Raw genomic sequence first — 55217 nt, 5'->3', positions numbered from 1 at the left:
CGCCGCACTGCACCATCGCGCCCTCTTCACTGCTGTACGCTACGTGCGAGCGTCTAGCCTCAAGCCTCTTCTCGCGGGAGCACTCGCATGACCAGCAAAACTTCGTATCTGATCGGACTGATCGGCTCGGGCATCGCCGGATCGCTGACGCCCGCCATGCACGAGCAGGAAGGCCGCGTGCTCGGGCTGAACTACGTGTATCGGCGCATCGACCTGCAGGCGCTGAAGCTCGAGCCGTCCGCGCTTCCCGACTTGTTGATCGCCGCCGAGCGCATGGGCTACGACGGCCTGAACATCACGTATCCGTGCAAGCAAAGCGTGATCCCATTGCTCGACGAGCTCGACCCCGACGCCCGCGCGCTCGGCGCGGTGAATACCGTCGTGCTGAAGGACGGCAAGCGTATCGGCTATAACACGGACTGGTCGGGCTTCGCGCGCGCGTTCCAGCGCGGCCTGCCGGATGCGCCGCTCGGCCGCGTCGTGCAACTGGGTGCGGGCGGCGCGGGCGCGGCGGTCGCGCATGCGGCGCTCGTCATGGGGGCGAACGCGCTCACGCTGTTCGATTCGGACGAGGCGCGCGCATCGTCGCTCGCGGCGGAACTGGCGGCGCGCTTTCCGGATCGCGAAGTGACGAGCGGCGGCGACCTGCGCGAGACCTTGCGCCCGGCCAACGGCCTGATTCACGCGACGCCGACCGGCATGGCAAAGCTGCCCGGCATGCCGCTGCCGGCGGAGTATCTGCACAAGGACTTGTGGGTGGCGGAGATCGTCTACTTTCCGCTCGAGACCGAGTTGCTCAAGACGGCGAAGGCGCTCGGTTGCCGCACGGTGAGCGGCGGCGGCATGGCGGTGTGTCAGGCGGTGGATGCGCTGCGCATCTTCACGGGACGCGAGCCGGACGCCGAGCGCATGTTCGCCCATTTCCAGACCTTGCTGCCCGCTGACGCCAGTTAAGCGCGGCATCGAAAACAAAGCGGCGGCCTCGCAAGAGAGCCGCCGTTTGTCTTTAGCCTTCGCGCCGCATGTAGCACAGCACCGCTTCGATAATCATCTCGCGATGCCGCGCCCGCGAGCGCGGCCCGGACGGATCGCGCCCGAATGCGGCGCTCCACGTATGGCGGTTCGCCACGCGATGAAAGCAGAACGAGCTGATCATCAGATGCAGGTCGAGCGGCTCGACATCGTCGCGAAAACGCCCTGCCGCGACGCCTCGCGCGATGAGGTCTTCGAGCGTTTTGACGACCGTGGCGTTGCGCGATTTGAAGGTCTTCGACTGTTCGACGTACTTCGCACCGTGCACGTTCTCGATCGTCACGAGACGCACGAAATCGCGATGTTTGTCATGGTAGTCGAACGTGAAACCGATAAGCTCGCGCAGCGCCCCTTCGGGGTCCATCTCCGCGAGTTCCAGTTCCTGTTCCAGCGCGCGGATATCGCCGTAGACCTGTTCCAGCACCGCCTCGTACAGCCCTTCCTTGCTGCCGAAGTAGTAGTACAGCATGCGCTTGGTGGTGTTGGTGCGCTCCGCGATGGCATCGACGCGCGCGCCCGTGAGGCCCATCGCCGAGAATTCCTGCGTGGCGATGTCGAGAATATTGCGCTTGGTCTCCTCTGGATCGTACTTGCGTCGCCCCTCCGATCCGGCCGGCGCGGACGCAGCACTGGCGGCCTTGCTCACGTCCGTGGCGGCCTTGCTTGCTTTTTTCATGTTTGCGTCTGAGAACGGCATTGGGAAACGATTCTAGCATGGGGGTCATAGCGTTCTTCGCCAAGGAAAGCCCTTCTTTTCAGGGCTTCATCTATACTTTTCCGATGCCCGATTCCCTCATTCGATTTCACTCATTCCGCATGCCGCGCCCCGCAGTGTTCGCCGCATGCTTCGCCCTCTTTTGCACGCTCTGCGCGAACGCGTCGGCGCAAACGCAGCTTCCGCCAAGCCATCCATCGAGGCCGCAACTGCTCGCGGCCGAAGGCGTGATGACGAGCGCGAACATCGCGCGCGGCGCGGCCGATATCTGCCACATCGATGCCGCCAAGGTCGCGCGCTTCAAGGACGCTGCGCGCGCCAACTTCGTGGACGCGCCCGACTTCGAGGCCGAATGGACGCTCGGTTATCGGCAGGCGCAAGCCACCGTGGACCGCTTCGACAAGCTGAAGACGAGCAATCCCGCCGAGTACAAGAAGGAAATCGACGAGGCGTGTCCCGCGCTCAACCGCGGTATCGACGAAGTCACGCAGCCGCAATAGCGGCAAGCGAACGCGTGCGCTTTGAACTTCGGGTCATCGACGGTCCTCGCCCTTCTGATCCGCGCATATCGACCACGAGCCTGCCGCGGAAATTCGGGGGCGGATGCTAAACTCGACGCGCTCCCCCGGCGCTCGCTCCATTGCGGGCACATTCGCTGCGGCGCTTGGCGCATTCGAAGAAGCGCCACGCGTTGCGGGGCACGCTTCTATCGCTCATCAGGAGGCACGACTCTCATGGCTGATTTCCGCATCTGGTCCGACGAATTTCCACCGAACGGCTTCATGACCCGCGCGCAGGAACTCGACATGCAGGCGTTCGGCACGTCGGGCGAGAACATCTCTCCCGCGCTCCAGTGGGAAGACCCGCCCGCCGACACCAAAAGCTTCGCGCTCACCGTCTACGACCCGGACGCGCCCACGGGCAGCGGCTTCTGGCACTGGGTCGTGGTCAATATTCCGGCCGATGCGCGCTCGCTGCCGCGCAATGCCGGCAAGGCGGACGGCAGTCTGCTTCCGGCGGGCGCGCTGCAACTGCGCAACGACTACGGCACGGTTGGCTTCGGCGGGGCCGCGCCGCCGCGCGGTGACAAGCCGCATCGCTATATCTTCCGCATTCACGCGCTGCAGGCGGAAAAGCTGCCGCTCGACCTCAACGCGACCAACGCCGTCGCGCGCTTCATGACGCACCTGAACGAAATCGATTCGGCGACCTACACGGGTCTCTACGAACTCAAGTAACGCGTGAACCATGCAGGCCGGGCCGCATGAGCGATCACGCGGCCCGACGCCACAAGCGATTTGAAAACGGCGCGACGTACAATGCGCCGCCTTGCCACTCAAGATCCGTCGATGGATTCCGATCAAGGCCTGCCCCTTCCCCAACGCTATTGGGCGATTGTCGTCGTCGCGCTCGGCATCACGCTCGCGGTGCTCGACGGCGCCATCGCCAACGTCGCGCTGCCGACCATCGCGCGCAATCTGTCCGCGACGCCGGCCTCGTCCATCTGGGTCGTCAACGCGTATCAGCTCGCGGTCACCATCTCGCTGTTGCCGCTCGCCTCGCTCGGCGACCGGATCGGCTACCGGCGCGTCTATCTCGGCGGCCTCGCGCTGTTCACGCTCTCGTCGCTCGGCTGCGCGCTTTCCGGATCGCTCGTCGCGCTCACCCTCGCGCGCGTCGTTCAGGGCTTCGGTGCGGCCGGGATCATGAGCGTGAACACGGCCATCGTGCGCATCATCTATCCGCAGAAGCAACTGGGGCGCGGCGTCAGCATCAACGCCACGGTGGTCGCGATCTCGTCGGTGATCGGTCCGACCGTCGCCTCGGGCGTGCTGTCGGTCGCGTCGTGGCCGTGGCTCTTCGCGATCAACGTGCCGATCGGCCTCGCCGCGCTCGCCATCGGCATGAAGGCGTTGCCGCGCACGCCGGGGCACCGGCAGCCGTACGATTACGTGAGCGCCGTGCTCAACGCGCTGTTCTTCGGCATCGCGATCGTCGCGGTCGATGGACTCGGGCACGGCGAGCATCGCCCGTACGTGATCGCAGAATTCATCGCGACCGGCGTGATCGGCACGATCTTCGTGCGGCGGCAACTGAACCAGAGCGCGCCGCTTCTGCCGGTCGATTTGCTGCGCATTCCGGTGTTCGCGCTGTCGATCGGCACGTCGGTGTGTTCGTTCTGCGCGCAGATGCTCGCGTTCGTCTCGCTGCCGTTTCTGCTGCAGGACAGCTTCGGCATGAGTCAGGTCCAGACCGGCTTTCTGATGACGCCGTGGCCGTTGGTGATCGTCTTCGTCGCGCCGCTCGCGGGCGTGCTCTCGGACCGCTATCCCGCGGGATTGCTCGGCGGCATCGGGCTGGCGGTGCTGACCGTGGGACTCGTTCTGCTCGCGACCGTCGGCAGGCATCCGGGGGCCTTCGACATCAGCTGGCGCATGGCGATCTGCGGGCTCGGCTTCGGCCTCTTTCAGTCGCCGAACAATCGCCAGATGCTGTCGTCGGCGCCGCGTCATCGCAGCGGCGGCGCGAGCGGCATGCTCGGCACCGCGCGGTTGACCGGCCAGACGCTGGGCGCGGCGCTCGTCGCGCTGATTTTTGGTCTGGAGCCGCATCGCGGGCCGTTGATCGCGCTCGGGGTCGCGGCAGTGTTTTCGGCGGCGGCGGCCGTTGTCAGCATGTTGCGGCTTGCCGGGAAGCACGGTGTCGAAGCGGCGTGAAGCGCGCCGCCCTGATCTTTGACTGAAGCGCCATCGCGAGTGATTGATCGCTCGCCGTGGCAGAGGCATTTGCGGCGGCGGCTGTCGTCTGCATGCTGCGGCTTGTCAGCAAGCACAGCGTCGAAGCGGCGTGACGCGCCGCGCTCGTCTTTGACTAAGACCGCATCGTAGTCCGTTGATCGCGCTCGGCGTCGCGGCGGCGTTTTCGGCGGCGGCGGCCGTCGTCAGTGTGCTGGTGCTTGCCAGCAAGCACAGCATCGAAGCGCGGTGACGCGCGCCGCGCATGTCTCTGACCGAAGCCGCATCGCGGTCCGTTGCTCGCGCTCGGCGTGGCGGCGTTTTTGGCGGCGGCGGCTGTTGTCAGCATGCTGCGGCTTGCAGGCAAACACGGCGTCGACGCGGCGTTAAGGGCACCGCGTTTGTCTTTAACTGAAGCGCTTCGCGGGTCGCTAATCGCTCGGCGTAGCGGCGGCATTCGCGGCGGCGGCGGCCGTCGTCTGCATGCTGCGTCTTGCCAGCAAGCACGGCGTCGAAGCGAGGTGACGCGCGCCGTGCATGTCTCTGACTGAAGCCGCATCGCGGGCAGCTGTTCGCGCTCGGCGTGGCGGCGATGTTTTCGGCGGCGCCGTTGTTAGCATGTCGCGTCTTGCCAGCAAGCATAGCGTCGAAGCGGCGTGAGCCGCGCCGCGCTCGTCCTTGACTGAAGCCCGCATCGCGGGCCGCTGATTGCGCTCGGCGCGGCAGCGGCATTCTCGGCGGCAGCACGGCCGTCGTCACCATCTGCCTCTCGCCAGCAACCACAGCATCGAAGCGGCGTAACGCGCATTTCGGCCGCGATTCGCCTGCCGCCTGATCGCGCCGGCATCTGCATCCATCCCATGCCATAAGGCGATTATTTGGGCACAACCCTTGCTCCCCTTTCGGAGTGTGAATCCGCGCGTGAATCTGCCGCGCGACCATCCGAAACGAGCAATGACAGGAGTGTTCATGGCGATTTCCCTCAACGGCTACAAGGTAGCGATCCTCGCCGTCGACGGCTTCGAGCAGGCCGAACTCGTCGATCCGCAGCGCGCGCTGAAGGAAGCCGGCGCGCAGGTCGACGTCATCTCGCAGAAGCCCGGCGAGATCCAGGGTTTCAAGCACGTCGACAAGGGCGACACCGTGAAGGTGGATCGCACGCTCGACGAAGCGACCGCCGCAGACTACGACGCCGTCGTGTTGCCGGGCGGCGTCGTGAATGGCGACGCCATCCGCCTCGACGCAAAAGCGCAAGCCTTCGTCAAGGAAGCCGATCAGGCGAAGAAGCCGATTGCCGTCATCTGCCACGGCGGCTGGCTGCCGATCTCGGCGGGCATCGTCGCGGGCCGCACGATGACGAGCTGGCCGAGCCTTCAGGACGACGTGCGCAACGCAGGCGGCACGTGGGTCGATCAGGAAGTGCAGATCGACGGCAATCTGATCACGAGCCGCAAGCCCGACGACCTGCCTGCCTTCAATCAGGCGCTAATCGAGGCGCTCAGCAAAGCGCGCGCTGCCTGAATGCGCCGGCTCGACCCACGAACCGGAGCCACGCCGATGCCACGCGCCGCCCATCTCACCGCCCGCTTTATCGCCCTTCTCTTCGCGGCCTGCGCGACCATCGCCCAGGCGCAGACCGAAGACGCCGCGAGCGCGAGCGCGCCCGCGAACGCGCCGCCATCGCAGAAGCTCTCGGCGACCGACCAGCAGTTCATCCAGGACGCCGGCACCGCGGGCGCGACCGAGATCGCGGCGAGCAAGCTGGCGCTCACGCGTTCGGGCGACAAGGACGTAAAGGAGTTCGCACAGCGAATGATCGCGGATCACGCCAAGCTCGCGCGCAACCTCGATGTCATCGCGAAGCGCCACGGCATCACGTCGCCGCCGAGCGCGGATTCGTCCGTCACCGGCAGTCTGCAGAATCTCAAGGGGGCCGACTTCGACAAGGCCTATATTGAGAAAGTCGCGCTCGCCGCGCATCAGAAGGCGGTCGAGCTGTTCGCGAAGGAGAGCGAAAAAGGCAACGATGCCGCGTTGAAGGCGGCGGCGGCGAAGGCGCTGCCGATCCTCCGTCATCACTACGCGATGGCCCAGCAATTAGCCAAGGCGAAGGCGTCATGAGCGCCGGGCACCTTCTCGACCGCGCGGACGCCCCATGCGTTCGCGCGTCCGCCGGCCCTCGTCCGGCTTATGAGGACTCGACCATGCACATCACGTTTTCCGACGATCCCCCGGTCTACAACGGCGACGATCTCGCCATCCACTTCACCGCGCTCGTCGATGGCGAAGCGGTCGTCTGCTCGATCAGCGCCGAGGCGCTCGAAGACCATTTCGGCGCGAAGTCGCCGCGCGAGGAAGACCTGCTGCCCGCGTTCGAAAGCGGCGCGGCGCGCATTCGCGCGGTGTGCGCCGAAGCGCTCGACGACAACGGCGGCCAGTCGGTCGTGCTGCGCAGCGGACTCTTTCGCGTGGCCGGCATGGAGCCGGAATGATGCCGCGCGCGTCTCACTGAACGGCTTCGCGCAGCGCGAGCCGCATTCGACCAACCGATACTAAAAGGAGGAAACATGTCCCTGATCATCGCGGGCCGGTTCCAGACTTTTCCTGCCGCCGAAACGGCTGCCCAGCGGCTCTTCGCAAACGGCTTCGTGGAAGAGGACGTCACGCTGTTCTTCGTGAATCCGAGCGGGCAGCACGCGCGCTTTCCGATCGGCGGCGACGTTCATACCGACAAGGGCGCGGGCGCCGCGCCCAAAGGCGCCGGCAAGGGCGTGACCATCGGCGCGGTGATCGGCGCGGTCATCGGCGCGGCGATCTTCGCAGTGTTCAAGGCGCCGCTGATCGTGTCGGTCGTGGCTGCCGGCGTCGGCGCCTATATCGGCTCGCTCGCGGGCGCGATGTCGCACACGAAGAAGAAGCCGGGCGCGCCCGCGCAGCCCGAGGAAGAACCCACGCGTCACTCCGGCGTGCTGGTGGCCGTGCACGTGTCGCCCGAGACGTATGACCGCGCGGCGAACATTCTGCGCGAAGCGGGCGGGCTCGATATCGAACGCGCGTCGGGCCGCTGGAAGGAAGGCCGCTGGAGCGACTTCGATCCGCTCAAGCCGCCGCAACCGGTTTGATCGTTACCGTCCGAAGATCACACGCACAAAAGCCAAAGCGCCCGGTTCTCGCCGGGCGCTTCTTCGTACTATTTGGTTCTACGCAGCAATTAAACCCACAGCCGCTCGGTTGGCGTCTGCTCCACACGCGCGCGCGCCCGGCAATCCGCGGGGCGCGGGTGCCCTCGCGTCGAGCCGTGCGGGGACGGCTCGCATAGCTGCGAATAAGCCGCGCGCATCGCCGCGGCTGCCGCAGAATCAGCGGACCGGTCGATCGCTTCTGCACGGACGTGCAGCGCAATCGCCGACGCGACGATCGCAACGAATACGAAAAGCTCGCGATTCGCGAGCACGCGGGACCCTTTCATCGTTTCTCCTGTTGCCTTGTCGCTGCGCATCTACGTGGGACGCGTCGTGATATTTGCGGCAGAGGCCGAGCAATGCGTGTGCCTCGCGTTTGTTCCCGTCCGGGCACGCGACATGCAATAGCTATCCGGCAAGCGCGCGCCTCGGCACCGAGGCTGCGTAGAACGCAACTTCGTCACTAAAAGGAGGTGTATATGAGCACGAACGTCGTATCGGTACTGAATGACCTCATCGAGACGTCGAAGGACGGCGAAAAGGGGTTCCTGAAGGCCGCTGAAGACACGCGTGACCCGAGCCTCAAGCTGTTGTTCCAGAACCGCGCGGAAGCCTGCGCGCAAGGCGCCATCGAACTGCAAGGTCTCGTGCAGCGTCTGGGCGGCAAGCCCGAAACGGGCGGATCGATCTCCGGCGCGCTGCATCGCGGCTGGGTGGATGTGAAGTCGGCCGTGACGACCCAGAGCGATCACGCCGTTCTAGCCGAATGCGAGCGGGGTGAAGACGCCGCGAAGAAGAACTACCGCCAGGCGCTCGACAAGGACCTGCCGGCCGATATCCGCGCCGTGGTCGAACGACAGTATCAGGGCGTCGTCGAGAACCACGACCGCATCCGCGATCTGCGCGATCAGTACGCAGCCGCGAAGTCCTAAGCACGAACCGCTGTCATGGACCATCGCCGCTTTCATGTGGCGATGAGAAAGCAAAACGGCCACTCGCGTGGCCGTTTTGTCGAGCGCGCGCCGCAGGCTTAGTGCGGCTGGCCCTTGTCGTTCGTGCCGAGCGACGAAGCGGCAGCGGCCGCCGACGCGCCCTTCAGCTTGTGGCTCTTGTTCTGCTGGTGCAGATACGTGCCCTTCTTCTTCGCATGCGCGCCGGAAGCTGCGTCCGTCGTCGCGGCGCTGTCCGATGCCTGCGCGAACGCCGTCGTCGTGAATGCGAGCGCCAGCGCGCCGATCAATGCCATCTTTTTCGTCTTCATCAAGAGCTCCTTTTGCCGGGGCCTTCCAGCGCCGCAGTACGGCGCTTCTTGCCGCCTCTAGTGACGCCTGAACGGGCCGTCTGTTTTTAGGGTGTCAACGATGCTGCGAGGTGATGCATCTTCTGCTTCGAGCCGCGAGCGGTATGACCGCCTGATGCGCGAACCCGCGCCCGGAGCCCGATGTGCAGCCTGCTTCGGCCACATAACGGACCCCTGCGCGGGTTCGTTTGCTCGCGCCCTGACCCGCCGAGGCAGGCCGGGCATACGAACTATGCCATCACTTTCGTGTTAGTCGGCAGCAATTTTAAGATGGTTCTTCACGGATGCAACACCCGAGACTTCCTTGACAACCTGCTCGGCATTCGTCTTGTCCTCTGCCGACGGCACGGTGCCAGTCAGCGAAACGACGCCGCCGCGCGTCTTCACGTGGATGTGCGTGGACTTCACGTTCTTCGCGCTGAGCAGTTCGGCCTTGACCTTGGTCGTGACCGCGCCGTCATCCACCTTCTTGCCGACCTGATCCATTTTCTGGCCGACGGACGATTCCGAGCCCGAGGAGGACGACGTCGAGTTGGTCTGGGCGCCTGCGTTGAGCGCGAACACGACGCACGCGATACCGCCGGCTGCTTTGAGGAATTGAGTCGTCTTCATAGTATTACTCCTTGTTTTCAGTTCTGGTCTTGCGCCCCGGTCTTACCCGCTCTGTCGCGGGACATGGATGGAGCGCCCCGTTTGTGCTGCTGGTCTGGTGCGTGTTGCATGCTGCGTCATCTCGGCCGGCGTCGCCGCGCCGACCGCAAAGGTCTGATGCAACTCGCGTGCCGGGTCGTAGCGAAACGGGTCTTCGTTCGGGGGCGCACAAGCCGGGAACGCTGCCGTCTGCGGGCCGGCAACGGTTCACATGCCTTCGCTCGCTATGCCGCCGACGCCGCGCAAAACCCCGCGCGCCAAGCCTCGACCGGCGCGGTGCTTTTGTCTGAGCCCGTGTAAAAAGTGCGTGAAAGTGGCCTTCCGCACGCATCAATGCGACGCTCGCCTGGAGAAAAAACTCAAGCTGAGCATGGCTTTAGCAATCGATGGCATAGGTGTTGCTCTAGGTGGTCGGCACACACATCGACCCCGTCAAGAACATCGAGGATTAGCAAGCAATGCCGCCTTCACTCGAACTCCGCACCAAGCAAAGCCTTGCGCTCACCCCGCGCCTTCAGCAGTCCGTACGCCTGCTGCAGCTTTCGTCGCTCGAATTTCAGCAAGAGCTGCGTAATGCGCTGGATACCAACCCCTTCCTCGAATACGACGAGTCGCAAACCGAGGACAACGCTCTCGGCGCGGATAACGGCAACTCGATGAGCGACACCGCGCTCTCGCCCGCCGCCGACAGCCCCGCCGAGGCGCCGCTCGCCTCGGAAAGCAGCATGGACGGCGATTCGGGCGCGGACAGCGGTTCGCGCGACGACGCCATCAGCGAATTCTCGTCCGACCCGTTCGGACGCAACGCATCGCGCAACAACGGCGATGGCGAAGGCTCCGATCCGGCCGACTGGGTCCGCATCGAACCGTCGCTGCACGAAACGCTGCACGACGCGCTGCGTCTTTATCAGCTCAACGAACGCGATCGCGCAGTGGCGCAGCTCATCATCGAGGCGCTCGACGACGACGGCTATCTGCGTCAGGAATTGAGCGAACTGGCCGATGTCGTCGACATCGAGCCCGCGATCAACGAGGACGAACTCAATATCGCGCTCAAACTCGTGCAGTCGCTCGACAAGCCGGGCGTCGGCGCGCGCAACCTGTCCGAATGCCTGACGCTGCAACTCGACGCGATGCCCGAAGACACGCCGGGCCGCGATGTGGCGCGCGAAATCGTCGCGCATCATCTGGAGCGGCTCGCGCGCCGCGAGCAGGCCGAGTTGCAGAAGAAGATCGGCTGCAGCGCCGAGGAACTGCGCATCGCGTGCGCGCTCGTGCGCCGTCTCGACCCGAAACCGGGCGAGAACTACGGCCAGAGCGAAGACAATTACGTGGTGCCGGACGTGATCGTGCGCCAGGTCAAGAAACAATGGGTCGTCACGATCAACCCGGCGGTGCTGCCGCGCGCGCGCATCCACCGCATGTACGCGGAACTCTTCGCGCAGTCGGCGGGCGCGAGCCGTTCGCCGCTCGCGCAGCAGTTGCAGGAAGCGCGCTGGCTGATCCGCAACGCGCAGCAGCGCTTCACGACGATTCAGCGCGTGGCCGAATGCATCGTCTCGCATCAGAAGGCGTTCTTCGACTACGGCGAGATTGCGCTGAAGCCGCTCGTCCTGCGCGATGTCGCCGATGAGCTCGGCCTGCACGAATCGACCATCTCGCGCGCGACGGGCAACAAGTACATGTCGACGCCGCGCGGCATCTTCGAGTTCAAGCACTTCTTCCCGCGCGAACTCAGCACGGAAAGCGGCGGCACGTGCTCGGCCGCTGCGGTGCGCGCGCTACTGAAGGAAATGATCGCGAAGGAAAACACGCGCGATCCGCTCTCGGATGTGAGTCTCGCGAAGATGCTCGCCGATCAGGGCGTGATTGTCGCACGCCGGACGGTCGCGAAGTATCGGCATCTGATGAAGGTGCCGCCTGCGGAACTTCGCAGGCAGGCTTGAGGCGGAACGCCACAAGCAGTTTCCGCGCTCCCTGCACTCAGCGAAGACCCGGTCAAGCGAATCGCAGAGCAGCACAGCAGGAAGCGCCATGTCGGGCCGCCCACACCGGGCGGCCTTTTTTTCGTCAGCGCCAGCCGGACTCGCGATGCGTGCGCTTGCGCGCCGCCGTCGCGGAAAGCTCGGCGCCCAGCAGAAAGACCGCCGCCGAGTAGTAGAGCCACAAGAGGATGACGGCGAGCGATCCCGCCGCGCCGAACATGTTCGCCGTCCCCGCGTGTTGCACGTAGAGCGCGAAGAGCCGCTTGCCGCCTTCGAACAGAAGCGCGGCGGCGGCCGCGCCGAGGGCGGCGTCGCGCCAGCGCATGCGCGTCGTCGGCAGAAACTTGAGCAGAACGGAGAACGCGAGCATCAGCATCGCCAGCGAAATGGCGTGGCGCGTGAGGCTCGATAGCACGACGAACGGATTGCCGTCGCCGAGCGCCCAATGGCCGAGCACTTCGACGGCCGCATCGAGCAGCAGCAGCGCGACGACGAGCAGCCCCGCGCCGACCACGAGCGCGAACGACATCAGCCGCACGCGCAACAGGCCGACGATGCTCTCGCGCGTGCTGACGAGAGGCGTCGGCCAGATCACGTTCAACGCGCTGTGCAGCGACGAGAACGTGGCCGACGCGCCGATCAGCACGCCCGCAACGGACAGCACGGCCGTGCTGCGCGCCATGTCCGCGTGCCACGCATTGGCGACGATGGCCTCCAGCGTATGCGCGGCGTCCGCGCCGACGATGCCGCTGATTTCATCGAACAGACGCCCTTGCACGGCGTCCGCGCCGAAGAAGATGCTCGCCACCGCGATCACGATGACGAGCGTCGGCGCGAGCGAGAACGCGGCGAAGAACGAGATGGCCGCCGAGAACATCAGGCAGTGGTCCTGTATCCACTGCGTGACGGGATCGGCGACCCACGAAAGCCAGCCGAAGCGCGTGGTGCGGCCTTCGGCGAGCGGAGTCATCGGCTTGGAAACGTCGCGGTTCATCGGCAAGGGCGGCGCGGGCGTGCGCTTTCGTGGTTCGACCGCCGATGTTAGCGTTCCCGGGCGACGCGCGTAAAAAAGGCGCGCACGGAATGATCCGCGCGCGCCCCACTTTTGCGGCTGGCCGGCCCGAACCGTCAGACGTCTTCCTCGTCCGCGTCCGGATCGACGGCTTCGTCGTCGGCCAGATCGCTGATCTCGGTTTCATCCTCGACGCCGTCGGGCAGGATGTCCGCGTTCGCGAAGAGATTGTTGTCGCCGTCGGCGGATGCGTCTTCGCCGGTGCCGGAGCGGTCGCTGTCGCTGTCGAGCTGGGCATCCGACAGGCCGAGGGCGTGGGCGTCGAGTTCGTCTTCGATATCGCCCGGACGACGCATTTCGCCCTGCACGTCAGAGCCGGAGTCCGAAGAATCGCTCGGGCCGAGCGCGCCCGTGCCGTGCCCCTTGCCCCATTCCGTGCCGCCCTCTTCCGGCGGATTCAGTGTGCTTCCAGTCATCATCGATCTCCTTCGAGTGTGTCGCAGAGGAGATCGCAAGGAGCGTTCCGCGTTTGGCGTCGCTCAAGTGAAAAGCCCCGCGCTTCTTTCGAGGCGCGGGGCTTCGTGGTAAAGCGGCGGCCGAACGATCAGGCCCGCGCCGCCCGCTTCGCCTCGGATGCGCCCTGCTTCACCGTCTTGACCGTCTTCGCCGTGACGGACGTCGCCGTCGCGACGCTGCGCAGATCCGACAGGAAGGAATCGCGCCAGACGGAAAGGTTGTTCTTGCGCAAAGGCGCCATCATGTCGGCGTGGCGCGCCTGACGTTCCGCAAGCGGCATCGAGAGCGCGCGCTCCAGCGCTTCGGACATCTGCGAGAGATCGAACGGATTGACGACGAGCGCGCCCGGCAGTTGATCCGCCGCGCCCGCGAACTGCGAGAGCACCAGCGCGCCCGGATCTTCCGGGTCCTGCGATGCGACGTACTCCTTCGCGACCAGATTCATGCCGTCGCGCAACGGCGTCACGTAGCCGACCTGAGACAGCCGGAACAGCGCCATCAGCAGATTGCGTTCGTATTTGCGATTGAGATACTGAATCGGCGTCCAGTCGAGCTGCGCGAAGCGCCCGTTGATGCGCCCCGCCTCGCCTTCCAGATTCTGGCGGATGCGTTGATACGTTTGCACGTCGGCGCGAGTCGGCGGCGCGATCTGCACGAGCGACACGCGGCCATGCCAGCCGGGCGCGTTCAGGAGAAGCCGCTCGAATGCCTGAAAACGCTCGACGAGACCCTTCGAATAATCCAGCCGGTCCACGCTCATGATCAGCTTGCGGCCGCGCATGGAGTCGCGCAGGCTCTTGACCTGCTTGCGCGTGGAGTATTGCTCGGCGGCTTTCGCGATCGCGTCGGGATAGATGCCGATCGGATACGCGCCCACTTTCAGCATGCGCCCGAACGCCTGCAACATGCCGTCGTCGCTGAAATGGCCGCGGCCGCTGCGCTCGATGTAATCGATGAACGACTGCTTGTCGCTCTCCGTCTGAAAGCCGACGACGTCGAACTGGCATAGCGCCGTCATCAGTTCCTCGTGCGGCGGCACCGTGCGCATGACTTCGGGCACGGGAAACGGAATGTGCAGGAAGAAGCCGATGGGATTCGTCACGCCGATCTTGCGCAACTCCTGCGCGAACGGCAACAGATGATAGTCGTGGACCCAGATGATGTCGTCCGGCTGCAGCAGCGTCTTCAGCTTCGCGGCGAGCGTCGCGTTCACGCGCATGTAGCCCGCGTACTCCTCGCGGTCGAAGCGCGAGAGATCGTTGCGATAGTGGAAGGTCGGCCAGAGCGTCGCATTGGAGAAGCCGCGGTAGTACTGGTCGTAGTCGCGCCGCGTGAGCCCGACGGTGGCATAGGTCACATTGCCGTTCTTCTCGACAACGGGCGCAGCCGCTTCGCCGACGATCTCGCCGCTCCAGCCGAACCACACGCCGCCCGTCTCCTTGAGCGCGTCCAGCACGCCGATCGCGAGCCCGCCCGCGCTGGGCTTGCCTTCCTGGACCGGCGCGACGCGATTCGATACCACGATCAATCTGCTCATTACGGCGTCACTCCATCAGTTATCGTTGCTGCTCAATTGGCGACGGGAAACATGCAAGTCCTATGCCTTTTTGCTCCGCTATCGAGTGGGAAATTCGTATCCAGATGTTACTGGCGAACGAAAACACGCGGCGAAGGGCTGCCGCGTAGAACTTTATGCTTGTGATGGTTGGCCCGAGCGGAGGACGCTCACGCGTCCTGCTCGGAGCCGAGGTCGCGCTGATAGTCGATGCCTTCGGAACGCACGCCGCCCTGGTTGTGTTCGCCATCCGGCGGAACGCCAGGCGCAGGGCGGTTCTGGCCCGCCGGGTCATGGTGCGCGGGCGGCGTGACCGACGCGGGCGCGGCGCCGTTTTTCGCGGCTTCGGCGCGCGCTTCGCGTTTGGACGAATGACGCGCGGAGCGTCGCAGTGCGGGATGCCTCATTGATGCCTCCAGAAAGAAGGCCGTCGCGAATGGACCTCGGCGGCGTCGGACCGATGCGCTGCCGGGGCGTACCGGCGGCGCGGTTTGAGTAAGAATGACCGACAACCTTTCATGCCGCCGGTCATTCGTACTTCGTCTGTTGTAATCCCTACGTGCGGGATGGAAGATTGTTCAAGGTTTGCACGACTTCGGTGAATCGGCGAATCGAGGTTCAGCCGAAATGCGGCGTTTCGTTCGGCCCGGGCGGCGGATCGCCGATCGGCTGCGTCGGCGGCTCAGGCGGGTCGCGCGTCGGGTCCGGATTGGTGTCGGGCGGAATCGGCGTCGGCGGCGGCTGATCGGGCGGCGTCACCGGCGGGTCCGGCGGCTGCGGCGTCTGCGCGCTGAACGGCACGCGGTCGGAGGCGAAATCGGACATTGCGGGCTCCTTGCGGTCTTGTGATCGTGGTTGCATCCTCGTCCGGAGGTTGGCTGCGGCCCCTTCGTACGCGGACGTCGCATGGATCGGCAGCAAGGGTTATGCCCCTGATTTCACCTCGGCCGACGCGTCCATTCATGTCATTATCGTTGCTGAAAGCGCGCCTGCCAACAAAAACGCCCGCGCTTTTTGCAAGCAACGGGCGTGGTTTTGATGTGAAGATAGCCGACGTTCAGCGATTTTCGCTTTCCGATTCGCTCACGTCTCCGCCTTCGCCGACGGCCGCCTTGTTCGCATCTTCACCGTACTCCACGAGCCGGTTGTAGAGCGTTTTCAGGCTGATGCCGAGGATTTCCGCTGCCCGCGTCTTCACGCCGCCGCATTGTTCGAGCGTCGCGAGAATGAGCTGGCGGTCGGCCTGCGCGAGCGACGTCCCGAACGGAATCGTCACCGCCGTGCCCGACGAAGGCCGCGACAGCGAGATTTGCAGCGGGACGGTCGCGGTGCTGTCCGAATCGGACCCGGACATGATGTACGCGCGCTGCACGTAGTTCTTGAGTTCGCGCACGTTGCCCGGCCAGTTGTACGACGCGAGCATCTCGCGCACCGCTGGCGGGAAATCCTTCTTCGTGTTGTAGCGGGCGTTCAGTTCGTCGAGGAACGCCTGACCGAGCAGTTCCACGTCCTTGCCGCGTTCGCGCAGCGGCGGCAGGTTGATCGGGAACACGTTGAGCCGGTGATACAGGTCGAGCCGCAGCTTGCCTTCGAGCACGGCCTGCTCCGGGTCGCGGTTCGTCGCGGCGATCAGGCGCACGTCCGTCTCGATTTCCTTCGTCGTGCCGACGCGCATGAACATGCCCGTCTCCAGCACGCGAAGCAGCTTCACCTGCAATTCGATCGGCATTTCGGTGATTTCGTCGAGGAACAGCGTGCCGCCGTTCGCGCGTTCGAAATAACCCTTGTGCTGGCGATCCGCGCCCGTGAACGACCCGCGTTCGTGGCCGAACATTTCGGACTCGATCAGGTTCGGCGAGATCGCACCGCAGTTCACCGCGATGAACGAATGCTTGCGCCGCAAGCTGAGCTCGTGCAGCGTCTGCGCGGCGACTTCCTTGCCCGTGCCCGATTCGCCGATCAGCAGAACCGAAGCCGCCGTCGGCGCGACGCGGCCGATCTGGTCGTAGACCGTCTGCATGGCGGGCGAATTGCCGAGCATGAGCCCGAAACGGCCCATGCGGCGCAACTCGCCGCGCAGCGTGCCGATTTCCGCCTTCAAGTCGCCGGCGCGCGGCAGGCGCGACAAAATTGCCTTCACGCGCTGCATGTTGATGGGCTTGACGAGGTAATCGGCGGCGCCCATTTTGAGCGCGCTGACGGCCGATTCCACCGTCGCATGCCCGGTGATGACGATGAATTCCACGCCGGAGCGCGGATCGAGATCTTCGAACAGGTCGACGCCCGTTCCGTCGGGCAGTTTCAGATCGGTGAAAACGACGTCCGGCGTCTGCCGCACGAGCTGAATGCGCGCTTCGCGCAGATCGCTGGCGGTGGCCGTGGTCAGTCCGTCTTCGCCGATGATCGCGGCTAGCGCCTCGCGGGTACTGGGATCGTCATCGACAATCAATACGTGTGGCATTGCGTCTCGAATTCTTCCAAAGCGTTTCAGGGTCACACGCCGCGCGGCGGCGTGGTCTTCTCCGGGCGACTGGGGCCGTCCGGGCCGGTGCGTCTAGCGGGTCGGGTGCCCGTGGGGCAAAAACCCGACCGCGAAGCGCAGAAAACAAATTAATTTCCGAAAGTTCCGCACGCTTGGGTCTCTGAGCCGTAAGTTTTTCCAATTCGCGACTTATGGCAGAGGTTCAATGATTATAAGGGTTTATCAAGATAAAAACGCACGCCACGAGGGCGTGCGTTTTATTGCGTGAAGATCGCGAAGGGCTCGGCGCAATCGGCCGATGCGCCCGAGCGCGCAGTGTCGACGCGAATTGAGCGATCAGCTTCTCGGGAAATGCCAGGCGTCGGGCGTCCCGCCGACGACGTACTTTCCGCCGCGCGAGCGTCCTCCTTGCCAGCGGTTCTTGCCGCTTACGGCACGCCGCCCGTTCGCGTCCTGCGACTGCACCCATTTCCAGGCGAGCACGCTGCCGACCGCGAAAAGCGCGCCGAACACTCCAATCGATGACCGTGCCATTGTTGTTCTCTCCCGTGTCGTGAATTCGATGCCGCGCCGTTAGCGCGAAATGATTGCGGCGAGCAGGAATCCCGCAGCAGCCGCCATGCCGAGCGATTGCCACGGATTCTCGCGCACGTACCGCTCGGTGCATTCGATGCTCGCGCGGTAACGGCTCTGCGCGTTCGCCTGCGCGTCTTCGAGCGCGGCGCGGGCCGTGTCCGCGTGATCGCGCAGACGCGAGCGCAGCGCCTCGACGCCCTCGCCCGGCAGCGCCGACGACAGCCGCAACAACTCTTCCGAGTCGTTCAGCAGCACCTTGATGTCTTCGATGATCTTCTGCTTGCCCAACGCAAGCTGGACAGTCGTGTGACTCATGAATCAGTCCTCGCCAAGTGGGTCTTCCGCACGATTGCGGACCTCAATAAAGCTACAGCGGCCAGGCGACTACTGCGCCTTCGGCACCGTCACGGCCAGCGGCCGATGCGCGCCGCTCGCCGCCATGCGCGCGCGCAGCCGCCGGATGACGCCGCTCGCCGTCAGCGCGCCGCCTGCCACGCCGAACACGAGGCTCGTCACGTTGGCGGCGCGAGCCAGCGCGGGCGTGCCGGCCGCGTAGCCGAGCACCGCGCACATCAGCGCCGTCACCAGCGCGACGGCCGCCCAGTGATAGATGTCGATCGGTTCGCCCGCCGCGAGTTCCTGCCGATCGCCCGATGCCCGCGCACCCCCGCCGCGAGCCGGCCGCGCTTGCGCCGCCTGTTCGCGGCGCTCGTCGGCGGCAACATCGAAATCGAAAATGTCTTCCATGATGTGCTCGACCTCTCCCGTTGCCCGTTTCTTCAGCTTCCCGTCTCGGGCATTCGAATAAGGATGATTACGACGAAGCAGCTTCCGTGCCATTCACGCGAAGGGCGGCGCGCGCGTGGGCGTCTGCGCAAAAGTCGAAATAGAGGCGCGTCTGTCGGGTAACTCTTACGCCGTGGACTTGTAAATTCGCGGCGCGCACGGAGAACCTTTCCGGATCACTCGCGCTTCGCAAAACGCATTCAGACAAATTGCCATCCGACTGACGGCACGCATTGCCGCAATATCGTCGCGAATGGTTAAATAGCGTTTATGAGATAGAGTCGCAGCGGCGAATCATTGGCTTGCGCCGCGACTCCGGACTGACGCTTTCGAGGGAAACCGGCTCATCGCCATCGAGCGCACGACAGCGCAGCGCGTCAGCATCACCGCGCCGCTGCCGACGCTCGACGCCACGGACCCGCCCGGCCGTGCCGGACATTCAGCCGAATCGAGCGACCGCGCGTGCCCACCGGGCGGCGCGTCAGCCGTCGGCGCCGCGCGCCGCCCGCCCATCACATTCGCAGAACTCAGGAACTATCAGGACCTATGGCGTCAACCGATCTTGACCCGCCGCTTGTCGCAGGCGAAACACCGGCGCAGAAAAAGCGCTCTGCGGGGGACGTGCCGGGTTTGAAGTCTTACGGACTACTGTACGGCTCGTCGCCCGTCATGCTGGAGCTGTATGCGCAGATCGAGCGCGTCGCCGCCACCGACGCGACCGCGCTCATCATCGGCGAGTCGGGCACCGGCAAGGAGCTCGTCGCGCGGACGATTCACGACCACAGCGCGCGCAAGGACGCGCCGTTCATCGCCGTCAACTGCGGCGCGATTCCGGACAACCTGATCGAAGCCGAACTCTTCGGCCACGAGAAAGGCAGTTTCACGGGCGCGGTGCAGGGCCGCATCGGCTATTTCGAGCATGCGAACGGCGGCACGCTGTTTCTCGACGAAGTGACGGAAATGTCCCCGGTGCGTCAGGTGAAGCTGCTGCGCGCGCTGGAAACCGGCACCTTCTTTCGCGTGGGCGGCAATGATCTGATCAGTTCGGACGTGCGCGTGATCGCCGCGACGAACCGCGATCCCGTCGCCGCGGTCAAGGAAAACGGGCTGCGCGAAGACCTGATGTACCGTCTCGCCGTGTTCCCGCTGCGCGCGCCGCCCCTGCGCGAGCGCGACGCCGACCGCGAACTGCTCGCCCAGCATTTCCTGTCCGAAATGAACGCGCAGGAAGGCACGAACAAGGTTTTCAGTAAGCGCGCGCTCGACGTGCTGCGCACCTATTCGTGGCCCGGCAACGTGCGCGAGTTGAAGAACACGGTCTATCGCGCGTTCATTCTCGCGGAGAAGACGGTCGAAATCGCGCATCCGCACCTGGCGTCGCGGGTGAAGAAGCCCGTCACGCAAGGCGACGCGATGAACGTCTGGGTCGGCACGCCGCTCGCCGACGCGCAGAAGCAGATCATCCTCGGCACGCTCAAGCATTGCGGCGGCGACAAGCGGCGCGCGGCCAAGGCGCTCGGCGTCAGTTTGAAAACGCTGTACAACCGCCTCGGCGCCTACGAAAACGAAGACACCGACGCGAGCGACACCCCTTCCACCAGCGAAAGCTGATCCTCGTCTTACCGCCGCAGGAGGCCGTCGCAGCCTCTTGCGGCGTTCTTCTCGCGCGGCCCGCGTTACGGATTCCGCAACGCGTTCGCGCCGCTTGCAATTTCTTGCAATTTTCCCGGAGCGGTAATTAGAGGCATGCTTCAAAATGCGCGAAGCCCGCGACAGGACTCGGACTGAGTGACTGCTCGAAGGAACGTCGGCTGCGGCCTCCCGGAAGGCCGCAGCGAGAAAAAACGGCAGACGAAGGAAAAGCAATATGCAGATTGGTGTCCCCCGGCGCGGCAAGCGCGCCGCCGCGCTCGCCGCGATCACGAGCGGCGTCATTGCGTGCCTGACTCTCAGCGGATGCAATTCCCTCTATAGCGAAGGCGCGACAGCGGGCGCGGGTATCGCGGGCGCGGCCGTGGCGGCCAAGGTGACGGACAACGCGGCCGTGGCGACCGGCATCGGCTTAGGCGCGGTGGCAGCGGCGCGGGCGGGCGTGCAGTACACGCAGCGCATCGTGCATACGGATACGCAGGACAAGATCGCGGCTGTTGCCGGCCCGCTCGCGGTGGGCGCCGTGGCCCCGTGGGTCGTGACGCATTCGATCCCGCTCGAAGACGACGAAAAAGGCCGCGTGACGGTCAGCCGTACGATCAGCAGCGGCGCGCTCGACTGCAAGGAAATCGTGTTCTCCGTCGATCGCGACGCCACCAAGGACCGCCCCGCCGACAGCGCGTTCTACGTCGCGTCCGTCTGCCGTGACGGAGCCAAGTGGAAATGGGCGTCGGCAGAACCCGCCACGCCGCGCTGGGGCTCGCTGCAATGACGGTGCGGCTCGCAGTTCATCCCGCGCTGCGCTTTTCGCTTGCCGTGGCGGTCGCCGCCGCGTGCGTGACGATGAGCGGATGCGCGTCCATCGGCGCGGCCACGGGCGCGGTTGCAGGCATCGCGACCGGCGCCGTGACGACGAATCCGGCGATCGGCATCGGCGTCGGCATCGCGGTGCAGGCCGCCACCGACGAAGCCGTGAAGCGCGTGTCGAAGTCGCTGCATACGGATCAGCAAGTGGCCATCGCGGCTGCGGCGGGCGTGTCGGCCGTCGGCGAAACGCGCCCGTGGAAGGTCAAGCACACGCTGCCGATCGAAAACGGCCACGGCGATGTGCGCGTGCTGCGCGAGTTCGACAACGCGCTCGCAAGCTGCAAGGAGTTCGCGTTCTCCGTCGCGGACGGCGACGATGCGAACGCGCACGCCGAATGGTTCGTCGCGAGCGCGTGCAAGCAGACCGAAGGCTGGAAGTGGGCGTCGGCGGAGCCGGCGGTCGAGCGTTGGGGCAATCTGCAGTAGGCGTAATCAGACGCGGCGCACGCAAAAAAGCGCGGTTTCCGTTTCCGGGAACCGCGCTTTTGTTTTGAGCCGAGCAAGCGCGTTCAGGCTTCGACCTCCTCCCGACTCGCCCCTCGCCGTGGATGACGACGATGCGAACGCGCACGCTACAAAAAAAGCGCGGTTTTCGTCTCCGAAAACCGCGCTTTCATTCGGGCTACCAACCGCGCAATCAGGCTTCGACATCCTCCAGACTCAGCATTTCCGTCTGGTCGTTATACGAAAAGATCTCGCCGTAACGTCCCCAGTCGATGACCGCATCCAGCGTCTCCTGCGCAGCTTTATCGGAGAGGAAGTCTTCGAGTTCCTGCTCGAAGCGCACGCGCGGCGCGCGATGCCCCGGCCGCTCGTTGAGCACCTTCTTGATTCGCGCGGCGAGCGGCACATGCCGCAGCAAATGCTCGGCGAACATCATCTTGCGTTCCTGCGTGCCGAATTCCGCAAACACGCGGGCCTGCGGCGTCAGGTAGATATCGCCTTCGCGCACGTCCGCGAAACCGAGATGTTGCAGCACTTCGGCAATCGGAAAGAGGTCGTCCACTTCCAGATGCAGCGTCCGCGCGATTTCCGGCATGTCGGCGCGGCCGTGGTACGGCTCGGCGGCAAGGGTTTCGATAAGACCCGCCATCAGGTTCGTCGACACGGACGGCAGCCAGCTTCCGAGCTCCAGCCCCTTCTTCTTCGCGTCGTCGAGCTGGCGCGCGGTCATCTTCGCGTAGATGTCGTCCACCAGCCGCCGGAACGCCGGGTCCAGCCGGTTGCGCGGATGCTTGAACGGCACCTTGATCTCGGCCATCACGCGGCCGGGATTCGACGACAGCACGAGAATGCGGTCGCACATGAACACCGCTTCTTCGATGTTGTGCGTGACGATCAGCACGGACTTGATCGGCAGACGCCCCTGCGTCCACAGGTCGAGCAAGTCGGTGCGCAGGTTTTCGGCGGTCAGCACGTCGAGCGCGGAGAACGGCTCGTCCATCAGGAGCAGCGTCGGATCGACGACGAGCGCCCGCGCAAAGCCCACGCGCTGCCGCATGCCGCCCGACAGTTCGCGCGGATAGGCGTTTTCGAAGCCGTCGAGACCGATCAGGTCGATAGCGGCGAGCGCCCGCTCGCGGCGCTCCCGCGCGCCCACGCCCTGCGCTTCGAGACCGGCCTCCACGTTTTGCAGCACGGTCAGCCACGGAAAGAGCGCGAAAGTCTGGAACACCATCGCGACGCCCTTCGCCGGGCCGCGCAACGGCTCGTTCAGATAGGTCACTTCGCCGTCGGTCGGCTCGATCAGTCCGGCGATGATGCGCAGAAGCGTCGACTTGCCCGAGCCCGAGCGCCCGAGCAGACCGACGATCTCGCCTTCGCGCAGCGAAAGGTTCGCGTCGTCGAGCACCAGCAGTTCGCCCTGCGTCTTGTTGAAGCCGCGGCTCACGTTCTGCACGCGCAGAATCTCCGGGCCGAGGCGCGGCGGCTTTTGCGACGCCGCCTGCGCGCCAGCGGGCGTGCCGGGAGTGCGCACCGCCGCCTGCGGGGCGGGCGTTTGAGTATTTTTAAGGTTCTGCATCGGAACTCGTCCTCAATCCAGTCGAAGCCGCGCTTCGGCGTAGGCGTACAGCGGGCGCCACAACAGGCGGTTGAACAGCGTCACGAAGAGCGACATCACCGCGATGCCGAGAATGATCTTCGGGTAGTCGCCATCGGCCGTGTTCTGCGCGATATAGGCGCCCAGTCCGTGCGCGACGACGCTGGTCTTGCCCCACGACACCGCCTCCGCGACGATGCTCGCGTTCCACGCGCCGCCCGAAGCGGTGATCGCGCCGGTGACGTAGTACGGGAAAATGCCCGGCAGCATGGCCTTCTTCCACCACTGCCAGCCGCGAATCTGGAAGTTCGTCGCGGCTTCGCGATAATCGTTCGGATAGGCCGACGCGCCCGCGATCACGTTGAAAAGGATATACCACTGCGTCCCGAGCACGATGAGCGGTGACAGCCAGATGTCCGGGTTCAGATGCCAGCGCACGATCACGACGACGAACACCGGAAACAGCAGATTCGCCGGAAACGCCGCGAGGAACTGCGCGAGCGGCTGGAATTTCTCGGCGAGCGCCGGGCGCAGGCCGATGAGCACGCCGATCGGCACCCAGATCACCGACGCAATCGCAATCAGCACCACCACGCGCAGCAGCGTGATGAAGCCGAGCACGAACACATTCCCGACTTCGCCCCAGGTGACGCCCGTCGCGACGAACGACACCACCTTCCAGACCACGTACGCGGTAATCACGAGCACCGCCGCGCCCCACGCGATATCGCCGGCGCGCGTGGAGGACACCGGCGCGCGCAGCGGCAGCTTCACGCCTTGCAGCGACGGCAGTTTGATCGGCACGCGCGCGGCTTTGGCGAGAATCCATCCGGCGGGCACGAGCAGGCGGTGAATCAGGCGCGTGCGGCGAATCAGGTCGAGCAGCCACGACTCCGGCGCGTTGCCCGAACTCGTGTTCTCCATGCGGAACTTGTCCGCCCACGCGACGAGCGGGCGGAACATCAACTGGTCGTAGGCGAGAATCACGACGGTCATCGCGAGAATTACCCAGCCGATCGCGCCGAGGTTGCGCTCGCCGATGGCCGCCGCGAGATACGCGCCGATGCCCGGCAGCACGATGCTGCGATTGCCGACCGTGATCGCCTCCGACGCCACGACGAAGAACCAGCCGCCCGACATCGACATCATCATGTTCCAGATGAGGCCGGGCATCGAGAACGGCACTTCGAGCTTCCAGAAGCGCTGCCAGTTGGTCAGGTGAAAGCCGCGCGAGACTTCGTCCAGGTCGCGCGGCACCGTGCGCAGCGACTGGTAGAAGCTGAAGGTCATGTTCCACGCCTGGCTCGTGAAGATCGCGAAGATGGCCGCGCACTCCGCGCCGATCACGCGCCCCGGAAAAAGCGCGAGAAAGAACGTGACGGTAAAAGAGATGTAGCCGAGCACCGGCACCGACTGGAGGATGTCGAGAATCGGCACCAGCACGAGCGACGCGCGCCGGCTCTTCGCGGCGAGCGTGCCGTAGGCGAGCGTGAAGACGAGCGACGCGACCATCGCGGCCAGCATGCGCAAGGTCGTGCGCAATGCGTATTCGGGGAGATTCGCGGGGTCGAGCGAGATCGCCTGCGTCTGCAGGGTCGAGATGGGCGCGAGCGTCTCGTGAAAGCCGACAGCGGCGAGCGCGATGATGCAGATGATCATCGGGAACGCCACGAAGTCCCAGCGGTTGGGCAGGAGCCGCCAGGCGGACGCGTTCGCCGTGCGATTCAGATTGAAACCAAATTCCATTCAAGGCCCTCCCCGTAAGGCTGTGTTACGACCGCGCCACGCGCGGATGATGCTCGAGACGGCCAATGCCGTCGCCCGGGCGAGCCCCCTCACTCCAGCTGCCGCGACGGCGCGCGATGGCGCACGACGCGTTCAACCGGTTCAACGCGTCCGGCCGCCCGGCGGACGACACGCGCTCGCGCTGAACCGAGCGACACTACACCACTCACGATGACAGGCACAACCTTCGCGCCGAACTTTGGCTCGCGGCGCGCGGCTTGTGTTGCTCATCGGCACGGCCGCGCCGAACTGAAGGCCCGGCGCAGACCGGCGCGCGCACCGTTTCGTCCTTGCAGCGCGCTTTCGGTTCGCCATCGCGTGAATGCACGCACGAATGCACGCACGAATGACGCACAAGCGGGCCGCCGCGGCAAGCGAAGTCGCGTGGTTGCGAAGCGATGTGTTGGGCGAACGCCGTTCGCAGCAATAAGGCGCTTGATAGACGACGAAAAACATCGTCCAATCTGGGCTTATCACAAACAATAAATGAGCGCCGATGCAATGCGAGACGCCAAGACCGAGTCGGAGGGCCGTCCGACGGACGCGAGACGCCATTCTGGCCGCACGCCCAAAGCTCGCGTGCATGCAGGCAAAGCCGCTGCCGCGCCTGACAGACGCAATGAACGCGCCCGGGCAAGCCGGCTGACCGCCCGCCTCAGGGCGGCGATTATCGCGTTTTTGGCCCGTGACGGCGAGTCCCCGCGCGAATCGGCCACGCCCGGCGCCCCGCTTTTCGCGAACGCGCCCGGGGCACGCGCCGAACACCCGATGGCCGCGGCGTGACGCCGCGCCACGGGCCCGACCGATGAACAAGCTCCTCCTGCACCGTGCCATCGCGACGCTTTGCCTCGCGTTGCTCGCGCTCGGGTGCTGGGCCGCCGCAGGCCTGCTGTCGGACCGGATGGTACAGCAGGAGATGACCGCGACCGTGCGCACCGAACGGCAGATGGCGGGTTCCATCGTCGACAACATGGCGCAAATCATCGCGAGCGACCTCGCCATGTCCCGCGCCATTCCCGCGACGCTCGCGCAGATGGACGTCACGCAGCGCGCGCTGTCGGAGTCGCGGCGCTACGCATCGAGCGTGCAGGCGACGGAAAGCGTGCGGCGCCAGCAGTGGATGGCCCGGCCCGGACTGGAGAAAGTGAACCGCTTCCTGCACGACGCGCAGGGCTTCTCCGGACTCGACTCCCTGTGGCTCGTGAACGAACAGGGCTACTGCATTGCGTCGAGCAACGCGGGCGAAGAAGACAGCTTCATCGGCTACGACATGAGCGCCCGCGCCTATGTCGTGCGGGCGTTGCTCGGCGGTTTCGTCGAAATGTACGGCGTCGGCCGGCTGTCGGGCGAACCGGGCATCTTCATCGCGGCGCCCGTGTACGAGGACGGGCTTCTGGTCGGCGCGGTGATCGCGAAGGTGAGCATCGACCGGTTGCGGCACTGGGTCTCGCGCCCCGGCACCTTCGTCACCGACGAAAACGGCGTCGTGGTGATGGCGCACGACGGCCGGCTCGAATATCGGGCGATGCCGGATGCGGCCATCGCACGCATGACCGCCCGCGAGCGCCTCGAACATTATCGGCGCGACGCGTTCGCGCCGCTGCGCATCGACAACGTCGGCGAGCGCATGCGGCAGTCGGCGCCCTGGCTCGCGCCCGCGCTCGCGAAGGGCTTCTTCGCCGTCAACGGCGATACCGTGCCCTCGCTCTACGACGAGCGCACCGGCCTCAATTCGGGCTTGTCCGCGCATATCGTCCACCCGCTCACGAGCTGGACCGAGATCACGCGCAACCATACTCGCGACCGCCTGCTCGTGTTCCTCACGATGCTCGGCGTCGTCACGCTCGCCGTGGTCATCGCCACGTCGTATTCCCGCGAGCGCAGGCTGCATCGCGCAACGCGTGATCTCGCGGAGCAGTTGCAATCGGCCAATACGCTCTTGTCGGCCGAAGCGCGCCACGATGCGCTCACGGGCGCCCTGTCGCGCCGCTATTTCCTCGACACGCTGCGGCAAGAGGTGGAACTGGCGCGCTCGACCGGCACGCCGCTGTCGGTCGCCATCGCCGATCTCGATCATTTCAAGCAGATCAACGACCGCTATGGGCACGCCTCGGGCGACCGCGCGCTCGAGCATTTCGCGGAAGTCTGCCGCGAGCAGCTTCGTCCGAGCGACGCAATCGGGCGGCTCGGCGGCGAGGAATTCGGCATTCTGCTGCCGCAGACTTCGCTCGCCGATGCGCAAGCCGTGCTCGAACGGCTGCGCAAGCGCTTTCATCACGAGCACTGCGCGCATCTGCCGGACGATGCGGTGCTCTCGGTCAGCATCGGCATCACCGAACAGGCGAACGACGACGCGCTCGAATGGATGCTCTCGCGCGCCGATCTCGCGCTCTACGAGGCCAAGTCGCGCGGGCGCGACCGCAGCGAAGTGCGCCCCGCCGACCCGCCGCCCACGCGCCACACCGAAGACTCGCTCGCCGGCAAATAGCGCCGCCGGCATGTCCCTCGTCGCCACGCGGACATGTCCGCGCAGGTATCATCCGTCCTTGGGGTTTCGACTGCGTGGCTGTTATCGGGAGGATTGCATGAAGGGAAATCTGGTCATCGTGTGCCGCGATCAGGACGCTGAAACGTTCGACCAATTGCTCGCGGAGTACGGGTCGTTCCAGACGCGGCTGTCGTCCACCGCGTGGTATCTGAAGATCGACCTCGCGCCGGAAGTGATTCAGGAGGAGATCCTGTCGCGCCTCGGCAAGTACACGACGCACTACATCTTCGAGGCGTCCACCGTGACCTACAACACGGTGGATAGCGAGGCGGCCTCGGCACTCCAGACGCTGTTCGACTGAGCCTCGCGGAAGCACGCGCGCGTCGTCAGAACGCGCGCTCCTCGTGCGGCGCTCCGGCGCGGCGCGGCGGGACCGTTCGGGCGGCGGGATCGAACGGAAAGGTCATCGCGACCTGCAAGCCGCCATCGACTTGATTGCCGATCTCGCACTCGCCGCCCGCGCGCCGCGCGAGCCGCTCCACGATGGCGAGTCCGAGGCCGCTATGCCCGCTGCCGCCGCGCGCCGGATCGAGCCGCACGAACGGGCGGCTCGCCTTGATGAGATCGTCGGGCGCAATGCCCTTGCCGTGGTCCGACACGGACAGCACCCAGCCTTTGGCCTCGCGCCGCGTCTCGATGACGATGGGCGGCGCGCCATACGCATGTGCGTTGTCCAGCAGGTTCGAGAGCAGGCGGTCGAGCGTCGCGGCCGGCAACACGAAGCCCGGCCCCGCTTCGAGCTTCAGACGCACGGTATCCGCGCCCGGCGCGACCGCGCGATACGCCCGCGCGACGCGCTCGCACTGCTCATCCACCGCGACCGGCTCGCTGCCGTCCGGGCGGTCGTGCGCGAAGACCAGAAACTGATCGACGATATGCGCCATGGAATCGACGTCGCGCACCACGCCGTCGCGCGTTTTTTCGTCGTCCATCATTTCGGCGCGCAGGCGCAGGCGCGCAAGCGGCGTCTTCAGATCATGCGCGACGCCCGCCAGCATCACGGCGCGGTCGCTCTCGCTTTGCGACACTTCGCGCACCATCTGATTGAAGCCGTGCGTGAGCTGGCGCAGCTCGCGCGGGCCGCGCTCCGGCACCGGCGGCGTGGGCTGCCCGCGACCGAAGCGCGCGACCGCCTGCGCGAGCGAGCGCAACGGCGACTGCAACTGCCACGCGGCGAAGAGCGCGGCCAGCACGGCCGTCGAAAAGATGATGGCAAGCCACACGAGCATGCGATCGCGCGAGCGCGGCGGGCGCAGCGGCTGCACCGGCACGACGATCCAGCCCGCGTCCTTCGCGCCGTGAACCCAGACGCTCGGCGGCGCGCCGGGCGGGCCGGGGCGCACGTCGGTGCCGTCGGGCAAGCGGTCTTTCATGTCCTCGATGAAACGCGAGAGCGGACGCGGAAGCTCGTCGCCGCTCGCGGGCTGCGGCGCATCCGCGGCCTGCAGCGGCACGATGCGCACGCGCGAGGGCAACGGCTGCTCCGGATTGTTGGCGATGTGCTGCCGCACCGCTTCGACGAGGAACGCCGCTTCTTCGACCGCGTAGCGCGTTTGCGAGTAGTCCCGCTCGACGCGGATGACGGCGAACCACGCGAGATGCGAAAGCACCAGCACGCCGATGACCAGAACGACCAGCCGGCCGAACAAAGAATCAATGGGCCGGCGCATTTTGCTCGCCGTCGGGCACGAACACGTAGCCGCGTCCTCGCACCGTCTGAATGAAGCGCGGCGCGGAAGGATCGCTTTCCAGAATGCGCCTCAGGCGCCACACCTGCACGTCGATGCCGCGGTCGGTGCCGTCGTATTCCGGGCCGTGCAGCAGTTCGAGCAGGCGCTCGCGCGTGAGCGTGCGCATCGGGTGATTCACGAAAATCTTGAGGAGCGCGAATTCGCTGCCGGACAAGGTGATCGGCTTTTCGTCGTGTTGCAGCGTGCGCGACTGGAAGTCCAGCCGGAAGCGGCCGAACGAATACGGCTCGCGCTGCTCGGGCGCGGCGGACGGAATGGTGCGGCGTCGGCGCAACACGGCCTGCACGCGCGCGAGCAGCTCGCGCGGGTTGAACGGCTTGCCGAGGTAATCGTCCGCGCCGAGTTCGAGACCGACGATGCGGTCCACGTCGTCCGCGCGAGCGGTCAGCATGATGACGGGAATGTCGTCGCCCGATGCGCGGAGCTTGCGCAGCGCCGTCAGACCGTCGACGCCCGGCATCATCAGATCGAGAACGATCAGATCGGGGCGCTCGCGCTCGATACGGCGTTCGAGCGAACCGGCGTCGTGCAGCACCGATACCTCGATGCCCTGCCGGACCAGATAATCGCGCAGGAGGTCGCGCAGTTCGGCGTCGTCGTCGACGACTAAAATTTGTGTAGTCATGAGAGGGAGTTTAGCGCGGGAGTCCCGGCCGGTCGGCGGTCTGTCGCGCCGCAAAGGGTTACGGGGTGTTACCGCGAAAGCAGCGCGTAAACCAGCGTAATACGAAACGCCGCCTTGGTAACACGCGCGCCGGCACGAGCCACTACGCTGTGTTTCACCGACCAAGCGCGGTCTCAACGAAATCCGCGCATTCGGCTCCGACATCAATCAGGGAGTCTCACGATGAGCAAGCAATATCGCATTCTCGCCGCCGCTGCCACCGCACTCGCGCTGACCTTCGGCGCGGCCCACGCCGCCACCAACGACGCGCCGAACGCGCCGCCGCCCGGCGCTCCGGGCATGATGGGCGGGCCCGGCATGATGGGCGGTCCTGGCGGTCATCACATGGAAATGCGCATGCAGAAGCAGCTCGACCAGTTGCACGGCCAGCTGAAGCTGAATGCGGATCAGGAGAAGCTGTGGCAGACGGCCATCGACACGATGAAGCAGAACCACAAGGCCATGCGGGAGAGCCATCGCCAGATGCACGAGCAGTTCCAGTCGATGCAGAACCAGCCGATTCTGGACCTGAACGCGATGCACGCCGCGCATCAGAAGCTCGAGCAGCAGCAAATGCAGTTGCACGAGCAGACGGCGACCGCCTGGCTCAATTTCTATAACGCGCTGAACGACCAGCAAAAGACGACCGTGAGCACGGCGCTCAAGCAGCACTTCGCCCGCATGCATGAGCATCAGCAGAAGATGCACGAACGCTGGGGCAAGCATCGCGGCGGGCCGGACGCCGCTCAGGCCGCGCCGGGCGCGCCGGGCGCCTCGGCGACTGCGAAGCCCTAAGCGGTTCTTGCAGGCGCAAAAAAACCGCGGGCGCGAGCCCGCGGTTTCTCACATCAATGGCCGATCAAGCCAGATCGAACAGCAGCACTTCCGCCCGCTCGCCGCCGTCGATGGTCACCTTGGCGATATCCTCGATCTTCGCGGCATCGCCCGCGCCGAGCGCCTCGCCGTTCACCGACACCTTGCCGCGCGCCACATGCACATAGACGCGGCGGCCCGCCGGCACGTCGAACTCGGCGCGCTCGGCGCCATCGAACAGGCCCGCGAAAATTCGCGCGTCGGCGCCCATCTTCACCGAGCCGTCCGTGCCTTCGGGCGAAGCGATCACGCGCAGGCGGCCGCGCTTTTCGTCATCGGCGAAACGCTTTTCCTCGTAGCCCGGCGCGCCGCCCGGCGCATCCGGAATGATCCAGATTTGCAGGAAGTGCGCCGTTTCGGTCGGCGAGCCGTTGAACTCGCTGTGCCGCACGCCGGTTCCGGCGCTCATGCGCTGCACGTCGCCGGGGCGGATGGTCGATCCGTTGCCCATGCTGTCGCGATGCGCGAGCGCGCCTTCCAGCACGTAGCTCACGATCTCCATGTCGCGATGACCGTGCGTGCCGAAGCCCTGTCCGCCCGCGACGCGGTCTTCGTTGATCACGCGCAGCGCGCCGAAGTGAACGTGCTCCGGATCGTGGTAGTCGGCGAACGAGAAGCTGTGATACGAGTCCAGCCAGCCGTGGTTGGCGTGACCGCGTTCGTTGCTGCGGCGAATCTCGAACATGTTGTGCTCCCGGTGTAGACGTTGAACTGCGATGGAGACAATGTAAGGGCGGCCGCCTGCCGGAACAACGAGCGCAACGGCACTACACCGTCCCGCCGATGGAGGTAATCGGACTTGTCCGGCTATCGCCGCGCACACGCCGGGTTCGGGTAAAATACCGCGCTTTTCGGGCGGCGGCGGTGTGCAGCGCCTTCGGAAACACGGACATTCGGGGCATTCGCGGCATCCACGACATTCGCGGCATTCGCGGCGTTCGCGTTTTGGGCGTGCTCGCCAATTTTGGCCACCTAGAATACGGACCGCCGGCGGACCGCCAGCGCGCGAGCCACGAGCGGCGCCGGAAAGAAACGAGACCATCCGCGTCGGAGCTTCATCGAGGTCACGCTCACGAGCCGCGCGTAGGCAGCCGAATTCGGCAGCGAATGGCGGCGGCGAAATCGCGGCGGCGAGCCGCTTCGTGCGCGCGTGGAATGGCGCACCTTATCAAGGAATCACCATGTTGCAAGGCTACGGTCCGCTGATCCTCGCGGGCACCTGGCAGACCGTCAAGCTCGCGGTGCTGTCGCTGGCGTTCGCCTTCGTGATCGGCCTCATCGGCGCGGCGGCGAAGCTCTCCAAGAGCCGTATCGCGTCGGGCATCGGCACCGTCTATACGACGCTGATTCGCGGCGTACCCGATCTCGTGCTGATGCTGCTGCTCTTCTACAGCATCCAGATCTGGCTGAACTTGCTGACCGACCACCTCGGCTGGGATCAGATCGATATCGATCCGTTCCTCGCGGGCATTCTCGTGCTCGGCTTCATCTACGGCGCGTACTTCACGGAAACGTTCCGCGGCGCGTTCCTTTCGGTGCCGCGCGGCCAGCTCGAAGCGGGCGCGGCCTACGGCATGACGCCGTGGCAGACCTTCTCGCGCATCATGTTTCCTCAGATGATGCGCTTTGCGCTGCCCGGCATCGGCAACAACTGGCAGGTGATGGTGAAGGCGACCGCGCTGGTGTCGATCATCGGCCTCGCGGACGTCGTGAAGGCCGCGCAGGACGCCGGCAAAGGCACGCAGCGGTTCTTCTTCTTCACGCTGCTCGCGGGCGTCGTCTATCTCGCCATCACCACGATCTCGAACTTCGTGTTGATCTGGCTGGAGCGGCGCTACTCCATCGGCGTGCGCAAGGCGGACCTGTAACCAGCGGCATTCGGACATCCAGCCTTATTCCAGTATCAGAGAGCGGCGGACTTCATGATCGAAATCATCCAGGAATTCTGGAAGAACTACCTTTTCACCGACGGCTACCGCATTACCGGTCTCGCCATCACGATGTGGCTGCTCGTGGTGTCCATCGGACTCGGGTTCTGCCTCTCCGTGCCGCTCGCCGTGGCGCGGGTGTCGAAGAACAAGCTGCTCTCGCGCAGCGTCTGGCTGTACACCTACGTGTTTCGCGGCACGCCGCTCTATGTGCAACTGCTGCTCTGCTATACGGGCCTCTACAGCCTGCAGGTCGTGCGCGATCACATGCTGCTTTCCCAGTTCTTCCGCAGCGGCATGAACTGCACGTTGCTCGCGTTCACGCTGAACACCTGCGCCTACACGACGGAAATCTTCGCCGGCGCGATCAAGGCGACGCCCTATGGCGAGATCGAAGCGGCGCGCGCGTACGGCATGTCGAGCTTCACGCTGTATCGCCGCGTGATTCTGCCGTCGGCGCTGCGCCGCGCGCTGCCTTACTACAGCAACGAAGTCATTCTTATGCTGCACGCGACGACCGTCGCGTTCACGGCGACCGTGCCGGACATCCTGAAGATCGCGCGCGACGTGAACTCCGCGACGTATCAGTCGTTCGAGGCGTTCGGCATCGCCGCCCTGCTCTATCTCGTCATTTCGTTCGCGCTCGTGTGGCTGTTCCGCCGCGCCGAACATCGCTGGCTCGCGTACCTGCGGCCGCAAGGCAAATAAGTCAGGCAATCGGCCTACAGGACCGCACATGAATTCCCAGAAGCACAAGCTTTTCGTCGACGACATTCACAAGCAGTACGGCAGCAACGAAGTCCTGAAAGGCGTCTCGCTGAAGGCGAACGCCGGCGACGTGATCAGCATCATCGGGTCGTCGGGATCCGGCAAGAGCACGATGCTGCGCTGTATCAACTTCCTCGAGCAGCCGAATCGCGGGCGCATCTTCGTCGACGGCGCCGAAGTGCGCACGATGTTGGACAAGACCGGCGCGTTGAAGGTCGCGGACGCGAAGCAACTGCGGCAGGTCCGCTCGAAGCTCTCGATGGTCTTCCAGCACTTCAACCTCTGGTCGCACATGAACGTGCTCGAGAACGTGACCGAAGCGCCCGTGAACGTGCTCGGCCTGCCGAAGAAGGAAGCCGAGGATCGCGCCCGCACGTATCTGGAGAAGGTCGGGCTCGCGCCGCGACTGGAGAAGCAGTATCCGTCGCACTTGTCGGGCGGTCAGCAGCAGCGCGTGGCGATTGCCCGCGCGCTCGCCATGCATCCGGATGTGATGCTCTTCGACGAACCCACGTCCGCGCTCGACCCGGAACTGGTCGGCGAAGTGCTGAAGGTGATGCAGACGCTCGCCGAGGAAGGCCGCACGATGATCGTCGTCACGCACGAAATGGCGTTCGCGCGCAATGTGTCGAACCATGTCGTGTTCCTGCATCAGGGGCGCATCGAAGAAGAAGGTCGCCCGAACGAGGTATTCGCTCAACCGAAGAGCGAGCGGCTCAGGCAGTTTCTCTCGGGTAGTCTCAAGTAGCTGCCGCACACTTCTCTAGAAAAAGCGCCCCCGAGGCGCTTTTTTTTCGCCCCCGAGCCCCGCCCGACGGCCCTTCCAGCCCGTTTCCGCCACCTAGCGCCGACACGTCCGCGCGTCAATAGGCGTGAAACCTGACCCCGAAACTTTCCCGAGCGCAGAGCCTTGCTGCATAAGGCTCTGCGGGCCGTTTCCCATGCTTTGGGTCGCGTCCACGCCACAATGGCTTTGCGTTTTTGACACACCGCATCGGCGAGCGTCAAATTCCTTTGGCGAGTGTGACGTAATTTGTTAAATTGGTAACTAAAGTACCAAAACGAAGTGCACAAAAAGTAGTTTTACTTCAAAACAAAGTGAGGAAACGCCAGTCGACGGACCGGCGTCAGATTCGCGCACGACGCGCGAGTCATCACGAGCACTGTCGTTACGCGTGTGTCGTTCCTCGAAAAACAATTTCCGGTTGGATGCGCCCGCATCGAACCGCACACGGCAGCACTTGGTTCTATTTCTTGACAGGGTTGGAGGAGATGATGAAGAAAGCTTTGCTCGCGGCAGCAGCACTGCTGACGTTCAGCGCGGTGGCTCAGGCTCAAAGCAGCGTGACGCTGTATGGCCGCCTGGATGCCGGCCTGGAGTACATGAACGGCGTGCCGACCGGCGTCGGCGCCAACGGCGCGGCCACCGGCTCGTCGCACCGCTTCCGTGCGGAAAGCGGCGACTGGGGCACGAGCCTCTGGGGCATGAAGGGCGTCGAAGACCTGGGCGGCGGCTATCGCGCCGTGTTCCAGTTGGAAGGCAGCTTCAACACCATGACGGGTCAAGGCCCGGGCGGCGGCGGCCTCTTCAATCGTTGGGCGACGGTCGGTATCGCGAACAACAACTTCGGTACGCTGCTGTTGGGCCGCGAACTCTTCATCGCTAACGGCGTGTGGGACTTCGATCCGTTCGGTCAGTCGAACTGGTCGTCGGCTTCGCTGGTGCGTGGCCGCAACTGGCCGCAATCGAGCAACAACATTTCGTACCAGTCGCCGAAGTTCGCGGGCTTCGACTTCTACGGCCAGTACGCACTGTCGAACGCGACGAACTGGAACGGCAACGGCACGACGCCGCAAGGCCGCGAAGGTGGCGCGTACATCACGTACACCACGCCGCTCTTCCAGATTCGCGGCATGTACGACGAAATCCGCAACCCGGCCAACGGTACGCTCGGCGGCGCCTACAACGCGCTCAACGGCGGCACGAACAACGGCAACGGCGTCTACGCGTACTCGCGCGAGTACACGGCGATGTTCAACCTGTTCCTCGGCCAGTTCAAGGTTCAGGGCGCTTACCAGGCGATCCGCTCGTCCGGCATGGTGGGCCAGTTGCCCGGCCAGCCGACCACGCTCGACCACGAATGGGGCGGCGTGACGTGGCAAGCAACGCCGGCGGCGGCGCTGATCGGCGCGGTCTACCACGTGAACGGCAACAACGGCGCGGGTAACGCGACCATCTACACGGTCGGCGGCTCGTACAACCTGTCGAAGCGCACCCTGTTCGACCTGCAGGTCGCGACGGTGCAGAACAGCAAGAGCGCCAACTACGGCCTGAACGCCAACAACTTCGGCACGGCTGCCGCGACGGACAACCCGTTCGCCGGCCACAGCCAGACGGGCGTCTATGCCGGCATTCAGCACTCGTTCTAAGCGAGTCTGAACCGAGAATAGTTCTATAAGGTTTTCACGCTGCTGCGAGAGGCGCGTATCGGTGCGGTGCCCGAAAGGGTGTCGCACCGTTTTTTATTGGCGGCTCGACTGACGCATGCGTGCGGCGGCTTGTTGCCGCGTTTGTCAAATTGAATCAAAAGTACAAAGCCGACCCTCCGAAAATGTAGTTCTCCTTCAAAATTCCGACGGCAGTTGGTTCACTTTTGACAGGAGTCGGAGGAGATGATGAAGAAGGCTTTGCTTGCAGCGGCGGCGCTGCTGACGTTCGGCGCGGCGGCGCATGCCCAAAGCAGCGTGACGCTGTATGGCCGCCTGGACGCGGGACTCGAATACATGAACGGCGTGCCGACCGGGGCGGCGAAGAACGTCACGGCAAGCCGCATTCGTGCCGAAAGCGGCGACTGGGGCACGAGCCTTTGGGGCTTGAAGGGCGCCGAAGATCTGGGCGGCGGCAATCGCGCCGTGTTTCAGTTGGAAGGCAGTTTCAACACCATGACGGGTCAGGGCCCGGGCGGCGGCGGCCTCTTCAATCGCTGGGCGACGGTCGGTATCGCCAACAACAGCTTCGGCACCGTGCTGCTCGGCCGCGAACTGTTCGTGTCCAACGGCGTGTGGGACTTCGATCCGTTCGGCCAGTCGAACTGGTCGTCGGCTTCGCTGGTGCGTGGCCGCAACTGGCCGCAATCGAGCAACAACATCTCCTACCAGTCGCCGAAGTTCGCAGGCTTCGACTTCTACGGTCAATACGCGCTCTCGAACGCGACCAACTGGAACGGCAACGGCACGACGCCGCAAGGCCGTGAAGCGGGCGCGTACGTCACGTACACGTCGCCGTATCTGCAGGTGCGCGGCATGTACGACGAGATCCGCAATCCCGCCAACGGTCAGCTCGGCGGCAGCTATGGCGCGACTCAGGGCGTCTACGCCTACTCGCGCGAGTACTCCGCCATGGCCAACGTGTTCCTCGGCCAGTTCAAGGTTCAGGCGGGTTATCAGGCGATTCGTTCTTCGGGCATGACCGGCCAGTTGCCGGGCGAGCCGACCACGCTCGACCACGAATGGGGCGGCGTGACGTGGCAGGCGTCGCCGGCCGCGGCGCTGACCGCCGCCGTCTATCACGTGAACGGCAACAACGGCGCAGGCAACGCGACGATGTACACCGTCGGCGGTTCGTACAACCTGTCGAAGCGCACGTTGTTCGACCTGCAAGTCGCCACCGTTCAGAACAGCAAGACGGCGAACTACGGCCTGAACGCGAACAGCTTCGGCACCGCTGCGTCGACGGACAATCCGTTCCCCGGCCGCAGCCAGACGGGCGTGTACGCTGGCATTCAGCACTCGTTCTAAGCAGCGCGTTTGATTCAACAAGTACCATAGAAAAAGGGCCGCCGATTCACATCGGCGGCCCTTTTCGTTCGGACTGCTCAGGCGTTATTCCTTCGCCATGCCCGAAGCACCGTGACTCAGCCAGTCGAGCACGGCGGCGGCTTCGTCGTCGCTGGACTCGCGCGCGTGCGCGACCGTCTCGCTGATCTTCGCGCCCGGCTGCGGCGCCGCGCGGCGAATGGCCACGCCGACCGCGAGGATATCGATGATCACGAGATGCAGAATGCGCGAGATCATCGACAACTGCGACTCGCGAATCTCGATGTGATCCGTCTCCAGCGCCACCGTCGCGCGCTTGGCGAGCGGCGTGTTGCTCGACGTGATCGCGATGACCGTCGCGCCCTGCTGCATCGCCACTTCCAGCACGCGCAGCAGTTCCGGCGCGCGCCCGGACTTCGACACGGCCACGATCACATCGCCCTTGCCGAGCAGCGCCGCCGAGGCCGCCTGCATATACAGATCGCCGTAGGCAATCGTCGGGATGCCGAAGCGGAAGAACTTGTAATGCGCGTCCTGCGCGACGATGTTCGAATTCCCGAGGCCATAGAACTCGATGCGCCGCGCGCCGTTCAGAATGTCGATCGCGCGCTCGACGTTCTCGAAGTTCAGATGCTCGCGCAGCTGAAGGATGGCGGACACGGTGTTGTCCAGCACCTTCGCGCCGAAGTCGGTGGCCGTATCGCCGAGATGCACCTGACTGTGGCTCACCGGAATCGTGCCCGTGAGTCCCGTCGCGAGCTTCAGCTTGAAGTCGGAGAGGCCCTGACAGCCGAGCGAGCGGCAAAAGCGGATCACCGTCGGCTGGCTCACGTCCGCCTTGCGCGCAATGTCGATGATCGGATCGTTGATGATCGAGCGCGGGTGATTCAGCGCGAGATCGGCCACGCGCCGTTCGGCGGGCGTGAGCGCGTCGCGCATCTGGCGAATGCGTTCGAACACCGCCGACGATCCGCTGTTCGCGCGATTCGACAACTGCTCGGCAAGAATCGCGGAGACGCCGAGAAACGCGGGATATTCCGCGGTGATCACGTAAGTCGGAATGCCGGACAAATACTGCTGGAAGCGCCCTTTCGACTCGAATCGCTCGCGAAACGGCGACTTGTGGAACAGATCGCCCAGCTTCAGCACGATGCCGCCGCCGATATAAATGCCGCCCAGCGCGCCGAGCGTCACCGCGATGTTGCCCGCGAACGTGCCGAGGATCGCGCAGAAACAGTTCACCGTTTCGAGCGCGAGCGCCTCGCCCTGATGCGCGCGCGTGGTGACGTCGGCGGCGGTGAAGGTGTCTGCAACCGCCACGTTGTCGCGCTCCGCGAACGCGCGGTAGATCAGCTCCAGCCCCTGCCCCGCGCACACGCGCTCGAACGACACGTGCGGGTACTTGCGGCGCGCATAACGCGTGACGAGGTCTTCGCTCTCATCGAACGGCGAGAAGGTCGCGTGGCCGCCTTCGCTACCGAGCGCGATCCAGCGATCGTCCGCGGGGATCAGACCCGACACGCCCAGACCCGTGCCCGGACCCAGCAAGCCGATCACGCTGTTCTGCCGGCGCGCGCCGCCGCCCACCTGCACGCGCTGCGCATCGGTGAGACCGGGCAGCGCCATCGCGAGCGCGGTGAAGTCGTTGACGACGAGCAGCGTGTCGAAGCCGAGCGCGCGGCGCGTCGCTTCGATCGAAAAGCTCCAGTCGTGGTTCGTCATTTTCACGTGATCGCCGTCCACCGGATTGGCGATCGCGATCGCCGCGTGATTCACGCGGCCGACTTTCGTGTCCTTCAGATACTGCTGCATGACTTCGGCGATGCCCGGGTAATCGGCGCCCGGATACACGCGAATCTGCCCGATCTCGCCGGGCGCCGTCTCCAGCGCGAAGCGCGCGTTGGTGCCGCCGATGTCGGCGAGCAGCCTCGGTCCGTCGGCGTGGCTCGGCGCCGGCGCGGCCTTATGCACACCAGTAGACATCGAGCTTCACTCCTTCATCGTTGGCCAGGGTCGAGATGGCATTCTTTTGGCGCGCGGCGAGCGCCGCGTTCAGCACGTCCAGTTTCTTCTGGCCGGAGATGAAGAGAAAAAGCTGCTTCACCTGCTTGAGAGCGGACATCGACAGGCTCACTCGCGCGTGCGGCGCGCTGCCCGGATGCACGGCGACGAAGCGGTCCTGCGTGGAAATGGCGAAGTCCCATTCGGGCGCGTCCGCGAAGATGGACGCCGTGTGGCCGTCCTCGCCCATGCCGAGCACGGCGACATCCGGCAGACGGCGGCGCGCGTCGGCGTTGAGCGCGGCGACGTGCGCGTCGAGCGTGGCGGACGTATCGACGAGCGGCAGGAAGTAGGCGGCCGCGCCCGCGTCTTGCAGAAGCGTCTCGCGCACGAGGCGCGCGTTGCTCGCGGAATCGGTTTCAGGCACCCAGCGGTCGTCGACGAGCGTCACGTCGATATGCGCCCACGCGAGCGGCTCGCGCGAGAGCGTCTGCAAGAACGGACGCGGGCTCGTGCCGCCGGACACGGCGAGCGTGGCATGAGCGGACTGTCCTGATGCGGCTGCGCTGGCATCGGCCGATGCGGCGCCTCTGGCCGCGAGCGACGCGGCAAGCGCGTCGCTGACGGCCTTCGCCAGCGCGTCCGAGTGGGCGCGCGGGTCGTCGAAAGTGCGAAGCTCGATCACTGCTCCTCCATCCTGCTTGTCTTGGTTTATCGACCCGCCTTATGCCGCGAAGCCGCGAGCGGCCCGCGAAGCGGTCTTGTGTGCTGGCGCGCGCGGCGTCTCTCTGAATGGAGCCGTCAGCGCGACGCCCTCAATTCTCTTCTTCCAGCCAGCACGTGCCATGCTGCGCGAGCATTGCGCTCGACGCCGCCGGCCCCCACGTGCCCGCCGCGTACGGCTTGGGCTTGTTCGTCGACGCCGCCCACGCGTTGAGGATCGGCTCGACCCAGCGCCACGCGGCTTCCTGCTCGTCGCGACGCACGAAGAGCGCGAGCCGCCCGTGGATCACGTCCAGCAACAGCCGCTGGTACGCCTCCATCTGCCCTTCCTTGAAGAACTGGTCGAACGCGAGGTCCAGATGGACGCTTGCGAGATTCATGCCCTCGCCCGGCTGCTTGGCGAGGCAGTAGAGGCGAATGGTCTCGTTCGGCTGCAGGCGGATCACGAGCCGGTTCGCGCCCGCGCGCAACGCATTCGCGCCGAGCGCCGAATGCGGCACGGGCCGGAAATTCACGACGATCTCCGCGACGCGGTCCGCGAGCCGCTTGCCGGTGCGCAGGAAGAACGGCACGCCGGCCCAGCGCCAGTTTTCGATCTCGACTTTCAGCGCGACGAAGGTTTCCGTGTTGCTGTCGGGGCGCACGCCGGCTTCCGTCGCGTAGGCCGGCACCGATGCGCCGCGAATCACGCCCGCGTGATACTGCCCGCGCACGGCGACGCGGCTGATGTCGCGCTCGTCGATCGGCTTCAGCGCGCGCAGCACGCGCAGCTTCTCGTCGCGCACGGAGTCGGAATCCATCGAATGCGGCGGCTCCATCGTCACGATGGAAAGCAGTTGCAGCAAATGGTTCTGCACCATGTCGCGCAACGCGCCGGTGTTGTCGTAGAAGTCGCCGCGCGCTTCCACGCCGAGTTCTTCCGCAATGGTGATCTGGATGCTCTCGACCCACTCGCGCCGCCACAGCGGCTCGAAGAGCGCATTGCCGAAGCGCAGCGCGAGAAGGTTCTGCACCGGCTCCTTGCCGAGGTAATGGTCGATCCGGTAGATCTGCTCTTCCTGAAAGATCTCGCCGACCGCGTCGTTGATGGCGTTGGACGACTTCAGGTCATAGCCGAGCGGCTTTTCCAGCACGATGCGCGCGTTCTGGTTGAGGCCGACTTCCGACAGCGCGCGGCAGATGGGCACGAAGAGCGACGGCCCGGTCGCGAGATAAAACACGCGCGTGCCGTCGTATTTGGCGAGCGCGTCGCGCAGCACCACGAAGTCTTCCGCGCGGCCCAGGTCGAGCTGCACGTATTCGATGCGCTCCAGAAAGCTGCGCCACGCGGTCTCGTCCAGAGCCTTCTTCGACACATGAGGCTTCACGTGTTCCTCGACCCACGCGAGGTATTCGCCGGGAGCCTGCGCGCCGCGCGCCACGGCGACGATCTTGCCCGACGCGGCCAGCATGCCCGCCCGGTGCGCTTCGAACAGCGCCGGAAGAATCTTGCGCATGGACAAGTCGCCGGTCCCGCCGAAGAGCACGAAGATGAAGTTCGAGTCGCTTTGCATGGGTTTTGAGGCCGCCTGTGAAGTCGGTGGGACGTCGAACGAAAGGGTACCGTAGTTCGACAAAATTTTTTTTGACACTGAATTGTAGTTTAACTACAATCCAAATCAAGAGGAAATGTCACCCGGGAAAAAAATGGCTTGTCAATCAGAAGCTGAGTGTTTTCCCTAAGGCGACCGCGTACTCATGTTAGCGAAGACCGGAAATCGCTGCTTCCATGCACCGGCTGCGTCTCACACGTGTACCGCCTCGCGCCTGCGCCCTCTCGTCCGCTTGCAATGCGGCTCGTGTGCGCGGGTAAAAATCAAAAGCAATCACTAGCATGGGCCGGCACAGGCATGACGCCATCGGCTCACAGAGGAGACAGTCGTTGCGATTTGACCTACTCATCTCTTGAGAGCCGTGCGGCCGACTAATCGGTACCGGACTGCCGGCTTCGCACGCGCGCATGCATCGCCCGCGTGGCGCGCTTTTCCGCCGACACCCCGACACCCGAGCCCCGGCCACCCAAGCATTGCCGTTGTGTAACCACCGTTTTTTCAACGCTTCCTGGCGACATCAGGGGCCACTCGTTACTTGTTCAGGTGCTGGAGGAGATAAACAATGAAAGTCCGTAAGCTCATGGGCGCGCTGTGCGCCGCAGGTCTTCTGTGCGGCGCGACGGCGTCGGCGGTGCAGGCTGCCGAGGCTGTTTCCGTGCTGCACTGGTGGACCTCGGGCGGCGAATCGAAAGCGGTCGGCGTGCTCAAGGACGACATGACCAAGCAGGGCTATCAGTGGAAGGACTTCGCGGTCGCGGGCGGCGCAGGCGCTGCGGCAATGACCGCGCTGAAGACCCAGGTGATCTCGGGCAACGCGCCGTCGGCGGCTCAGATCAAGGGTCCGCTGATCCAGGAATGGTCGGAGCAAGGCGTGCTGGTGCCGATCGACTCCGTCGCCGGCGACTGGAAGAAGAACCTGCCGCCGGAAATCGACAAGATCATCCACGCTGACGGCCACTACGTCGCCGCGCCGTTCTCGGTGCATCGCGTGAACTGGCTGTACATCAACAAGGCCGCGCTCGACAAGGCAGGCGGCAAGGTGCCGACGACCTGGGCCGAGTTCTTCCAGGTGGCCGACAAGATGAAGGCCGCGGGCATCATGCCGATCGCGATGGGCGGCCAGCCGTGGCAAGACCTGACGCTGTGGGAAGACGTCGTGCTGTCGCAGGGCGCGGACTTCTACAAGAAGGCCATCGTCGATCTGGACCAGAAGACGCTGACCTCGGACAAGATGGTTCAGGTGTTCGACACCGTCCGCAAGATCCAGGGTTACTTCGATAGCGGCCGCACCGGCCGCGACTGGAACCTCGCCACCGCCATGGTCATCAACGGCAAGGCCGGCATGCAGTTCATGGGCGACTGGGCGAAGGGCGAATTCGCCGGCGCGAACAAGAAGGCCGGCACGGACTACATCTGCGCCGCGGTGCCGGGCACGGAGAAGGCGTACACCTTCAACGTCGACTCGTTCGTGTTCTTCCAGCAGAAGGGCCAGAAGGCCGCCACGCCGGGCCAGCTCGCGCTCGCGAAGACCATCATGTCGCCGGACTTCCAGGAACAGTTCAGCCTGAACAAAGGCTCGATCCCGGTGCGTCTCGGCGTGAAGATGGACAAATTCGACGACTGCGCGAAGAAGTCCTACGCTGATGAACAGACGGCGATCAAGTCGGGCGGCTATGTTCCGTCGCTCGCGCACGGCATGGCCCAGGGCGACGCTGTCGCGGGCGCCATGACCGACGTCGTGACGAAGTTCATGAATTCGTCGCAGGATTCGAAGAGCGCGGTTCAGGCGCTCGCGAACGCCGCCAAGACGAAGTAAGGACGTAGCAGCGTGACGGGCGGCAGGCGGCGCAGCACGGCCGCCCGCCGCCCGAGCCACAGAAGCGTCGCACATAAGTCGTACCAAGCGCGTACCAAGCGCCGGTCGTGCCGAAGTCAGCCGATCCGAAAGCACACCTTCGCACCGCGCGCGCAAGTCAGCGTCATTCAAGCGCGTCATGGCGCCATTCAAGCGCCGGCGCATCTTCCAGGAGTCGAGTTGTGACTGCCTCCCTCAGCGGTACCGCGGAAAAGAGTCCGCACCAGCCTCGCCGCGCTTCGCCCACGGCGGCGCTCGCCGATCGCTGGATTCCCAAGCTGGTGCTCGCTCCCAGCATCGTGATCGCGCTCGTGTTCGTCTACGGCTTCATCGCCGTGACGGGCTATCTGTCGCTGTCCGAATCGCGACTCATGCCGCGCTACGAGTTCGCCGGTTTCGACCGATACCGGCAACTCTTCGCCAACGACGTCTGGTGGACTTCCGCCGCCAATCTCGGCTGGTTCGGCATTCCGTTCATCGCCATCTGCGTCGGTCTGGGCCTCTTCCTCGCGATCCTGCTCGACCAGAAAATCCGCAACGAAGGCGCGCTGCGCGCGGTCTTTCTCTATCCGATGGCGCTGTCCTTCATCGTGACGGGCACCGCGTGGCAATGGATTCTGAACCCCGGCCTCGGCATCGAAAAGGTGTTCCACGACTGGGGCTGGACGAGCTTCACCTTTAACTGGCTCGGCGACCCGGACAAGGCCATCTTCTGCGTCGTGATCGCGGCGGTCTGGCAATCGAGCGGCTTCGTGATGGCGCTCTTCCTCGCCGGCCTGCGCGGCGTCGACAGCGAAATCTTCAAGGCCGCGCAAGTGGACGGCGCGACGCTGCCGACCATCTACCGCAAGATCGTGATTCCGAGCATGCGTCCGGTGTTCTTCTCCGTGCTGCTGATTCTCTGCCACATCACGATCAAGACCTTCGACCTCGTCGTCGCGTTGACCGCGGGCGGACCGGGCACGTCGTCGTCGCTGCCGGCCATCTTCATGTACACGTTCTCGTTCAACCGGGGGCAACTGGGCGTCGGCGCCGCTTCGTCGATGATGATGCTCGCCACGGTCGTCGCGGTTCTCGTGCCGCTCATGTATCTGGAATCGAGGAGCACCCGCAATGCAGCCTAAGATGACGATCAGCCGCGCCGTCATTTACGCGGTGCTGATTCTTTTCGCGCTCTACTTCCTGTTCCCGATCTACGTGATGCTGTCCACGTCGTTCAAGGACCTCGACCAGCTTCGCACCGGCAACCTGCTCACTCCGCCCACGCACGTCACATTCGCGCCGTGGGTGAAGGCGTGGCAGGAAGCGTGCACCGGCGTGCGCTGCGACGGCATGGAGCCGTTCTTCATGAACTCCGTGCGCATGGTGATTCCGGCCGTGCTGATCTCGTCGATCGTCGGCGCGTTCAACGGCTACGTGCTCACGCACTGGCGCTTCCGCGGCGCGGACGCGTTCTTCACGATGCTGCTCGTCGGCTGCTTCATCCCGTTTCAGGCCATTCTTTTGCCGATGGCGCGGCTGCAAGGCTTCCTCGGACTGTCGAACACGACGAGCGGCCTGGTGCTCGTGCACGTGATCTACGGCATCGCGTTCACGACCATGTTCTTCCGCAACTTCTACGTGAGCATTCCGGCTGAACTCGTGAAGGCGGCGCGCATCGACGGCGCGGGCTTCTTCACGATCTTCACGAAAATCCTGCTGCCCGTCTCGCTGCCGATCTTCATGGTCTGCCTGATCTGGCAGTTCACGCAGATCTGGAACGACTTCCTGTTCGGTATCGTGTTCTCGGGCGTGGATTCGATGCCGATCACGGTGGCGCTGAACAACCTCGTCAATACGTCGACGGGCGTGAAGGAATACAACGTGGACATGGCGGGCGCGATCATCGCGGCCTTGCCGACGATTCTCGTCTACATGATCGCAGGACGTTACTTCGTGCGCGGCCTGACGGCGGGCGCGGTGAAGGGTTGAGCGCAACGAACGCGCTTCCCGCTGAAGAGACAACATAGAGGATTCAAGCATGGCAAGCCTTTCCATCCGTGACGTGTACAAGACCTACCCGAACGGGGTGCCGGTTCTCAAGGGCGTCAACATCGACATCGAGGACGGACAGTTTCTGATCCTCGTGGGCGGCTCGGGCTGCGGCAAGTCCACGCTGCTCAACATGATCGCGGGGCTGGAGACCGTCACCAAGGGCGAGATCCAGATCGACGGCAAGACGGTCAACAACCTCTCGCCGAAGGACCGCGATATCGCGATGGTGTTCCAGTCCTACGCGCTCTACCCTTCCATGAGCGTGCGCGACAACATCTCGTTCGGCCTCAACATCCGCAAGGTGCCGAAGGACGAGCAGAAGAAGATCGTCGATCGCGTGTCCGAGACGCTGCAGATCGGCCACCTGCTCGACCGCAAGCCGGGGCAACTGTCGGGCGGTCAGCGTCAGCGCGTCGCCATGGGCCGCGCACTTGCGCGCGATCCGGTGATGTTCCTCTTCGACGAGCCGCTCTCGAACCTCGACGCCAAGCTGCGCATCGAGATGCGTTCCGAAATCAAGCTGCTGCATCAGCGCCTCGGCACGACCATTGTCTACGTGACGCACGATCAGATCGAAGCGATGACGCTCGGCGACCGCATCGCCGTGATGAAGGACGGCATCGTGCAGCAGTTCGGCGCGCCGCAGGAAATCTACGATTCGCCGTCGAACCTGTTCGTCGCGGGCTTCATCGGCGCGCCGCCGATGAACTTCATCAGCGGCAAGCTGGTCGAGGCCGGCGCGGGCGTCGGCCTGCAACTGGACACGGGCGTCGCGCGCAATGTGCTGAAGCTGCCGTTCGATGCCGCGAAGCTGCGCGGCAGGATCGGTCAGGACGTGGTGCTCGGCCTGCGCCCCGAGCGCATCACCGACGCGCGCAGCGCGCACGACGTCGCAGACGCGAGCCTGCAACCGATGGACGTGCGCGTCGACGTGATCGAGCCGACCGGCCCGGACACGCTCGTGTTCGCGCAGGTGAACGGCAAGCGCATCGTGTCGCGCGTGCACCCGGCGAGCAATCCGCAGCCGTTGTCGAACATGACGCTGCTGTTCGATGTGTCGAAGGCGGTGCTGTTCGATCCGAAGACGGAAGAGCGGCTGGCCTGAGCGCCGTCGTCGCTAATCTGCTTCGAAGCCGCGCCTCGTGCGCGGCTTTTTCTTTGATGGCGCGGTCGCACCGATGCGGCACAATCAGCGTTTCGCTTTTGAATGCGCCGCGCCATGTCCCTGCTCTCCGATCACCCTTCGCTCCTCTGGCCGCAAGCCGACAACCCTGATCCCTTCATCGGACTCGAATCGCTCGACGACGCCCGCGTACAAGCCTGGGTCGATGCGCAGAACCGCCGCACCGAAGCCGCGTTCGGCGAAACGCCCGACGCGCGCGCGCTCGCCGCGCGGCTCGAGAAGGCGTACACGTCGCAGGATCGCATCGTCACCTGCTCGCGATACGGCGACTGGGCCTACAACACGTGGCAGGACGACGCGCATCCGCTCGGCATCGTGCGCCGCGCGCCGTGGAGCGCGTGGCTGGCCGGCACGCCCGAATGGGACATCGTGCTCGACGTCGACGCGCTCGACCTCAACACGAACAAGCGCGACGACACGCGCTGGGCCCTCGCCGACTTCGACATGCTCTACCCCGGCTATGACCGCGCGCTCGTCTCGCTGTCGCCGGGCGGATCGGATGCGTGCATCGTGCGCGAGTTCGATATCGAGGAACGCCGCTTCGTCGAAGACGGCTTCGTGCTGCCGGACGTCGGCAAGCACGACATTTCGTGGATCGACCGCGATACGGTCTATGTCGGCTGGGACGACAGCAAGACGAGCGCGCGGCCCGCGCTCACCACTTCCGGCTTTCCGCGTCAGGCGCGGCGCTGGAAGCGCGGCACGCCGCTCGCGGATGCGCCCGTCGTGTTCGAAGGCGCGCGCCGCGACGTGTCGGCGGGCGCGGACTACGATCCGCTCGAAAAGCTGCATCTCGCGTCGCGCGCCGTCACGTTCTATGACACGCTGCACTTCTGGCTCGACGAGACCGCGAACGAATGGCGTCAGTACGACCTGCCTCAGCACGCCGAGATCGAGCACTGGAACGGCTGGCTCTTCGTCACGCCGCGCAAGCAATGGAACGTGGGCGGCCGGCGTCACGCGGCGGGCTCGCTCACCGTGATCCGGCGCGACGCGTTTCTCGACGGCTCGCGCCATTTCACTGCCCTCTTTACGCCCGCCGAGCGGCGCGTGCTGGCGAGCATCGACTTCACGAAGCAATGGCTGATTCTCTCGCAAATGGACGACGGCACGCCGCGCGTCACGCTCTGGCGTCCGCCCGCGGATCACGACGGCGCGTGGCAAGCGCGCGAGTTCGCGTTGCCGGAGGCGAGCCAGAGCTATGTCGATTCCGTCGACAGCGAGCGCGACGACACGGTGCTCATTCACGTCGAGCACTTTCTGATGCCGCCGTCGCTCTATCACGCCGATCTCGCCAGCGACGCCCCGTGGACCTTGCTCGCGCGCCTGCCCGCGCAGTTCGACGCGAGCGGGCTGACCGCCGTGCGCCGCCACGCGATTGCGCCCGACGGCGAGCGCATTCCGTACTGGCTGATCGGCCGCGATGTCGATGCGCAAACGCCGCAGCAAGCGCGGCCGTGCCTCCTCTACGGCTACGGCGGCTTCGAAGTCGCGCTCGACCCGCATTACGACGCGACGACCGGCATCGCGTGGCTGGAGCGCGGCGGCCTGTACGCGGTGGCGAACATTCGCGGCGGCGGCGAGTTCGGTCCGCAATGGCATCAGGCGGCGCTGCGCGAGAACCGGCAAGTCTCGTTCGACGATTTTGTGGCGGTCGCGCAGGCGCTCGTCGAAAGCGGCGTCACCACGGCGAAGCAGCTCGCCATTCGCGGCGCGAGCAACGGCGGCCTGCTCACCGCCGTGTGCATGGTGCAGCGGCCGGAGTGCTTCGGCGCGGTGCTGTCCGAAGTGCCGCTCGTCGACATGGCGCGCTTCCATACGCTTTTGCAAGGCGCATCGTGGATCGACGAGTACGGCGATCCGGACGACGCCGCCGATCTGCCGCATCTGATGGCTTATTCGCCGTATCAGAACGTCAAGGCGGATGCCGCCTATCCGCCGGCGCTCTTCACGTCATCCACGAGCGACGACCGCGTGCATCCGGGCCACGCGCGCAAGATGGTCGCGAAGATGCAGGCGCAAGGCCACGACAACGTCTGGTATCAGGAAACGGGCGAAGGCGGGCACGGCGCGGGCGTCGAGCCGGAAGCGGTCGCGCAGGCGGAAGCGGCGGCGTTCACGTTCCTCGCGTCCGTTGTCGGGCCGCTGCCGCTACAGCCGTGATCCGCTCGCGGCGCAACGGCGCGTTTCGGTGAAAAAGCGTCGCTCTCTTACGATTCGAATTCGTTCGATATAGCCGAGCTTACGGCCCGCCTATAGTTCAACCATTCCTTGTTGATCCGGCGAAACACCTTCCTCGACAGAAGGTGCGCGGCAACGGGAATGGTTTGACTGACTTTTCGACCGAAACGAACCGATCGGGAACACCTTTGACCCAGGCACCCGATTCTCGACAGGAGGAGACGCCTATCGCCCAAGCCGAATCGAGCGAGTATTCACCTTTGACCCGGACGAATACTGCCCACTGAGAACCGCTCGACCGCGCCGCCTTCTGACCCAAGGCGGCATGAGTCGAGTTGGAAGCACCTTTGACCCAGATTGACCTCGCCATCGCGCGAGGTTTTTTTTTGCCCGCGCGCCGCGCGACTGCCTGATTTCAGACGCGCACGGGCGCGGCGTGCGAGCGCATCACGAGCGTGCGCCCGGCGAAAGTCAGGACGCCGCACGTGCCGATCACGATGCCCATGCCGTGCGGCGAGACGTCGTGAAAGAGGCCGACCGCGAGACTCGCCAGCGCGCCGAGCGCGAGCTGCATTGCGCCGAAGACGGCGGCGGCTGCGCCCGCATTGCGCGGATAACGGTGCATGAGTTCGGTCGTGCAATTGGCGGACAAGAGGCCGACTACGCCGACCACGAAGAACAGGCTCGCGACGATCGACCACAAGCCGCCCCAGCCCGTCAGCGCGACGAACGCGACCACGATGGCCGCCACGACGCTGACGAACGCCGCTGCCGAGATCATCTTCATCGCGCCGACGCGCCCGACGAGCTTCGTATTGAGCACGTTCCCGCCGATGATCCCGACGATATTCAGCCCGAACAGCAGCCCGTAATGCTGCGGCTTGACGTGGAAATAGTCGATGTAGACGAAGGGCGTCGCGGTGATGTACGCGAACATCGACGCGAACGCCATGCCGCCGCAGAGCACGTGGCCCCACGTGACGGGATCGGTCAGGAGATGCCCGTAGGCCGCGAACGACGTGCCGAGCGCCGCGCCCGCGCGTTTCTCCTTCGGCCACGTTTCGGGCACGCGCAGGAACGCGGTCACCGCGCACAGCGTGCCGAAGAGCGTGAGCGCAACGAAGACCACACGCCAGCCGCCGAGCAGCAGCAGTTGTCCGCCGATCAGCGGCGCGAGCAGCGGGCCGATGGACGTCACGATGGACAGCATCGACAGGACGCGGGCGGCGTCGGACGGCGCGTGGGCGTCGCGGGCGATGGCGCGCGCCAGCACGGACGCCGCGCCCGCGCCGAGCGCCTGAAGGAAGCGCACGAACACGAGTGCGTCGATGGAGAACGCCGTCGCGCAGGCGATGCTCGCGATCGCATACAACGCGATGCCGCCCAGAAGAATCGGCCGCCTGCCGTAGGCATCGGACAGCGGGCCGTACAACAGCATGCCGAACGAGAAGCCGAACATGAAGCTCGTCAGCGTGCTTTGCGCGGCGGCCGGGCTCGTCCCGAACGCGGCGGCGAGCGACGGCAGGCTCGGCAAATACATGTCGATGGACAGCGGACCGCATGCGGCGAGCGCGCCGAGCAACAGGATCAGCCGGCCATCGGGCCGGCGGCGGGTGGTGTCTGACATCGAGTGTGCAAGGAAGAGGACGGGCGCTCAATGGCCCGTCGTGGTGGTTGCAGCTATCGGGGGAAGCGTTCGAAGCGAGCGGCCATTGTACGCGACGCCCGGATCTGGCCGGGTGCGCTAAGCTCACCGCTCCTGCGCTTTCCGCCTTGCCCCCTTGCCACGACCCGATGACCGCCTTTTTGCTGATCTGGAGCCCGAAGAAGTGGCCGTGGCCCGAGTTGCCCGACATCGCGCGCCGCGTGGCGGCAGGCGAAGCCGTCGCCGATGTCTGGGGCTGCGGCACGGCGCGCGGCCTCGTGCCGGGCGATCGCGTGTTCGTGCATCGCGTGGCGCAGGAGCCGAAGGGCGTGTTCGGCTCGGGCTACGTGACGCGCGCGCCGTACGAGGTGCCGGACGCGCAGTCGAAGCGCGGGTATCGGCTATGCATCGACTTCGTGTATGACTGGCTCGCCGATGCACACGAGAAAGTCGTCGTCACGCGCGACGAACTGCGGGCGCACCCGTTCTCCGTGCAGACGTGGGATGCGCAAAGCTCCGGCACGCTCATCAAGCCGATGGCCGAGGGCGCGCTCGAAAAGCTCTGGACCGAGCGCACCGGCCGGCGCGGACGTCCGCCCGCGTTGAGCAATCCCGTTCCCGCGATGCCGAGCAAAGCGAGCGCGCGCCAGGCCCGCGCAGCCGACGACGCGCCGCCGCGCAAGCCCGCGCGAACGCGCCAGCCGTAACCGGCTCCCCTTCAACGACTCCGGTACAATTTCAGGCAACATTTGTCGCACCGGACGCGCATCGGCGCCGTGCTTTCATCGCGCCGGGCGGCGTCTTTCGCCGCGTAAGCCGGTCGCGTGTCTTGCATCCACTTTCAGCGCAGGCCTTCTCCATGTCCAAGAACCAAGCCCTCTTCGAACGCGCTCAGCGAACCATCCCCGGCGGCGTGAATTCGCCGGTGCGGGCGTTTCGCTCGGTCGGCGGCACGCCCCGCTTCATCGAGCGCGCGCAAGGCCCGTACTTCTGGGATGCCGAAGGCAAACGCTATATCGACTACATCGGCTCGTGGGGGCCGATGATCGTCGGCCACGTGCACCCGGAAGTGCTCGAAGCGGTGCAGCGCGTGCTCGCCGACGGCTTCTCGTTCGGCGCGCCGACTGAAGCGGAAATCGAAATCGCGGAGGAAATCTGCAAGCTCGTTCCGTCGATCGAACAGGTGCGCATGGTGTCTTCGGGCACCGAAGCGACGATGAGCGCACTGCGTCTTGCGCGCGGCTTCACGAACCGCAGCCGCATCGTAAAGTTCGAGGGCTGCTATCACGGCCACGCGGACAGCCTGCTGGTGAAGGCGGGCTCGGGCCTGCTGACTTTCGGCAATCCGACGTCGGCGGGCGTTCCCGCGGACATCGCCAAGCATACGACGGTGCTCGAATACAACAACGTCGAGCAACTCAACGAAGCATTTGCTGCGTTCGGCGCGGAAATCGCGTCGGTGATCGTGGAGCCGGTCGCGGGCAACATGAACCTCGTGCGCGCGACGCCCGAGTTCCTGAACGCCCTGCGTGAACGCTGCAACGAGTACGGCGCCGTGCTGATTTTCGACGAAGTGATGTGCGGGTTTCGCGTCGCGCTCGGCGGCGCGCAGCAGGTGTACGGCATCCAGCCAGACCTGACGTGCCTCGGCAAGGTCATCGGCGGCGGCATGCCGGCGGCGGCATTCGGCGGACGACGCGACATCATGGCGCATCTCGCGCCGCTCGGCGGCGTCTATCAGGCGGGCACGCTCTCGGGCAATCCCATCGCGGTCGCGGCGGGCCTGAAGACCTTGCAGATCATCCAGCGCGAAGGCTTCTACGACGACCTCGCAAGGAAGACGCGCAAGCTCGTCGACGGGCTGACTGCCGCCGCCCGCCAAGCGAAGGTGCCCTTCTGCGCCGACTCCATCGGCGGCATGTTCGGCCTGTACTTCATGGATCAGGTGCCGGGCAGCTTCGCGCAGATCGCGAAGGGCGACACGACACGCTTCAACGCGTTCTTCCACGCGATGCTCGATGCCGGCGTGTACTTCGCGCCGTCCGCGTTCGAAGCCGGGTTCGTGTCGAGCGCCCACGACGACGCCGTCCTCGACGCGACGCTCGACGCCGCGCGTGGCGCGTTCGCGTCGCTCGCGGTTTAAGGCCGCGTCGCGCAACGGGCCGCCGCGATGTTCTCGCAATCCGATTTCACCTACATGGAGCGCGCGCTCGCGCTCGCCTCGCGCGGCATGTACACGACGACGCCGAATCCGCGCGTCGGCTGCGTGCTGGTCAAGAACGGCGAAGTGATCGGCATGGGCTTCACGCAGCCGGCCGGCCAGGATCACGCCGAAGTGCGCGCGCTGAAAGACGCCCGTTCGCGCGGCAAGGACCCGCGCGGCGCGACCGCCTACGTGACGCTCGAACCGTGCAGCCACTTCGGGCGCACGCCGCCCTGCGCGCACGCGCTGATCGACGCGCGCGTCGAGAAAGTCATCGCGGCGATGGAAGACCCGAACCCGACGGTCTCCGGGCGCGGACTCGCGATGCTGCGCGACGCGGGCATCGACGTGCGCTGCGGGCTGCTCGCGAACGAGGCGCACGAGATGAACATCGGCTTCGTCTCGCGCATGACGCGCCGTCGCCCGTGGGTGCGCATGAAAGTGGCGGCGACGCTCGACGGGCGCACGGGTCTGCCGTCGGGCGAGAGCCAGTGGATCACCGGCGAAGACGCGCGCGCCGACGGTCACGCCTGGCGCGCTCGCGCCTGCGCAATCCTGACCGGCATCGGCACGGTGCGCGAGGACGATCCGCAACTCACCGTGCGCGCGGTCGACACGCCGCGCCAGCCGCAGCGCGTTCTGATCGACAGCCGGCTCAACGTGCCGCTGGACGCGCGCATTCTGGACGGCGCGCCGCCGTGGATCTTCCATTCCGCCAATGCCGACGCGCAACGCGCCGCGTTGCTGCGCGACAAGGGCGCGCAATTGATCGAGTTGTCGAACGAGCACGGCAAGGTGGATCTTCCCGCGATGCTCACGGCGCTCGCGGATCGCGGCATCAACGAATTGCACGTCGAGGCGGGCCACAAGCTGAACGGCTCGCTCTTGCGCGAAGGCTGCGTCGATGAACTGCTGGTGTATCTCGCGCCGAGCCTGCTCGGCAGCGCGCCCGGCATGTTCGACTTCGCGCCGCCCGCCACGCTGGATGCGCGGCCGCATCTCAAGTTTCATCGCATCGACCGGCTCGGCGACGATCTGCGCATTCTGGCGCGCTTCGCCGATGCGCACGTCGCCGGTCCGCTGCTCTAAACACGCTTCGATAAAGGAACGCGCTTCATGTTTACAGGAATCGTCGCGGCGGTAGGCCGCATCGAAAAGGTGACGCCGCTCGGCACGGAGCCGCAAGCCGGCGTGCGTCTGCGGGTGGCGGCGGGCGGCCTCGACCTCGCGGACGTCGAACTGGGCGACAGCATCGCGATTCAGGGCGCGTGCATGACGGTGATCGAAAAGACGCCGGATGCGTTCGATGTCGACGTCTCGCGCGAAAGCCTGAACAAGACGGTCGGCCTCGGCGATGCGGGCGCGGAGGTCAATCTGGAAAAGGCGCTGCGGGCGCACGACCGGCTGGGCGGGCATCTGGTTTCCGGCCACGTCGACGGGCTCGGCACGGTGTCGCGCTTCGAGCGCGTGGGCGAATCGCACGAATTGCGCATCGTCGCGCCGAAGGACATCGGCAAGTATCTGGCGTACAAAGGCTCCGTGACCGTGAACGGCGTCAGTCTCACGGTGAACGCCGTGGAGGATCGCGCGGACGGCTGCGAGTTTTCCATCAATCTGATTCCGCACACGGTCGAAGTGACGACGTTGAAGGCGCTTCACGTTGGCGCGAAGGTGAATCTGGAGATCGATCTGATCGCGCGATATGTGGAGAGGATGATGTCGGCGGGGTCGCTGGCGAATGGCGCGTAGCCCCGAAGCCGCAACATTCTTCGGCGATCGCTGACCGCTGCCGCATGTTGATTTAAATGCGCATGCATCGCCACATGAAGAGAGCGAACATGCGGCATGCGACGAGCGACTCCGTTCCGCGCCGGGCGACGAACATCAGCCTGCCCGAAGACGTCTATAAGGACGCGAAAGCGCTCGGCATCAACTTCTCGCAGACGTGCGAGCGGGCGATCCGGCAGGCAGTACAGATGGAAAAGGATCGCCAGTGGGCGATCAAACGCGCGGCCTTCATCCAAGCGTACAACGACATGATCGAGCGCGACGGCTTACCGCTCGGGCAGTATCGGACGTTTTGATGGCCCGGTTCGACGTTTTTCGCGAATCCATTGGACACGCCAGTACGCCTTACATTGCCGAGGTCCAGAGAAATCGTCTGTCGGGGCTGGCAACCCGCGTGGTCATTCCACTGCGCCGATTAGACCGGCTCCCTGTGGTACCGCTTCCGCCCGATCTAATCCCCGTGTTCGTCATCGAGGGAATCGAGTGCATGCTCGATACCCCGACGCTTGCCGCCATCCCGCGCAGCGCGCTGACCAAGCCAGTCAGCTCGCTCGTACATCGACAGGACGAAATTTGTCGACGCTAGACCGGTTGTTTGGCGGATGGTGAGCGTCATACGCAAACGTCGCTGAAGCGCGCGCGTTGCCGGACATCGCGCATCGTGCGGCGCCGGGGCCGCCCCCCCCCCCCCCCCCCCCCCCCCCCCCCCCCCCCCCCCGGCGCGGTGGAGGAGGCGCAGGAGCGCAGCCGCGAGCAGGAAGCGCGTCGCGCGGAGCTCGAAGTCATGCGCGCGA

The 55217-nt window shown here is 65.3% G+C and carries 54 protein-coding genes; 32 read left to right on the top strand and 22 right to left on the bottom strand.

Features of this window, described 5'->3' with window-relative positions:
• Positions 1–87: 87 nt before the first annotated feature.
• Positions 88–954 carry a shikimate dehydrogenase gene (locus NCR35_RS05430; RefSeq protein ID WP_250533474.1) on the top strand — a complete coding sequence of 289 codons (867 nt, stop codon included), beginning with the start codon at positions 88–90 and terminating at the stop codon, positions 952–954.
• A 52-nt stretch (positions 955–1006) separates the two neighbouring features.
• Here NCR35_RS05430 and NCR35_RS05425 read toward each other — a convergent pair whose 3' ends face one another.
• Positions 1007–1708: a TetR/AcrR family transcriptional regulator gene (locus NCR35_RS05425; RefSeq protein ID WP_250533473.1), complete on the bottom strand. Its 702-nt coding sequence runs from the start codon at positions 1706–1708 to the stop codon at positions 1007–1009.
• Positions 1709–1848: 140 nt separating this feature from the next.
• Here NCR35_RS05425 and NCR35_RS05420 point away from each other — a divergent pair, with 140 nt between their 5' ends.
• The 7 genes from NCR35_RS05420 (at position 1849) to NCR35_RS05390 (ending at position 7604) form a co-directional block, all read left to right on the top strand.
• The gene (locus NCR35_RS05420; RefSeq protein WP_250533471.1) at positions 1849–2247 is read left to right on the top strand and encodes a hypothetical protein; all 399 of its coding nucleotides are present in this window, start codon (positions 1849–1851) and stop codon (positions 2245–2247) included.
• Between the two features lie 234 nt (positions 2248–2481).
• Positions 2482–2985 carry a YbhB/YbcL family Raf kinase inhibitor-like protein gene (locus tag NCR35_RS05415; protein WP_250533470.1) on the top strand — a complete coding sequence of 168 codons (504 nt, stop codon included), beginning with the start codon at positions 2482–2484 and terminating at the stop codon, positions 2983–2985.
• Positions 2986–3096: 111 nt separating this feature from the next.
• The gene (locus tag NCR35_RS05410) at positions 3097–4464 is read left to right on the top strand and encodes an MFS transporter (RefSeq protein ID WP_350029184.1); all 1368 of its coding nucleotides are present in this window, start codon (positions 3097–3099) and stop codon (positions 4462–4464) included.
• A 987-nt stretch (positions 4465–5451) separates the two neighbouring features.
• Positions 5452–6003 carry a type 1 glutamine amidotransferase domain-containing protein gene (locus NCR35_RS05405; RefSeq protein WP_248321688.1) on the top strand — a complete coding sequence of 184 codons (552 nt, stop codon included), beginning with the start codon at positions 5452–5454 and terminating at the stop codon, positions 6001–6003.
• Positions 6004–6039: 36 nt separating this feature from the next.
• Positions 6040–6603: a DUF4142 domain-containing protein gene (locus NCR35_RS05400; protein ID WP_250533466.1), complete on the top strand. Its 564-nt coding sequence runs from the start codon at positions 6040–6042 to the stop codon at positions 6601–6603.
• 83 nt (positions 6604–6686) lie between these two features.
• Positions 6687–6974 carry a DUF1488 family protein gene (locus NCR35_RS05395; protein WP_175939838.1) on the top strand — a complete coding sequence of 96 codons (288 nt, stop codon included), beginning with the start codon at positions 6687–6689 and terminating at the stop codon, positions 6972–6974.
• Between the two features lie 75 nt (positions 6975–7049).
• Positions 7050–7604, top strand: a complete 555-nt coding sequence (locus NCR35_RS05390; protein ID WP_250533465.1) for a hypothetical protein — start codon at positions 7050–7052, stop codon at positions 7602–7604.
• Positions 7605–7693: 89 nt separating this feature from the next.
• Here the strand turns inward: NCR35_RS05390 and NCR35_RS05385 are convergent, their stop codons facing one another.
• Positions 7694–7951: a hypothetical protein gene (locus tag NCR35_RS05385; RefSeq protein WP_250533464.1), complete on the bottom strand. Its 258-nt coding sequence runs from the start codon at positions 7949–7951 to the stop codon at positions 7694–7696.
• A gap of 192 nt (positions 7952–8143) precedes the next feature.
• Between NCR35_RS05385 and NCR35_RS05380 the strand changes: the two genes are divergently transcribed.
• A complete protein-coding gene (locus NCR35_RS05380; protein WP_244848234.1) occupies positions 8144–8596 on the top strand; it encodes a PA2169 family four-helix-bundle protein in 453 nt (150 codons plus the stop codon).
• 98 nt (positions 8597–8694) lie between these two features.
• Here NCR35_RS05380 and NCR35_RS05375 read toward each other — a convergent pair whose 3' ends face one another.
• On the bottom strand, positions 8695–8925 hold the full coding sequence (locus tag NCR35_RS05375; RefSeq protein ID WP_244848233.1) for a hypothetical protein: 231 nt from the start codon (positions 8923–8925) through the stop codon (positions 8695–8697).
• Positions 8926–9213: 288 nt separating this feature from the next.
• A complete protein-coding gene (locus tag NCR35_RS05370) occupies positions 9214–9576 on the bottom strand; it encodes a BON domain-containing protein (RefSeq protein ID WP_175939833.1) in 363 nt (120 codons plus the stop codon).
• 497 nt (positions 9577–10073) lie between these two features.
• Between NCR35_RS05370 and NCR35_RS05365 the strand changes: the two genes are divergently transcribed.
• Positions 10074–11561: an RNA polymerase factor sigma-54 gene (locus NCR35_RS05365; protein ID WP_250533463.1), complete on the top strand. Its 1488-nt coding sequence runs from the start codon at positions 10074–10076 to the stop codon at positions 11559–11561.
• A gap of 124 nt (positions 11562–11685) precedes the next feature.
• Here the strand turns inward: NCR35_RS05365 and NCR35_RS05360 are convergent, their stop codons facing one another.
• The 9 genes from NCR35_RS05360 to NCR35_RS05320 form a co-directional block, all read right to left on the bottom strand.
• Positions 11686–12594, bottom strand: coding sequence for a YihY/virulence factor BrkB family protein (locus tag NCR35_RS05360; RefSeq protein ID WP_250533461.1), 909 nt, complete (start codon positions 12592–12594; stop codon positions 11686–11688).
• A 134-nt stretch (positions 12595–12728) separates the two neighbouring features.
• On the bottom strand, positions 12729–13091 hold the full coding sequence (locus NCR35_RS05355) for a chemotaxis protein (RefSeq protein WP_250533460.1): 363 nt from the start codon (positions 13089–13091) through the stop codon (positions 12729–12731).
• A 125-nt stretch (positions 13092–13216) separates the two neighbouring features.
• Entirely contained in the window at positions 13217–14665 is a 1449-nt protein-coding gene (gene otsA, locus NCR35_RS05350; protein WP_175939829.1) for an alpha,alpha-trehalose-phosphate synthase (UDP-forming), read from the bottom strand.
• 188 nt (positions 14666–14853) lie between these two features.
• Positions 14854–15090 carry a hypothetical protein gene (locus NCR35_RS05345; RefSeq protein WP_244848227.1) on the bottom strand — a complete coding sequence of 79 codons (237 nt, stop codon included), beginning with the start codon at positions 15088–15090 and terminating at the stop codon, positions 14854–14856.
• A gap of 211 nt (positions 15091–15301) precedes the next feature.
• Positions 15302–15508 (bottom strand): hypothetical protein, encoded by a 207-nt coding sequence (locus NCR35_RS05340; protein ID WP_250533458.1) that lies wholly within the window; start codon positions 15506–15508, stop codon positions 15302–15304.
• A gap of 232 nt (positions 15509–15740) precedes the next feature.
• Positions 15741–17144 carry a sigma-54-dependent transcriptional regulator gene (locus NCR35_RS05335; RefSeq protein WP_244848226.1) on the bottom strand — a complete coding sequence of 468 codons (1404 nt, stop codon included), beginning with the start codon at positions 17142–17144 and terminating at the stop codon, positions 15741–15743.
• A 357-nt stretch (positions 17145–17501) separates the two neighbouring features.
• Positions 17502–17699, bottom strand: a complete 198-nt coding sequence (locus NCR35_RS05330) for a hypothetical protein (RefSeq protein WP_250533457.1) — start codon at positions 17697–17699, stop codon at positions 17502–17504.
• Between the two features lie 39 nt (positions 17700–17738).
• Positions 17739–18056, bottom strand: a complete 318-nt coding sequence (locus NCR35_RS05325) for an ElaB/YgaM/YqjD family protein (protein ID WP_248321678.1) — start codon at positions 18054–18056, stop codon at positions 17739–17741.
• A 69-nt stretch (positions 18057–18125) separates the two neighbouring features.
• A complete protein-coding gene (locus tag NCR35_RS05320) occupies positions 18126–18488 on the bottom strand; it encodes a hypothetical protein (RefSeq protein WP_250533455.1) in 363 nt (120 codons plus the stop codon).
• 585 nt (positions 18489–19073) lie between these two features.
• On the opposite strand from NCR35_RS05320, the gene NCR35_RS05315 reads away from it, so the two are divergent.
• The 3 genes from NCR35_RS05315 (at position 19074) to NCR35_RS05305 (ending at position 21470) form a co-directional block, all read left to right on the top strand.
• Positions 19074–20138 carry a sigma-54 interaction domain-containing protein gene (locus tag NCR35_RS05315; RefSeq protein WP_244848222.1) on the top strand — a complete coding sequence of 355 codons (1065 nt, stop codon included), beginning with the start codon at positions 19074–19076 and terminating at the stop codon, positions 20136–20138.
• A 256-nt stretch (positions 20139–20394) separates the two neighbouring features.
• Positions 20395–20949, top strand: coding sequence for a hypothetical protein (locus NCR35_RS05310; protein ID WP_244848221.1), 555 nt, complete (start codon positions 20395–20397; stop codon positions 20947–20949).
• Positions 20946–21470 (top strand): hypothetical protein, encoded by a 525-nt coding sequence (locus NCR35_RS05305; RefSeq protein WP_502801650.1) that lies wholly within the window; start codon positions 20946–20948, stop codon positions 21468–21470. Before NCR35_RS05310 ends, NCR35_RS05305 begins: the two co-directional genes overlap by 4 nt.
• A gap of 211 nt (positions 21471–21681) precedes the next feature.
• Here the strand turns inward: NCR35_RS05305 and NCR35_RS05300 are convergent, their stop codons facing one another.
• The gene (locus NCR35_RS05300; RefSeq protein WP_250533454.1) at positions 21682–23067 is read right to left on the bottom strand and encodes an ABC transporter ATP-binding protein; all 1386 of its coding nucleotides are present in this window, start codon (positions 23065–23067) and stop codon (positions 21682–21684) included.
• A gap of 12 nt (positions 23068–23079) precedes the next feature.
• Positions 23080–24831: an ABC transporter permease gene (locus tag NCR35_RS05295; protein WP_250533453.1), complete on the bottom strand. Its 1752-nt coding sequence runs from the start codon at positions 24829–24831 to the stop codon at positions 23080–23082.
• Positions 24832–25675: 844 nt separating this feature from the next.
• Between NCR35_RS05295 and NCR35_RS05290 the strand changes: the two genes are divergently transcribed.
• Together NCR35_RS05290 and NCR35_RS05285 are read left to right on the top strand one after the other, a co-directional pair.
• Positions 25676–27358: a sensor domain-containing diguanylate cyclase gene (locus NCR35_RS05290; RefSeq protein WP_250533452.1), complete on the top strand. Its 1683-nt coding sequence runs from the start codon at positions 25676–25678 to the stop codon at positions 27356–27358.
• 97 nt (positions 27359–27455) lie between these two features.
• On the top strand, positions 27456–27719 hold the full coding sequence (locus tag NCR35_RS05285; protein ID WP_175939818.1) for a double-stranded DNA-specific endonuclease: 264 nt from the start codon (positions 27456–27458) through the stop codon (positions 27717–27719).
• A gap of 25 nt (positions 27720–27744) precedes the next feature.
• Here NCR35_RS05285 and NCR35_RS05280 read toward each other — a convergent pair whose 3' ends face one another.
• Positions 27745–29088, bottom strand: a complete 1344-nt coding sequence (locus tag NCR35_RS05280) for an ATP-binding protein (RefSeq protein WP_250533451.1) — start codon at positions 29086–29088, stop codon at positions 27745–27747.
• Positions 29072–29794, bottom strand: a complete 723-nt coding sequence (locus tag NCR35_RS05275; protein ID WP_175939816.1) for a response regulator — start codon at positions 29792–29794, stop codon at positions 29072–29074. Before NCR35_RS05275 ends, NCR35_RS05280 begins: the two co-directional genes overlap by 17 nt.
• Positions 29795–30016: 222 nt before the next feature.
• Between NCR35_RS05275 and NCR35_RS05270 the strand changes: the two genes are divergently transcribed.
• Positions 30017–30628 carry a Spy/CpxP family protein refolding chaperone gene (locus NCR35_RS05270; RefSeq protein ID WP_250533450.1) on the top strand — a complete coding sequence of 204 codons (612 nt, stop codon included), beginning with the start codon at positions 30017–30019 and terminating at the stop codon, positions 30626–30628.
• A gap of 64 nt (positions 30629–30692) precedes the next feature.
• Here the strand turns inward: NCR35_RS05270 and NCR35_RS05265 are convergent, their stop codons facing one another.
• On the bottom strand, positions 30693–31391 hold the full coding sequence (locus NCR35_RS05265; RefSeq protein WP_250533449.1) for a pirin family protein: 699 nt from the start codon (positions 31389–31391) through the stop codon (positions 30693–30695).
• Positions 31392–31887: 496 nt separating this feature from the next.
• Here NCR35_RS05265 and NCR35_RS05260 point away from each other — a divergent pair, with 496 nt between their 5' ends.
• The 5 genes from NCR35_RS05260 (at position 31888) to NCR35_RS05240 (ending at position 37200) form a co-directional block, all read left to right on the top strand.
• Positions 31888–32574 (top strand): ABC transporter permease, encoded by a 687-nt coding sequence (locus NCR35_RS05260; RefSeq protein WP_250533448.1) that lies wholly within the window; start codon positions 31888–31890, stop codon positions 32572–32574.
• Positions 32575–32628: 54 nt separating this feature from the next.
• The gene (locus tag NCR35_RS05255; protein ID WP_250533446.1) at positions 32629–33342 is read left to right on the top strand and encodes an ABC transporter permease; all 714 of its coding nucleotides are present in this window, start codon (positions 32629–32631) and stop codon (positions 33340–33342) included.
• A 28-nt stretch (positions 33343–33370) separates the two neighbouring features.
• On the top strand, positions 33371–34150 hold the full coding sequence (locus NCR35_RS05250; protein ID WP_175939811.1) for an ABC transporter ATP-binding protein: 780 nt from the start codon (positions 33371–33373) through the stop codon (positions 34148–34150).
• Between the two features lie 527 nt (positions 34151–34677).
• Positions 34678–35832 (top strand): porin, encoded by a 1155-nt coding sequence (locus NCR35_RS05245; protein WP_175940619.1) that lies wholly within the window; start codon positions 34678–34680, stop codon positions 35830–35832.
• A 246-nt stretch (positions 35833–36078) separates the two neighbouring features.
• Positions 36079–37200, top strand: a complete 1122-nt coding sequence (locus NCR35_RS05240; RefSeq protein ID WP_250533609.1) for a porin — start codon at positions 36079–36081, stop codon at positions 37198–37200.
• Between the two features lie 84 nt (positions 37201–37284).
• Here the strand turns inward: NCR35_RS05240 and NCR35_RS05235 are convergent, their stop codons facing one another.
• From NCR35_RS05235 to zwf, 3 genes are all read right to left on the bottom strand, one after another.
• Positions 37285–39201: a bifunctional transcriptional regulator/glucokinase gene (locus tag NCR35_RS05235; RefSeq protein WP_250533445.1), complete on the bottom strand. Its 1917-nt coding sequence runs from the start codon at positions 39199–39201 to the stop codon at positions 37285–37287.
• A complete protein-coding gene (gene pgl / locus NCR35_RS05230) occupies positions 39182–39904 on the bottom strand; it encodes a 6-phosphogluconolactonase (RefSeq protein WP_244848212.1) in 723 nt (240 codons plus the stop codon). The genes NCR35_RS05235 and pgl overlap by 20 nt, the downstream gene beginning before the upstream one ends.
• Positions 39905–40034: 130 nt before the next feature.
• Complete coding sequence (gene zwf, locus NCR35_RS05225; protein ID WP_250533444.1) at positions 40035–41495, bottom strand: glucose-6-phosphate dehydrogenase; 1461 nt, start codon at positions 41493–41495, stop codon at positions 40035–40037.
• 601 nt (positions 41496–42096) lie between these two features.
• Here zwf and NCR35_RS05220 point away from each other — a divergent pair.
• The 5 genes from NCR35_RS05220 (at position 42097) to NCR35_RS05200 (ending at position 48769) form a co-directional block, all read left to right on the top strand.
• Positions 42097–43350, top strand: coding sequence for an ABC transporter substrate-binding protein (locus NCR35_RS05220; RefSeq protein WP_250533442.1), 1254 nt, complete (start codon positions 42097–42099; stop codon positions 43348–43350).
• 221 nt (positions 43351–43571) lie between these two features.
• The gene (locus NCR35_RS05215; protein ID WP_206467800.1) at positions 43572–44513 is read left to right on the top strand and encodes a carbohydrate ABC transporter permease; all 942 of its coding nucleotides are present in this window, start codon (positions 43572–43574) and stop codon (positions 44511–44513) included.
• On the top strand, positions 44503–45360 hold the full coding sequence (locus NCR35_RS05210) for a carbohydrate ABC transporter permease (RefSeq protein ID WP_250533441.1): 858 nt from the start codon (positions 44503–44505) through the stop codon (positions 45358–45360). Before NCR35_RS05215 ends, NCR35_RS05210 begins: the two co-directional genes overlap by 11 nt.
• Positions 45361–45409: 49 nt before the next feature.
• Positions 45410–46528: an ABC transporter ATP-binding protein gene (locus NCR35_RS05205; protein ID WP_244848206.1), complete on the top strand. Its 1119-nt coding sequence runs from the start codon at positions 45410–45412 to the stop codon at positions 46526–46528.
• 114 nt (positions 46529–46642) lie between these two features.
• A complete protein-coding gene (locus NCR35_RS05200; protein WP_250533440.1) occupies positions 46643–48769 on the top strand; it encodes a prolyl oligopeptidase family serine peptidase in 2127 nt (708 codons plus the stop codon).
• 433 nt (positions 48770–49202) lie between these two features.
• Here NCR35_RS05200 and NCR35_RS05195 read toward each other — a convergent pair whose 3' ends face one another.
• The gene (locus NCR35_RS05195; RefSeq protein WP_250533439.1) at positions 49203–50414 is read right to left on the bottom strand and encodes a Bcr/CflA family multidrug efflux MFS transporter; all 1212 of its coding nucleotides are present in this window, start codon (positions 50412–50414) and stop codon (positions 49203–49205) included.
• A gap of 167 nt (positions 50415–50581) precedes the next feature.
• On the opposite strand from NCR35_RS05195, the gene NCR35_RS05190 reads away from it, so the two are divergent.
• The 6 genes from NCR35_RS05190 (at position 50582) to NCR35_RS05165 (ending at position 55009) form a co-directional block, all read left to right on the top strand.
• Positions 50582–51139, top strand: coding sequence for a hypothetical protein (locus tag NCR35_RS05190; protein ID WP_250533438.1), 558 nt, complete (start codon positions 50582–50584; stop codon positions 51137–51139).
• A 152-nt stretch (positions 51140–51291) separates the two neighbouring features.
• Complete coding sequence (hemL, locus tag NCR35_RS05185; protein ID WP_250533437.1) at positions 51292–52575, top strand: glutamate-1-semialdehyde 2,1-aminomutase; 1284 nt, start codon at positions 51292–51294, stop codon at positions 52573–52575.
• A gap of 27 nt (positions 52576–52602) precedes the next feature.
• Positions 52603–53724, top strand: coding sequence for a bifunctional diaminohydroxyphosphoribosylaminopyrimidine deaminase/5-amino-6-(5-phosphoribosylamino)uracil reductase RibD (gene ribD / locus NCR35_RS05180; protein ID WP_250533436.1), 1122 nt, complete (start codon positions 52603–52605; stop codon positions 53722–53724).
• A gap of 27 nt (positions 53725–53751) precedes the next feature.
• The gene (locus tag NCR35_RS05175; protein ID WP_250533435.1) at positions 53752–54384 is read left to right on the top strand and encodes a riboflavin synthase; all 633 of its coding nucleotides are present in this window, start codon (positions 53752–53754) and stop codon (positions 54382–54384) included.
• A gap of 74 nt (positions 54385–54458) precedes the next feature.
• Complete coding sequence (locus NCR35_RS05170) at positions 54459–54719, top strand: type II toxin-antitoxin system CcdA family antitoxin (RefSeq protein ID WP_250533434.1); 261 nt, start codon at positions 54459–54461, stop codon at positions 54717–54719.
• Positions 54719–55009, top strand: a complete 291-nt coding sequence (locus NCR35_RS05165; protein ID WP_250533433.1) for a CcdB family protein — start codon at positions 54719–54721, stop codon at positions 55007–55009. Before NCR35_RS05170 ends, NCR35_RS05165 begins: the two co-directional genes overlap by 1 nt.
• Positions 55010–55217 lie beyond the last annotated feature (208 nt).

Origin of the sequence: Caballeronia sp. AZ10_KS36 (assembly GCF_023631105.1) — a bacterium.
Classification (GTDB): domain Bacteria; phylum Pseudomonadota; class Gammaproteobacteria; order Burkholderiales; family Burkholderiaceae; genus Caballeronia.
This window is presented reverse-complemented; position numbering and strand designations above follow the sequence as displayed.

What these genes read in the sequence shown, in the direction of transcription:
- NCR35_RS05430 (WP_250533474.1), top strand. Translation starts at nt 88, where the DNA reads ATGACCAGCAAAACTTCGTATCTGATCGGACTGATCGGCTCGGGCATC.
- NCR35_RS05425 (WP_250533473.1), bottom strand. Translation starts at nt 1,708, where the DNA reads ATGAAAAAAGCAAGCAAGGCCGCCACGGACGTGAGCAAGGCCGCCAGT.
- NCR35_RS05420 (WP_250533471.1), top strand. Translation starts at nt 1,849, where the DNA reads ATGCCGCGCCCCGCAGTGTTCGCCGCATGCTTCGCCCTCTTTTGCACG.
- NCR35_RS05415 (WP_250533470.1), top strand. Translation starts at nt 2,482, where the DNA reads ATGGCTGATTTCCGCATCTGGTCCGACGAATTTCCACCGAACGGCTTC.
- NCR35_RS05410 (WP_350029184.1), top strand. Translation starts at nt 3,097, where the DNA reads ATGGATTCCGATCAAGGCCTGCCCCTTCCCCAACGCTATTGGGCGATT.
- NCR35_RS05405 (WP_248321688.1), top strand. Translation starts at nt 5,452, where the DNA reads ATGGCGATTTCCCTCAACGGCTACAAGGTAGCGATCCTCGCCGTCGAC.
- NCR35_RS05400 (WP_250533466.1), top strand. Translation starts at nt 6,040, where the DNA reads ATGCCACGCGCCGCCCATCTCACCGCCCGCTTTATCGCCCTTCTCTTC.
- NCR35_RS05395 (WP_175939838.1), top strand. Translation starts at nt 6,687, where the DNA reads ATGCACATCACGTTTTCCGACGATCCCCCGGTCTACAACGGCGACGAT.
- NCR35_RS05390 (WP_250533465.1), top strand. Translation starts at nt 7,050, where the DNA reads ATGTCCCTGATCATCGCGGGCCGGTTCCAGACTTTTCCTGCCGCCGAA.
- NCR35_RS05385 (WP_250533464.1), bottom strand. Translation starts at nt 7,951, where the DNA reads ATGAAAGGGTCCCGCGTGCTCGCGAATCGCGAGCTTTTCGTATTCGTT.
- NCR35_RS05380 (WP_244848234.1), top strand. Translation starts at nt 8,144, where the DNA reads ATGAGCACGAACGTCGTATCGGTACTGAATGACCTCATCGAGACGTCG.
- NCR35_RS05375 (WP_244848233.1), bottom strand. Translation starts at nt 8,925, where the DNA reads ATGAAGACGAAAAAGATGGCATTGATCGGCGCGCTGGCGCTCGCATTC.
- NCR35_RS05370 (WP_175939833.1), bottom strand. Translation starts at nt 9,576, where the DNA reads ATGAAGACGACTCAATTCCTCAAAGCAGCCGGCGGTATCGCGTGCGTC.
- NCR35_RS05365 (WP_250533463.1), top strand. Translation starts at nt 10,074, where the DNA reads ATGCCGCCTTCACTCGAACTCCGCACCAAGCAAAGCCTTGCGCTCACC.
- NCR35_RS05360 (WP_250533461.1), bottom strand. Translation starts at nt 12,594, where the DNA reads ATGAACCGCGACGTTTCCAAGCCGATGACTCCGCTCGCCGAAGGCCGC.
- NCR35_RS05355 (WP_250533460.1), bottom strand. Translation starts at nt 13,091, where the DNA reads ATGATGACTGGAAGCACACTGAATCCGCCGGAAGAGGGCGGCACGGAA.
- otsA (WP_175939829.1), bottom strand. Translation starts at nt 14,665, where the DNA reads ATGAGCAGATTGATCGTGGTATCGAATCGCGTCGCGCCGGTCCAGGAA.
- NCR35_RS05345 (WP_244848227.1), bottom strand. Translation starts at nt 15,090, where the DNA reads ATGAGGCATCCCGCACTGCGACGCTCCGCGCGTCATTCGTCCAAACGC.
- NCR35_RS05340 (WP_250533458.1), bottom strand. Translation starts at nt 15,508, where the DNA reads ATGTCCGATTTCGCCTCCGACCGCGTGCCGTTCAGCGCGCAGACGCCG.
- NCR35_RS05335 (WP_244848226.1), bottom strand. Translation starts at nt 17,144, where the DNA reads ATGCCACACGTATTGATTGTCGATGACGATCCCAGTACCCGCGAGGCG.
- NCR35_RS05330 (WP_250533457.1), bottom strand. Translation starts at nt 17,699, where the DNA reads ATGGCACGGTCATCGATTGGAGTGTTCGGCGCGCTTTTCGCGGTCGGC.
- NCR35_RS05325 (WP_248321678.1), bottom strand. Translation starts at nt 18,056, where the DNA reads ATGAGTCACACGACTGTCCAGCTTGCGTTGGGCAAGCAGAAGATCATC.
- NCR35_RS05320 (WP_250533455.1), bottom strand. Translation starts at nt 18,488, where the DNA reads ATGGAAGACATTTTCGATTTCGATGTTGCCGCCGACGAGCGCCGCGAA.
- NCR35_RS05315 (WP_244848222.1), top strand. Translation starts at nt 19,074, where the DNA reads ATGGCGTCAACCGATCTTGACCCGCCGCTTGTCGCAGGCGAAACACCG.
- NCR35_RS05310 (WP_244848221.1), top strand. Translation starts at nt 20,395, where the DNA reads ATGCAGATTGGTGTCCCCCGGCGCGGCAAGCGCGCCGCCGCGCTCGCC.
- NCR35_RS05305 (WP_502801650.1), top strand. Translation starts at nt 20,946, where the DNA reads ATGACGGTGCGGCTCGCAGTTCATCCCGCGCTGCGCTTTTCGCTTGCC.
- NCR35_RS05300 (WP_250533454.1), bottom strand. Translation starts at nt 23,067, where the DNA reads ATGCAGAACCTTAAAAATACTCAAACGCCCGCCCCGCAGGCGGCGGTG.
- NCR35_RS05295 (WP_250533453.1), bottom strand. Translation starts at nt 24,831, where the DNA reads ATGGAATTTGGTTTCAATCTGAATCGCACGGCGAACGCGTCCGCCTGG.
- NCR35_RS05290 (WP_250533452.1), top strand. Translation starts at nt 25,676, where the DNA reads ATGAACAAGCTCCTCCTGCACCGTGCCATCGCGACGCTTTGCCTCGCG.
- NCR35_RS05285 (WP_175939818.1), top strand. Translation starts at nt 27,456, where the DNA reads ATGAAGGGAAATCTGGTCATCGTGTGCCGCGATCAGGACGCTGAAACG.
- NCR35_RS05280 (WP_250533451.1), bottom strand. Translation starts at nt 29,088, where the DNA reads ATGCGCCGGCCCATTGATTCTTTGTTCGGCCGGCTGGTCGTTCTGGTC.
- NCR35_RS05275 (WP_175939816.1), bottom strand. Translation starts at nt 29,794, where the DNA reads ATGACTACACAAATTTTAGTCGTCGACGACGACGCCGAACTGCGCGAC.
- NCR35_RS05270 (WP_250533450.1), top strand. Translation starts at nt 30,017, where the DNA reads ATGAGCAAGCAATATCGCATTCTCGCCGCCGCTGCCACCGCACTCGCG.
- NCR35_RS05265 (WP_250533449.1), bottom strand. Translation starts at nt 31,391, where the DNA reads ATGTTCGAGATTCGCCGCAGCAACGAACGCGGTCACGCCAACCACGGC.
- NCR35_RS05260 (WP_250533448.1), top strand. Translation starts at nt 31,888, where the DNA reads ATGTTGCAAGGCTACGGTCCGCTGATCCTCGCGGGCACCTGGCAGACC.
- NCR35_RS05255 (WP_250533446.1), top strand. Translation starts at nt 32,629, where the DNA reads ATGATCGAAATCATCCAGGAATTCTGGAAGAACTACCTTTTCACCGAC.
- NCR35_RS05250 (WP_175939811.1), top strand. Translation starts at nt 33,371, where the DNA reads ATGAATTCCCAGAAGCACAAGCTTTTCGTCGACGACATTCACAAGCAG.
- NCR35_RS05245 (WP_175940619.1), top strand. Translation starts at nt 34,678, where the DNA reads ATGAAGAAAGCTTTGCTCGCGGCAGCAGCACTGCTGACGTTCAGCGCG.
- NCR35_RS05240 (WP_250533609.1), top strand. Translation starts at nt 36,079, where the DNA reads ATGAAGAAGGCTTTGCTTGCAGCGGCGGCGCTGCTGACGTTCGGCGCG.
- NCR35_RS05235 (WP_250533445.1), bottom strand. Translation starts at nt 39,201, where the DNA reads ATGTCTACTGGTGTGCATAAGGCCGCGCCGGCGCCGAGCCACGCCGAC.
- zwf (WP_250533444.1), bottom strand. Translation starts at nt 41,495, where the DNA reads ATGCAAAGCGACTCGAACTTCATCTTCGTGCTCTTCGGCGGGACCGGC.
- NCR35_RS05220 (WP_250533442.1), top strand. Translation starts at nt 42,097, where the DNA reads ATGAAAGTCCGTAAGCTCATGGGCGCGCTGTGCGCCGCAGGTCTTCTG.
- NCR35_RS05210 (WP_250533441.1), top strand. Translation starts at nt 44,503, where the DNA reads ATGCAGCCTAAGATGACGATCAGCCGCGCCGTCATTTACGCGGTGCTG.
- NCR35_RS05205 (WP_244848206.1), top strand. Translation starts at nt 45,410, where the DNA reads ATGGCAAGCCTTTCCATCCGTGACGTGTACAAGACCTACCCGAACGGG.
- NCR35_RS05200 (WP_250533440.1), top strand. Translation starts at nt 46,643, where the DNA reads ATGTCCCTGCTCTCCGATCACCCTTCGCTCCTCTGGCCGCAAGCCGAC.
- NCR35_RS05195 (WP_250533439.1), bottom strand. Translation starts at nt 50,414, where the DNA reads ATGTCAGACACCACCCGCCGCCGGCCCGATGGCCGGCTGATCCTGTTG.
- NCR35_RS05190 (WP_250533438.1), top strand. Translation starts at nt 50,582, where the DNA reads ATGACCGCCTTTTTGCTGATCTGGAGCCCGAAGAAGTGGCCGTGGCCC.
- hemL (WP_250533437.1), top strand. Translation starts at nt 51,292, where the DNA reads ATGTCCAAGAACCAAGCCCTCTTCGAACGCGCTCAGCGAACCATCCCC.
- ribD (WP_250533436.1), top strand. Translation starts at nt 52,603, where the DNA reads ATGTTCTCGCAATCCGATTTCACCTACATGGAGCGCGCGCTCGCGCTC.
- NCR35_RS05175 (WP_250533435.1), top strand. Translation starts at nt 53,752, where the DNA reads ATGTTTACAGGAATCGTCGCGGCGGTAGGCCGCATCGAAAAGGTGACG.
- NCR35_RS05170 (WP_250533434.1), top strand. Translation starts at nt 54,459, where the DNA reads ATGAAGAGAGCGAACATGCGGCATGCGACGAGCGACTCCGTTCCGCGC.
- NCR35_RS05165 (WP_250533433.1), top strand. Translation starts at nt 54,719, where the DNA reads ATGGCCCGGTTCGACGTTTTTCGCGAATCCATTGGACACGCCAGTACG.